The following is a 54,575-nucleotide window of genomic DNA, read 5'->3' on the forward strand; positions in this document are numbered from 1 at the left end:
TGCCGCCTGCCGCCTGCCGCCTGCCGCCTGCCGCCTGCCGCCTGCCGCCTGCCGCCTGCCGCCTGCCGCCTGCCGCCTGCCGCCTGCCGCCTGCCTGTCCACGGCCGCCGTGTTCTCGCCCGGACGCCCGCCCGGCCGTGGGTAGGTGTCCGCTCCGAGGCGGGTTCAGCGTTCGGCCGCCTCCACCTCGCCGCCGTGCTCCGGGGTGTCCGTCGCGGGAGCCGGGACGCCCGGTGCGGCCCGCACGGCGTCCGGAGTTGCCGGAGTGTCCGTGGCGCCGGTGGTGCCGGGCGCGGGAACGGCGCTCGGGGCGAGGGCCGCCACTTCCCTGGAAGGGGCGTCGGCCTCGACCACGAGGACCCGTTTCACCCCGGCCGTCGGCCGCGGCTCCGCCTCCTGCTCCGCACCGTGTGCCGTCCCGCGCTCCAGCCCGTCCCCCGCCCCGTCCACAACGGCTTCCCCGACCGGGTCCTCCAGCGCATCGGCACGGTCTTCCGCCTCGTCGGCCAGGGTCTCCGCCCCGTCGTCCGGGGCGAAGCCCACCAGCCACTCCTCCAGTTCGTCGCGCAGCCGCACCGTGGCCCCGAGCTGGCAGAGCACACCTATCGTGCTCAGGGTCACCCGGTGGATCAGCAGATAGGCGGGCGGCAGATTGAGCTGCTTGGCCAGTTGGTACGCGGGGGAGCGGGGGTCGGCGATCCGGGCCGCCTGGCCGCGCATCCAGCTCCGGGTGAAGGTGAACTCGTCGACCCGGGCAGGTTCGATGATCGGCAGCAGGTAGTCGAGGACGGCGTCCGGGTCCAGCTCTATCGACTCCTTGACGAAGCCCTCCGCGCAGAGCATCTCGTAGACGGCCTCCGCCTCACCGTCCAGCGTCATGCGCAGGGCCGCCCCGATGGGCTCGGGCAGCCCGCCCGGCAGCCGGTCGACCGTGCCGAAGTCCAGGACGCCGAGCCGCCAGTCGTCCTCCCCCTCCGGGCCGCCCGGCAGGAGCCGGAAGTTGCCCGGGTGCGGGTCGGCGTGGAGCAGGCCGGTGCGGGCCGGACCGGAGAACAGGAAGTGCGCCAGCAACTGGCCCGCCCGGTCGCGCTGCTCCTCGGTGCCCTCCGCGATGACCTCCGAGAGCGGGACGCCGTCGATCCACTCGGTGACCAGCACCTGATCGCACTGGCGGACCACGCCGGGCACCACGATGTCCGGGTCGTCGGCGAACTCCTCGGCGTGCGCGCGCTGGGCCGCGGCCTCCAGGCCGTAGTCCAGTTCCTCGGCGACCCGGTCCTTCATCTCCGTGATCAGCGGCTTGATGTCCATGCCGGGGATCAGCGGGCCGAGCAGGCGGGCGAAGCGGCTGAGCTGGTTCAGGTCGGACAGCAGGGCGTCGCCCGCCCCCGGGTACTGGACCTTGACGGCCACCTCGCGGCCGTCGTGCCACACGGCCCGGTGGACCTGGCCGATGGAGGCCGCAGCGGCGGGGCGGTCCTCGAACTCCAGGAACAGCTCGCGCCAGTCCTCCCCGAGCCGTCGGCCGAGCACCTCGTGCACGGTGCGCGTCGGCATCGGCGGCGCGGCCTCCTGGAGCTTGGTCAGCGCTGCCCGGTAGGGGCCCGCGACCTCCTCGGGAAGGGCCGACTCGAAGACGGACAGGGCCTGGCCGAACTTCATCGCGCCGCCCTTGAGCTCACCGAGCACCTTGAACAACTGCTCGGCGGTCCGCTGCTGCAACTGCTGCCCGACCAGCTCCGCGGACTCACCCACGATCCGCTTGCCGAGACCCCAGGTGGCCCGGCCCGCGAAGCCGAGCGGGAGCGCGGCGAGCTTGGCGGTCCGGGTGACCGCCTTCCGGGGAAGATCAGACATGCGCCCTCCAAGTCCCAGCGGGCCGCGCCGCCGCCGCCTCACGGCAGGATGGTCCCGACGGCCGCTTCTCCGCCATTGTCGCGCGCCGCTCCCCGTCCGCGGAGATGTGTTCGCGCTGACCTTCGCGGGCCGCGCCGCAGGGGCAGTCCGGATGGGGCCGAACCTGCCGCTCGTGCCAGCGCAGGCCGGGCAGGGAGACCGTCCAGCGCGCACCGGCGGCGGAGGGGGTCCGTCCGTCGAGGAAGGACAGGGCGTGTCCGGCGGCCAGCCCGGCTACGGCCGTGGCCAGGGTGAGGTCGCAGGCCGGTACCCGGTGCCGGCCGGGGAGCCGCCACTGGGCGACCAGCCGGGGCCAGACCGGGTCCCGGTCGGCGCGGTCCCTGGCCAGGCAGCCCGCGCAGCCCGTCTCCCCGGGCAGGACCAGGGGACCGACCACCCCGGTGCCCTCCACGACCCCGGCGTACAGGTGCGGGGTGCCCGACGCCATCAGGGGCCCGGCGGCGTCCGGGTCCGGGGCGTGCACGGCGACGTCGTCGCGCGGGGCGAGGACCACCAGGGAGAGGCCCGGCCCGTCGTCCCCGGGCGGGGGCGCCGGGCCCCGGCGGGGCGGGCGGCCGGGAGCCGCCCGCCGGACGATCCGGCGGGCGGTCTCGTCGCGCCTGCCGCCGACGGACTCGGCGGGCAGGCCGCCCGGGGCGACGTCCCCCGGCTCGACGCAGCCGCCGTCCAGCACCTCGACCCCGCCGACACCGGCCCCGGACAGCACGGAGGCCAGCACGGCGCCGACCCGCCCGGCGCCGCGCACCCGCACCCGCAGGGTCCGCCGGGCGGCCAGGCGCTCCATCGCCTCCCCCGGCCCGGAGGTCGTCAGGGACAGGGTGGCCAGATCGGGACGGAGCCGGTCGAGGACCTCCCGCTTCTTCCGCAGCGCGTCGGCGGCCGGTCCGCCGCCCCGGGTGTCGTCGACGAGTCCGGCGTGGGCGAGCCGCCGCAGGAGGCGGTCGACGTGCCCGTCCGGCAGGCCCATCCGGTGGGCCTCCTCGCGCAGCAGGGCCGGGCCGCGGGTGCCGTTGAGCAGGTCCAGGAAGGTGCCCGTCGCCAGGTCCACCGGACCGAGCGTCAGAGCGTGCGCCGGTGTCATCCCGAACTGCACGGTGTTGAGATCGCGCCAGCCGCGCCTGAGCGCGGGCTTCACCACGGCATGCATGACAGGTCCCCTCGTTCCTCTCTCGTCCGACGCGGCGGCCCCGACGGCCCCGGCCTCGGCGGTCCGGCAGCCCCGGGCGCCCTCGGTGACTCCAGCGGTCCCAGTGGCATCCGCAGTCCCAGTGGCCCCAGAGATCGCGGCGGTCCCAGCGGCTCCGGGGCGGCCGGCCAACCCGGCGCACCGGCGACGCAACGGCCGCCCCGGGCCGGTCGGCCGCCCCGGGCCCCGTGCCACCGGTGCCTCCCGCGTCCTTTCGCCCGGTCCGCGGCCCAGCACCGCGCCGACCCGCTTCCCCGTCGGCGCGCCCCGGTCGGAAGGCCGGGGCGCACCTCCGACGGCCACGGCCAGCATGCCCGGCCGCCGTGAAGCGCGTCGAAAGTTGTCCACAGGCTGGGGGTAATGGTCAGATGAAATGGCCACTGTCGGTGTGCGGGTCGTGACGGAGTGCCGTACCGCTGTCCGGAATCGAGACTTCCTCTTGTCCTCCGGGTAACGTCGAAGCGTGTCCGCCGACCCACTGCACCGTGCCGGAGCCCCCCGGCGAGCGCCGTCGAGCCCGCCGCCGGGCGGTACCGGGGCGAGCGCCGTCGAGGTCCGCAGGAGCACCCGGCGCCGCCGGACGGTCTCCGCGTACCGCGAGGGCGACCGCACCATCGTGCTCATTCCCGCCCGGATGTCCGAGGCCGAGGAGCGCCGCTGGGTGGGCGTGATGCTCGACAAGCTGGCCGCCCAGGAGAGCAGGCGGGTCCTGGGCGACGACGAACTGGCCGCGCGGGCGGAACGGCTGTCGGCCCAGTACTTCGAGGGCCGGGCCCGTCCCTCCTCGGTCCGCTGGGTCACCAACCAGAACACGCGCTGGGGCTCCTGCACCCCCTCCGAGGGGAGCATCCGGCTGTCGCACCGGCTCCAGGGCATGCCCGAGTACGTGGTCGACTACGTCCTCCTGCACGAGCTGGCGCATCTGCTCGTACCCGGGCACGGGCCCCGCTTCTGGCGGCTGCTGGAGGCGTATCCGCGCACCGAGCGGGCCCGCGGCTATCTGGAGGGCGTCGTCGCCGCGGACCGGCTGCCGCCGCACGTGCCCGGCGCCCGCGACGAGTAGGCCGCCCTCCCGGGGCCGCCCTCCTGGGGCCGCCCTGGTGGACCGGCCTCCCGGAGCCCCGCCCTCTCCGGCGCCGGCCGCGAGCCGGAGCCCGGGAGCGGGGTCGCGGTCCCGGCCGGGGGCGGGGGAGGACACGGGCCGCACGCGCTCCGCGACGGTCCGGCGCCGGTTTGTACCGGGTCGGTACCGACATCGTCCGCCGTCCGGATCAGCCGTTAGCCTGACGCGACGCACTCGCACTCGGATGGGGGACGGTCGTAACGCATGGCCAGGGAATTCCAGCGCGGCCACAAGGCCAGGATCAGTGACCTGACGGCGGGCACGGATCTGTACGTAGGCGTGCAGATCTCCGGCCCCGGTCTGAGCCTCGACATCAGTTGCTTCGGTCTCGACGCCGACGAGCGGCTCTCCGACGACCGGTACTTCATCTTCTACAACCAGCCGAAGTCCCCCGAGGAGTCCATCCAGCTCCTGGGTGCTCAGGCGGGCGACACCGAGTCCTTCCGGGTCACGCTGGACCGGGTGCCGCAGCACATCCGGAAGCTCTCCTTCACGGCGACGATCGACGGCGCCGGGCAGATGTCGCAGATCGGGCCGGGATACCTGCGGATCGTCGCGGGCGGCGAGGAGGTCGCCCGCTACCCCTTCGGCGGCGCCGAGTTCTCCACCGAGCGGGCCGTCATGCTGGGCGACTTCTACGTGAAGGACGTCTGGCGGTTCGCGGCGGTCGGCCAGGGCTTCGACGGGGGCCTGGAGGCGCTGCTCAGGAACTTCGGCGGCGAGGTCGCCGAGGAGGAGCCCGCGCAGCCGGAGCCCCGGCAGCCGCAGGCCGCCGCCGTCCCCGGCTTCGCGCCGCCCGCGCAGTCCGCCGCGCCCCCGCCGGCCTTCGCGGCCCCGGCCCCGGCTCCCGCGCCCGCCCCGGCACCCCCGCCCACCTCGGCCCCCCAGGGCTACACCCCCGCTCCCGTTCCGCCCCGGGCACCGCGCTCCGACGTGCACGCCGCGCCGACGATCATCGCGCCCCTGCACACCCCGCCCGGCGGTTCCCCGGTGCCGCCCCCGGCCCCGCCGCCCGGCTACGGGCAGCCGCCCGCGCCCCCCGGCTACGGCCACGTACCCGGTCAGGCCGCCCCGCCGCCCCCCGGCTACGGCCATCCCCAGGCGCCCCCGGCGCCCCATGCCCCGGGCCCGCCCCCCGGCTACGGGCAGCCCCCGGCACCCCCGCCCTACGGCCAGGCCCCCTACGGCGCCCCCCAGGGCGTGCCGCCGGGCGCCCCCCAGGGCATGCCGGCCGCCCCCCAGGCCCCCGGTGTGGCCGCCGCGCTCCAGCAGTACCGGGAGACGGGCACCGGCCGGCGCTGGACCCTCCAGAACAACAAGCTCGTCCGCGTCGACCTCGGCGCCGAGAGCCGGCCCGTGCTGGCCCGGCAGGGCAGCATGGTGCTCTACCAGGGCAAGGTCGACTTCAGCTACAAGGGGGCCGGGTTCGCCGGCCGCGTCGTCGGCAACGCCACCGGCCAGGAGATGCAGCTCATGCGCTGCACCGGCAAGGGGCAGGTGTTCCTCGCCGAGAACTCCGCGCTGCTGCACCCCATCGAGCTCCAGGGCGACGCGGTGTGCGTCTCCGCCGAGAACGTCCTCGCCTTCGACGAGAGCCTCCAGTACGAGGTCCGCCGGATCGAGGGCCACGGCATCCCCGGCGGAGCCCTGTTCACCATGCAGTTCCAGGGCACCGGCACCATCGTCGTCATGACGCGCGGCATGCCCGTGGTGCTGCCGGTCACGCCCACCACGTTCGCCGACTGCAACGCCGTCGTCGCCTGGTCGGCCGCGGCCCAGGTGATCGTCTCCAGCCAGGTGCGGATGCGCCGCAACGCCTACGCGGGCGACACCGGCGAGAGCGTGAACCTCCAGTTCCGGGCCGCGCCCGGCAACTTCGTCGTCGTCCAGCCGTACGAGATCTGAGGGAGAGCCCGGAATGACCCAGCCGCTCGCGGGCTACGCCCCCGCACCCGTCACCGCCCGCATGGAGAACCACGGCAACCACATGGCGAAGATCGCCATGCAGACCGGGAACGACCTGTTCGCCCGGGTGGGCTCCATGGTCGCCTACGAGGGCTTCGTCCAGTACGAGCCCAACCCGTCCGCCGTACGCCAGATCGCCCGGGACTGGATGACCGGGGAGGGCGCGCCCCTGATGAAGTGCACCGGCGACGGACTGCTCTACCTCGCCGACTACGGCGCGAACGTCGTCGTGATCAACCTCAACGGCGACGGGATCTCCGTCAACGCCACCAACCTGCTCGCCTTCGACGCCCACCTGTCATGGGGCGTGGAGCGGGTCAAGGGGCTGGCGAAGTTCGCCGGGCAGGGCCTGTGGAACACCAGGATCTCGGGGCAGGGCTGGGTCGCCCTGACCTCCCGGGGCAAGCCGATCGTCGTCGAGTGCGGCGGAGGCGAGGACGAGACGTACGTGGACCCCGACGCGCTCGTCGCCTGGTCCCCGAACCTCAGGGTGAAGGGCAAGCGCAGCTTCAAGGCGCAGTCCCTGATCGGCCGGGGCAGCGGCGAGGCCTTCCAGATGGCCTTCTCCGGCCAGGGCATCGTCGTCGTCCAGCCCAGTGAGGACAGCACCGACCGCCTCCGCGTCCGGGGCTGAGGGGAGTCAGAACACCATGCAGAGTCCGCTTTTCGCCCACAACGACCAGCAGAGCCGGGAGCGCTGGAGCCTCCAGAACAAGCACATGCTCCGCGTGCTCCTGGAGGGCCACGACGACATCCTCGCCCGCAAGGGCACCATGGTCGCCTACCAGGGGCTCGTCGAGTTCGACGCCGAGTTCCAGGGCGACGGCCAGGCCCGTGCCCGCGCCCACACCGGTGAGGGCCTGGACCTGATGCGCTGCCACGGGCAGGGCACGGTCTACCTGGCCAACCTGGCCCAGTACGTCCATGTGATGGAGGTCGAGCCGGAGGGCCTGACCGTCGACAGCGCCTATGTGCTGGCCATGGACTCCTCCCTGCACTACGAGGTCATCGCCGTCGACAGCCAGTACGGCATCTCCGGGTCGGGCAAGTACCAGCTCAACATCACCGGTCACGGCAGCGTCGCCCTGATGACCTCCGGCGCGCCGCTGCTGATGCGGGTGACGCCCGACAAGTACGTCAACTGCGACGCCGACGCGATCGTCGCCTGGTCCACCGGTCTGCGCGTGCAGATGCAGGCGCAGACCCACTCCTCGGGGGTGTGGCGCCGCCGGGGCAACACGGGTGAGGGCTGGGAGCTGAGCTTCATGGGCAACGGCTTCGCCCTCGTCCAGCCCAGTGAGCTGCTGCCGCCGCAGAACGCCCGGATCGGGTCCGGGCCGGCCGCCCAGTTCGGCCTGGGCCAGCAGGGCGCCCGGGGGCAGAACCAGGGCAACGCCTGGAGCTGACCCGCCGGACACCGGGGGACCGGAGTCCACCGAGGTAAGGGGCGTCCGCCCGGCGGACGCCCCTTACCTGGTCACAGCCGTGCCCGCGTCGCCTCCAGCAGGCGCACCACCGACGCGTCGGCCACCGCCGCGACCTCGTCGTACGGGAACCAGCGCAGGTCGAGCGACTCGTCGCTGATCGCCTCCAGGGCCCCGGCGGGCGCCAGCGCCGCGTACTGGACGTCCAGGTGCCAGGCGCACGGGGTGTGATGGCGGTCCAGCCGCGCCGGACCGCCGGGCAGCAGCGTCAGCCCGGCGATGCCCGACTCCTCCGCGGCCTCACGCAGGGCGGCACGCTCCAGGGTGTCGTCCGACGGCTCGCAGTGCCCGCCCATCTGGAGCCAGCGGCGCAGCTTCCGGTGCAGGGTCAGCAGCACCCGGCCGCGCGAGGGGTCGACGACCAGGGCGCTGGCCGTGAGGTGGCCGTCACCGCAGGACTTCCACATGCCGTCGGGATGCGCCGCCAGGTGGTCCAGATAGAGCGCGCGCAGCTCCTCCTGGCCCGGATACCCCTTCAGGACCAGGACCGCGTCCTCGCGCAGGCTCACTCGGCGTCCTCGCCCCTTCCGCCGGACGCGCCGCCCTTCCCGTCGCCCTTGTCTCCGCCGTCCGCCGGGCCGCCCTTCGCCGGGCCCTCCCGGCCGGTCCCGTCCTCCTCCTTGTCCGGACCGGTCCGCCCGGCGGCCTCGCCGAGGATCCGGTCCAGCTCGGAGAAGTCGAGCTGCTCGCGGTGGACGAAGCCGTCCGGGTCGTCCAGGTCGCCGGCCGTCGGCAGCATGTCGGGGTGGGCCCAGAGGCCGTCGCGGCCGTCGACGCCACGCGCGTCGGTCAGCGACGCCCACAGCCGGGACGCGTCGCGCAGCCTGCGCGGGCGCAGCTCCAGACCGATCAGCGTGGCGAAGGTCTGCTCGGCGGGACCGCCCGAGGCGCGCCGCCGGCGCAGTGTCTCGCGCAGCGCGTCGGCCGAGCCCAGGCGCGGCTTGGCGGCGGCGTGGACCACCGCGTCCACCCAGCCCTCTACCAGCGCGAGCGCCGTCTCCAGCCGGGCCAGCGCCGCCTTCTGCGCGGGCGTGTCCTCCGGCTGGAACATGCCCTGCTGGAGCGCCTCCTGCAACTGCTCCGGGTTCTGCGGGTCGAACTGGCCGACCACGTCCTCCAGCTTGTCGGTGTCGACCTTGATGCCGCGCGCGTAGCCGTCCACGGCGCCGAACAGGTGCGAGCGCAGCCACGGCACATGGGCGAAGAGGCGCTGGTGGGCGGCCTCGCGCAGGGCCAGGTACAGCCGCACCTCCTCCTGGGGCACGCCCAGGTCCTTGCCGAAGCGCTCGATGTTCACCGGCAGCAGCGCGGCCCGCCCGGACGGACCGAGCGGCAGCCCCACGTCGGACGAGCCGACGACCTCGCCCGCGAGCACGCCCACGGCCTGCCCGATCTGGGTGCCGAACATGGCGCCGCCCATGGAGCGCATCATGCCGATCAGCGGGCCGGCCATGGCCTGCATCTCCTCGGGCAGCACATCGCCCATGGCGGCGCCGACCCGCTCCGCGACCGGGTCCACCAACTCCTTCCAGGCGGGCAGCGTCTCCTCGACCCACTCCGCGCGGCTCCAGGCCACGGCCGAGCCGGCCCCGGAGGGCAGGGCGGTGGCGTCGTCCAGCCACAGGTCGGCCAGGCGGACGGCCTCCTCGACGGCCCGGTGCTCGGCGGGGCCGACGCTGGCGTCCTTGGTGCCGTCCGGCGCGCCCTGGGCGACCGTCTGGCGGGCGATCTGCTTGGCCATGTCCCAGTTCACCGGGCCGCCCTCGTAGGAGAGCATCTGGCCGAGCTGCTGGAACGCGGCGCCCAGGTCGGTGGGGTTCATGGAGCCGAACATGGCGGCGAACGGGTTGTCCGCGCCGGGGCCGCCGGCCCCGGGCCCGAAGCCGAACGGGTTGGCCGGTCCCTGACCACCGCCGCCCTGCTGGTCCTTCTTCTTGCCCTCGTCGCCGTCGTCCGGCTCCTCCGGCGGAAGGCCGAATCCGAATGGGGTGTCACTCACGGGGTTCCTCGGCTGGTAGGGCCGCCGGTCTTGGGCCGGCGGCACGGCTGCCCGACATCACCACCCAGCGTAGACACCCGGAGCGGTTCGGGCCTCGGTGCTTCGCCGACTGACGGCCTGCGGCAGGATGGATGCCACCTGGTACGTACGCGTCGCTCGCGCCCGTACTGAAGACAACCGCTGGAGACGCCCGGTGAGTTCCCCAGATCCGCAGGTTCGCGCAGCGCGAAACCGGTCAACCAGTTCCGCCGCGCGCGGACCCGTCGTGGCGGTCACCGGTGCCGCTTCGGGCGTCGGCGCGCTGCTCACCGCGCGGCTCGCGGCGTCCGACGAGGTCGGGCGGGTCGTGGCCATCGACGAACGGCGCGGCGACTGCCCGGACGCCCGGTGGCACGTCCTGGACGTGCGGGACCCGGCCATCGCCGAGAAGCTGCGCGGCGCGGACGTGGTGGTGCACCTGGCGCTCGACCTCGACCTGGAGACCGACGCGTCCGCCCGGACGGCCTACAACGTCCGGGGGACCCAGACGGTCCTGACGGCCGCCGCCGCGGCCGGGGTGCACCGCGTGGTGCTCTGCACCTCCTCGATGGTCTACGGCGCCCTGCCGGACAACGAGCTGCCCCTGTCGGAGGACGCCGAGCTGCGCGCCACGGCCGAGGCGACCGGCGTCGGCGACCTCCTGGAGATCGAGCGCCTGGGCCGCCGGGCCCCGCGCGCCCACCCGGGCCTCCAGGTGACCGTCGTCCGCCCCGCGGTGCTGGTCGGAGGCATGGACACCGCCCTGACCCGGTACTTCGAGTCGCCGCGCCTCCTGGTGGTGGCCGGGTCGCGGCCCGCCTGGCAGTTCTGCCATGTCGAGGACCTCTGCAGCGCCCTGGAGTACGCCGTCCTGGAGAAGGCCGACGGGGAGCTGGCCGTCGGCTGCGACGGCTGGCTGGAGCAGGAGGAGGTCGAGGAGCTGAGCGGGATCCGCCGCATGGAGCTGCCGTCGGCCGTGGCGCTGGGCGCGGCGGCCCGGCTGCACCGCATCGGCCTGACCCCCTCCCCGGCCGGTGACCTGGCGTACACGATGTACCCCTGGGTGGTCAGCGGCAGCCGGCTGCACGATGCCGGGTGGCGGCCCAAGTACACCAACGAGGAGGTGCTGGCGGAGCTGCTGGAGGAGGTGGCCGGGCGGCACACGGTCGCCGGGCGGCGGCTGGGGCGCAAGGACGCGACGGCGGCCGGCGCCGCGGGCGCCACGGTGGCGCTGCTGGGCGCGGCGGCGGTGGTCCGCAGGGCGCGCAAGGCCCGGCGGCGGCTCTAGGGCGGCGGCGGGTCCCGTGGGAGGCCCGCGGCCCGGCGGACGCCTCCGCGGGGCACAGGACACCGCCCGGGGCCCGGGAGAGCACCGTACGGCCCGCGCGCACGCGGGCGGCCGGGTAGCGGTTCCCGTCTCCGGAGCGGAGACCGGGCCCCCGCGCGCACGCGGGCGGGAGGGCCCCGGTCACTGCGGCACCGGCGGAGCGGGCTCGGCCGGGGGAGCCAGCTCCGCGCGCGGCACACGTCGGTCGTGGCGGGACGTCTCACGGGCGTGCTGCACGGAACCCTCCCGCGCGCGGGACACGAGGCGACCGGGACCCGGGGAGGGCCCCGCTCCCGCGCGGTGACGGGTGACTCCACCGCCCTCCGGGCCCGGGTGAGCGCCGGGCACCCCTCCCGCGCGTGCGCGTGAGGCACGCCGTTCCCCGCCGCCGGTGCCGTGCGGCACGATGGGGGGATGGCATCCATGAACGACCACCCCGGTGAGCGGGCCGCGGCGGATCCCGTGAAGCTGATCGGCGTCCGGGAGACACCGCTCTCGGTGGACGAGGTCTTCCGTGCCGTCGGGGACGACGCCGCCGGGGGGACGGTCCTGTTCGTGGGGACCGTGCGCGACCACGACGGGGGCAGCTCCGTCGACCGGCTCGGCTACTCGTGCCACCCCTCCGCCGAGGCCGAGCTGCGGCGGGTCGCGGAGAAGGTCGCGGCCAACCACCCCGTGCGCGCGCTGGCCGCCGTCCACCGGGTGGGCGATCTGGAGATCGGGGACCTGGCGGTCGTCGTCGCCGTGTCGTGCCCGCACCGGGCGGAGGCGTTCGCGGCCTGCCGAGCTCTGATCGACGACCTCAAGCGCGAGGTGCCGATCTGGAAGCACCAGACCTTCTCCGACGGCACCGAGGAGTGGGTCGGGGCCTGCTGACCCCGGGGCGCCACCCGCCGGGTCACGGCCCCGTGAGCCGTGTTCCACCACGCCTTCCGTCACCCTTCGGGTACCGCCCGCCCGGGTTGCGTAACCGGGCCCCCGGGGTGAGCGTTGTCACTGCGGATGGTTAATCTGCTGATCAGTCAGTCGCGGACGCTCGTGGGGTTGGGAGGTCGGCATGGGTGCACTCGCCTGGTTGCTGATTCCGCTGGTTGCCGCGGTCGGCGCGGGGCTGTGGAGCAGCTGGGCCAACCGGACCCGCCGGGCGCGCAGCGACGGACCCGAGCTGGACGGCTACGCCCGCTTCCGCGAGGCCATGGAGCGGCCCCGCACGGGAGCCTGAGCGGCCCGCGGCGGAGGCGGGGCGCCGCCCTGACAGGGCGCCGACAGCCGCGTCCCGTACTGTCGTTCCATGCCACGCCGCACCGCGACGATGCTCGCCTCCACCCTGATGCTGATCGCGCTCCTGTGCGCCGGGGTCTTCATCCCCGTCCCGTACGCGCGGATGTCGCCGGGGCCGACGGTGAACACCCTCGGGGACCACGACGGCGAGCCGGTGCTCCAGATCTCCGGGCACGAGACCTATGACACGAGCGGTCACCTGAACATGACCACCGTCCGGGTCACCAGCGCCGACTACAGGATGAACCTCGTCGAGGCGGTCTACGGCTGGCTGGCGCACGACGACCGGGTGGTGCCGCACGACAGCATCTACCCGGACGGCAAGACCGAGGAGCAGGCGACCCAGGAGAACGCGGAGGAGTTCACGCAGTCCCAGGAGAGCGCCAAGGTCGCCGCCCTGAAGAAGCTCGGGATCCCGGTGCGGACCTGGGTGGTCGTCTCCACGGTGGTCAAGGGAGCCCCGGCCGAGGGCCGGCTGCACGCGGGCGACGTGATCCGCGCGGTGGACGGCAAGCCGGTCACCAAGCCCGGCGACGTGGTGAAACTCGTCACCGCGCACCGTCCCGGCGAGAAGGTCGCCTTCACCGTCGTGCCCGCCAAGGAGCAGGCCGCCGCCGAGAAGGAGAAGCGGACCCCGGCCGTGACGGAGGAGGTCACGCTCACCACGGCGGCCTCGGACGACGGCGGCGAGAAGCGCGCCGTCGTCGGCATCTCCGCCGGGACGGACCACACCTTCCCGTTCGACATCGACATCAAGCTCGCGGACGTCGGCGGCCCCAGCGCCGGCCTGATGTTCGCGCTCGGCATCTACGACAAGCTCACCCCGGGCAGCCTCACCGGGGGCGCGTTCGTCGCCGGGACCGGGACCATCGACGACGCCGGCGTCGTCGGGCCGATCGGCGGGATCGGCATGAAGACCATCGGGGCCCGTGACAAGGGTGCCAGGTACTTCCTGACGCCCGCCGACAACTGCGCGGCCGCCGCCAAGGACATCCCGTCCGGGCTCACCCTGGTGAAGGTCGGCACCATCGACGACGCCCTCGGCGCGCTCGACGACATCCGCGCGGGGAAGACCGGCGCCCTGCCGAAGTGCACGGCCGGATAGCGGCCCCGTCACCACCGGACCCCGCCCGGCGCGGTCGCCGGACGGCATCCGCCCGGTGTCCGGCCGCGGCCGTGCGGGGCCCCGGCCGGACGCCCCGGGAACCGGGCACGCGCGGCCGGGGCCGGGCGGGACCCGGGGCCTGTCCGACAGTTCCCGTCTGCCTCACGACGCGGTGCACGCACTCCCGCCGCACCGGCCCCAGCCCGAGTACGTTCCCGTACGAAGCCTCGGGGCCGGCGTGCCGGGAGCACGCACTGACGCCGCGCGGCCGCCCCACGGGCGACGACGGCAACCGTCGGACAGGTCCTAGTCCGCGAAGGTCGCCGAGAGCGCCCGGGCCAGCCCCGGCACCAGGTCCGAGCCCGTGAGGACCTCCGTCGCGGCGTCCTTCTCCCGCAGCCGCAGGGCGGACTCGCGGGACCCGTCGCGCAGCACCGCGACCGTCATCCGCACCTCCTGCCGGTCCGGGTGCTCCGCCACCCAGCGGGCCAGCCGCCCCTCGTCCAGCCCGTCCGGCACCTGGGCCTCGGCCGACGGCGGCAGCATCAGGCGCTCCACGGCCAGCGCGCAGCCGGCCACCGCGTCGGGCCAGGCGATGGTGCCCAGGAACTCGTCGAGCGGCTGGTCCGTTGGAATCTCGTCCTGTTCGATCGGGGTGAGGCCGGAGCTCTCCGGTTCGGCGGCCAGACCGAGCCGGTCCGCCAGCGAGGGCTGGTCGGCCCGCAGCCGTGCGGTGTCGACGAGGGCGAAGAGGCGTGCGGGCTGGTCCCAGCCCAGACCGGAGACGTACTCGTCGATCTCGAGGACGGCCCGGGTGAGGGGGTTCGCTGCCATGGGGGTGTTGGACATGGTCACAATCCTGCCTCGTTCCCCACCCGGATCGGGAACCGAGTAAGCGATGAGTAAGTTGCATAGGTGTGCGCCCGCGACGACGGGGGTGCACGGGGGGCCCGCGAACCCGAGGGCCTGACGTATCAACAGCGAACTTCGAGGTGCGCACCTTGGCTTTCCAGATGCCGGACCGCGGCGGAGGCCCCACGGGGCCGCGGATCAGAGTGGGCCGTCCGTCCCGGCGTGTCCGGACCCTGCTGATGACACTCGGTGTCCTCGCCGTGCTCGGCATGGCGTTCACCATGTTCGCGGGCTTCTGGACGGACTGGTTGTGGTACCGGTCGGTCCATTACTCGTCGGTCTTCACGACGACCCTGTTGACCAAGATCGGACTGTTCCTCGTCTTCGGCCTCCTGATGGCCGTCGCCGTCGGGCTCAACATCTGGCTGGCGCACCGGCTGCGCCCGCCGCTGAGCGCGATGTCGATGGAGCAGCAGAACCTGGACCGCTACCGGATGGGCATCGCCCCGTTCAAGAAGTGGCTGCTCCTCGGCGTCACCGCCCTCGTCGGCCTCATCGCGGGCGCCTCGGCGGCCGGCCAGTGGCGCACCTGGCTGATGTGGGTCAACGGCGTCCCCTTCGGGCAGAAGGACCCCCAGTTCAAGCTGGACGTCTCCTTCTACGCCTTCGACCTGCCCTGGTACCGGTTCCTGCTGGGCTTCGGCTTCGCGACGGTGATCATCTCCCTGATCGCGGCGGCACTCACCCACTACCTCTACGGCGGTCTGCGGATCACCAGCCCGGGCGCGCGCGCCACGGCCGCGGCCACCGGGCACCTGTCGGTGCTCATCGGCGTCTTCGTCGCCCTCAAGGCCGTCGCCTACTGGCTCGACCGGTACGGGCTGGCGGTGAAGTCCAGTGACTTCAAGGCCACCGACAACTGGACGGGCCTCAGGTACGTCGACGCCAACGCGTACCTGCCGGCCAAGACGATCCTGTTCTGCATCGCCGTCATCTGCGCCCTGCTGTTCTTCGCCACCCTGTGGCGGCGTACCTGGCAGCTCCCCGTCATCGGCCTCGGCCTGATGGTGCTCTCCGCGATCCTCATCGGCGGCCTCTACCCGGCCCTGGTCCAGAAGTTCCAGGTCCAGCCGAACGAGCAGGCCAAGGAGGCGCCGTACGTCGAGAAGAACCTCAAGGCGACGCGCGACGCGTACGGCATCGCGGGCACCCAGGTCTCGGAGTACCCGGGCCGGAGCCAGACCGACGACAAGACCCAGCTCCGGGACGACGTGGACGCCACCGCGTCCATCCGGATCATGGACCCGAACATCATCTCGCCGACGTTCCAGCAGCTCCAGCAGATGCGGAACTACTACGCGTTCCCGACCAACCTGGACGTCGACCGCTACAACAAGGACGGCAAGGACCAGGACACGGTCATCGGCCTGCGCGAGCTGAACCTGGCGGGCATCCCGAAGAAGAACTGGATCAACAACCACTTCCGCTACACGCACGGTTTCGGCGTGGTCGCGGCCAAGGGGACCCAGGTCGACTCCGAGGGGCGCCCGGTCTTCACCGAGTCCGACCTGCCCTCCGAGGGCGACCTCGGCAAGTACGAGCAGCGGATCTACTACGGCGAGAAGACCACCACGTACTCGATCGTCGGCGGTCCCCAGAAGGAGATCGACTACTCCGACGACTCCGGGGAGAAGACCTTCTCCTACAAGGGCGACGGCGGCGTCGACCTGTCCAGCCCGCTCAACCGGGCCGCGTACGCGCTGGCCTTCAGCGAGCCGCAGATCCTCTACTCGGGCGCCATCGGCGAGGGTTCGAAGATCCTCTACAACCGCACGCCGAAGGACCGCGTCGAGGCGGTCGCGCCCTGGCTGACCATCGACGGCGACGCCTACCCCGCGGTGGTGGACGGCCGCATCCAGTGGATCGTGGACGCCTACACCACGACCAACGGCTACCCGTACGCCTCCCGCACGACGCTCGGTGACACCACCGCCGACTCGCTGACCGCGAGCAACGACTCGCGCACGGTGGTGGCGCAGCAGAACCGGGTGAACTACATCCGCAACTCGGTGAAGGCCACCGTCGACGCCTACTCGGGCGACGTGAAGCTGTACCAGTGGGACACCCAGGACCCCGTCCTGAAGACCTGGATGAAGGCGTTCCCGGGGACGGTGAAGGCCAAGAGCGAGATCTCGACCGCGCTCATGGACCACCTGCGCTACCCCCAGGACCTCTTCAAGGTCCAGCGTGAACTGCTCACCCGCTACCACGTGAAGGACGCCACCACGTTCCTCAGCGGCAGCGAGGTCTGGCAGGTGCCGGACGATCCGACGAACAAGTCGGGCAACGCGGTGCCGCCGTACTACCTGAGCATGAAGATGCCGGACCAGCAGAAGCAGGCCTTCTCGCTGACGACGACGTTCAACCCCATCGGGCGCGACAACCTCAGCGCCTTCATGGCGGTCGACGCCGAGGCCGGCACGGAGGGCTACGGGAAGATCAGAATCCTGAAGCTGCCCACCAGCACGACCGTCGACGGACCCAAGCAGGTCCAGAGCCAGTTCAACTCCGAACAGGACATCGCCGAGTCGATCCGGCTGCTCAGGGGCGGTGACTCGGAGGTCGAGTACGGGAACCTGCTGACGGTGCCGCTGGACGGCGGGCTGATGTACGTCGAGCCGGTCTATGTGCGCGGTGGCGGGCTGAAGTACCCGCTGCTGCGGAAGGTCCTGGTTAGCTACGGGGGCAACACCGCCTTCGAGGACACCCTGGACGCGGCCCTGAACAAGGTCTTCGGGGCCGAGGGTTCGCCCACCAGGCCGCCCTCCGACCCGGACAAGGGCAAGACACCGCCGCCGACCACCAACCCGACCGTCCGGGAGGCGCTGGACGACGCGAGGGACGCCTTCGACGCCGGCCAGAAGGCCCTGGAGCAGAAGGACCTCGGCAAGTACGCCGAGGCCCAGGAGGAGTTGGCCAAGGCCCTCCAGCGGGCCGAGGACGCCCAGGCGAAGGCCGACCGGGACGCCGGTGCGAAGGCCGGGCAGAACGCGCAGGACGGCAAGGGCAAGCCGGACGGCGGGGGCGGGAGCGACGAGAAGCCCGGCGGGAAGCCCTCGCCCGGCGAGAGCGCCGCGAGCGGCTGACCACCCGTCCGAGCCGGTCGGACGGCCACCCCGCGCCGTGGTACGGTGAACACACAACGGCGCGGGGTGGAGCAGCTCGGTAGCTCGCTGGGCTCATAACCCAGAGGTCGCAGGTTCAAATCCTGTCCCCGCTACTACGGTGCGGACGCCATGCGCGAACGCCGACGAAGGCCCGGATTCCCCAGGAATCCGGGCCTTCGTGCTGTGCGGGCGCGAAACGCCGGACCCCCGACGGCCGCGCCGCCGACGGGAGTTGGGGCGACTTGTGTTTGACTTGTCTCCCTGTGGGCATGTCGACAAAACGCTGTAGTGACCTCCCCGGCTGCGGTATACCGGGTGTGATCAGGCCGCGGGTGGTGCGACGATGGACGTTATGGGGGACATGGCAAATCTGTTCGGGACAGGGCGTTTTGCGCAGTCGTCCGGCCAGCAGGAGCCCGGGGACGAGGCTCAGGAGGCGGCGGACGAGGCTGCCGAGGAGGTGCGCCGCCGTATCGCCGCCGAAGCCGGCGACGCCGAGGCGATGAGCGTGCTCGGCGCCATGCTGCTGCGCCGCGGCGATCTCGACGGAGCCGAACCCCATCTGCGCGCGGCCACCGCCGCGGGCGACCGCGCCGCCGCCAACAACCTGGGCGTCCTGCTGCACCAGCGCGGCTACGCCGACGAGGCCGCCGGCTGGTGGCGGATCGCCGCCGTCGCCGGTTCCGCCCCCGCCGCCCACGCGCTGGGCCGGCACTTCCGCGAGCGGGGCGACGAGCCGGCCGCCGAGTACTGGCTGCGCCAGGCCGCCGAACAGGGCCACGTCCTGGGCGCCTACGCCCTCGCGGACCTGCTGGAGCACCGCGCCGACGGTGAGGGCGCCGTGCGCTGGCTGCGCGCCGCCGCCGAGCGCGGCCACCGCGAGGCCGCCTACCGGCTCGCCCGGCGGCTGGACCGCCGCACGGGCGATCCGGACGACGACGGCCCCGGCACCCCGGTGGCCGCGCGGCCGGGCCGCCGGGCGGGCCACGGGCCGGACGGGCGCCCCGGCGAGGCCGAGCAGTGGTACCGGCAGGCCGCCGCCCGCGGTCACCGACGGGCCGCCCTGCACCTGGGCACCCTCCTGGAGCAGCGCGGCGAGCTGAAGGAGGCCGGGCGCTGGTACCTGACGTCCGCCAAGGACGGTGAGGCCCGCGCCGCCTGCGCGCTGGGCTTCCTGCTGCGCGACGCCGGGGACCGGGAGAGCGCCGCGGTGTGGTGGCTGCGCGCCGCCCAGGAGGGCAACGGCAACGCGGCCAACGCCCTCGGCGCGCTGCACGCCGAGCGGGGCGAGACCCAGACCGCCGAGCGCTGGTACCGGGCCGCGATGGACGCCGGGGACGACAACGGGGCGTACAACCTCGGGCTGCTCTGCGCCGAGCAGGGCCGCACCGGCCAGGCCGAGCAGTGGTACCGGCGCGCCGCCTACGCCGGGCACCGCGAGGCCGCCAACGCCCTGGCCATCCTGCTGCTGACCTCCGGTGACGAGGCGGGGGCCGAGCCGTGGTTCTCCCGCGCCGCCGAGGCCGGCAGCGTGGACGCGGCCTTCAACCTCGGCATCCTGTACGCCGGGCGGCGCGAGGAGCGGGCCGCCCTGCGCTGGTACGAGCGGGCGGCGGGCGCCGGGCACACCGAGGCGGCGCTCCAGGTCGGCATGGCGCGGCTGCGGGACGGCGACGAGCGGGACGCGGAGCGGTTCCTGCGGTGCGCGGCGGGCGGCGGCAGCCCCGAGGCGGCGTACCGGCTGGCGGCGGTGCTGGACGCGCGCCGTCCGCCCGCGACCGCGCACGAGTTGGGCGAGCCGGTGTGCCGGAAGACGGAGTGCGAGGAGTGGTACGAGCGGGCGGCCTCCCAGGGGCACCGGCGCGCCCAGGTGCGGGTCGGGATGCTCGCCGCCGCCCGGGGCGAGGTCGTGGAGGCGGCGCGCTGGTACCGGGCGGCCGCCGAGGCGGGCTCCCGCAACGGGGCCTTCAACCTGGGGCTGCTGCTGGCCCGGGAGGGCAGCGAGCCCGAGGCGGTCGTGTGGTGGCGCCGCGCGGCCGACGCCGGGCACGGGCGGGCGGCCCTGCGGCTGGCACTGCTGTGCGCGCGCCGCGGCGACCTGGACGAGGGGCAGCGCTGGGCCGACCGCGCGGTGTCGCTGGGCCCCGCCGAGGTGGGGGAGCGCGCGGCACGACTGCGGGACGCCCTCCGCCAGGAGCTGTCCGCGTAGGCGGACGCCGGGGCGGATCCGGGCGCGGGGCGCCGGGACTCCGGGGGTGCCGGGGGCGGCTGGAACGGCCTCGCGCCGGTGCTGCGGGAGGGACCGGTCCGGTGCCGCGACGGGGGCGCGGCCGGGTGTCCGGTGGGCGGCGACGGGGCGGCCGGGAGGCGGCGCCGGAGTGATTTGCCTCCGCCCGCGCCCTTGACGTAGTGTTCAGTTCATCGCCGCGGGGTGGAGCAGCTCGGTAGCTCGCTGGGCTCATAACCCAGAGGTCGCAGGTTCAAATCCTGTCCCCGCTACCAGATCGCCGAGGGCCGGAATCCGAAAGGATTCCGGCCCTCGGTGCTTTCCGGCTCTTCCGAGGCTTCCCGTCACCCCGCGGTACGCTCCGCCGTTCTTCGGTGCCGTCGCGCTCCGCGCCGTCGGCATCCGCGCCCCGAGGCGTCCGCACGCGTGCGCCGCGGGGCGGGGGCATGATCCACACCGGCCGCCACCCGGCCCCCCGGGGGGCCGGGTGCTTCCATGCTCGGGCACGACGGGGCCCCGGCACCCCAGTGCCGGGGCCCCGTCGGGTAGGGGGCGCGGCGGGTCAGGCCGCCGCGCAGTTCGGGCAGGTGCCGCGGTAGGTCACCTCGACGCCCGAGACGGTGAAGCCGAAGCGCTCCGAGTCGGGGAGGTCCGCCAGCGGATTGCCCGTCGGGTGCACGTCGCGGATCGCCCCGCAGCCGGCGCAGACCAGATGGTGGTGCGGCCGGTGCGCGTTCGGGTCGTACCGCTTCGCGCGCTTGTCCGTCGCGACCTCCAGCACCTCGCCGAGCGAGACCAGCTCGCCCAGCGTGTTGTACACGGTGGCGCGGGAGATCTCGGGCAGCTTCGCCACCGCTCTGGAGTGCACCTCGTCGGCCGTCAGATGGACGTGCTCGCCGTCGAGGACCTCGGCCACGACACGCCGTTGCGCGGTCATGCGCCAGCCGCGTCCGCGCAGCCGTTCCAGAAGGTCGCTCATGCGGACCAGCTTAACAGCAAGGGGACCAGATCCCGAACGGGTGTGAACTTGGAGTGCCACTTGACTTAGACAATGTCCATTGTAGGATCGGACTCGGCTTTGGCCAAGGGACAGGACGTACGGGAATTTCCGCAGGAGGCGCGCAGTGACCCAGGGACCGCTCACCACCGAAGCCGGTGCTCCGGTGGCGGACAACCAGAACAGCGAGACCGCGGGTGCGGGCGGGCCGGTCCTCGTCCAGGACCAGCTCCTCCTCGAGAAGCTCGCCCACTTCAACCGGGAGCGCATCCCGGAGCGCGTCGTGCACGCCCGGGGCGCGGGCGCCTACGGGACCTTCACCGTCACCGCCGATGTCACCGCGTACACCAGGGCGGCGTTCCTCTCCGAGGTCGGCAAGGAGACGGAGACCTTCCTCCGCTTCTCCACCGTGGCCGGCAACCTGGGGGCCGCCGACGCCGTCCGCGACCCCCGGGGCTTCGCGCTGAAGTTCTACACCGAGGAGGGCAACTACGACCTCGTCGGCAACAACACACCGGTGTTCTTCATCAAGGACGCCGTCAAGTTCCCCGACTTCATCCACACCCAGAAGCGCGACCCGTACACCGGCTCGACCGAGGCGGACAACGTCTGGGACTTCTGGGGCCTGTCCCCGGAGTCGACGCACCAGGTGACCTGGCTGTTCGGCGACCGCGGCATCCCGGCGTCGTACCGGCACATGGACGGCTTCGGTTCGCACACCTACCAGTGGAGCAACGCGGCGGGCGAGACCTTCTGGGTCAAGTACCACTTCAAGACGGACCAGGGCATCAAGTGCCTGACCCAGGCCGAGGCCGACCGGCTCGCAGGCCAGGACCCCGACTCCCATCAGCGCGACCTGCGCGAGTCCATCGAGCGGGGCGACTTCCCGAGCTGGACCGTGGGTGTGCAGATCATGCCCGCGGCGGACGCGGCGGCGTACCGCTTCAACCCGTTCGACCTCACCAAGGTCTGGCCGCACGCGGACTACCCGGTCGTCGAGTTCGGCAGGCTCGAACTCAACCGCAACCCGGAGAACGTCTTCGCGGAGGTCGAGCAGTCGATCTTCTCCCCGGCCCACTTCGTGCCCGGCATCGGTCCCTCGCCGGACAAGATGCTCCAGGGCCGCCTGTTCGCCTACGGCGACGCGCACCGCTACCGGGTCGGGATCAACGCCGACCACCTGCCGGTCAACCGCCCGCACGCCACCGAGGCGCGCACCCACTCCCGTGACGGCTTCCTCTACGACGGCCGCCACAAGGGCGCGAAGAACTACGAGCCGAACAGCTTCGGCGGCCCGGTCCAGACGGACCGGCCGCTCTGGCAGCCGGTCGCGGTCTCCGGGGTCACCGGCGACCACGTGGCCCCGTCGCACGCCGAGGACAACGACTTCGTCCAGGCGGGCGACCTCTACCGGCTGATGACGGACGAGGAGAAGGAGCGCCTGGTCGGCAACCTGGCCGGGGCCCTCTCGCAGGTCTCGCGCGAGGACATCGTCGAGCGCGCGGTCGGCAACTTCCGTCAGGCCGACGCCGACTTCGGCAAGCGGCTGGAGGCCGCGGTCCAGGCCCTCCGCGGCTGACTCCCAGCACTGACACTGGGCCGCTTGCCGTAGCGACGGGCCGGACTCCTGGGGACGGGGGTCCGGCCCGTTTCGTTCCCCCCGCCGTCCCGTCGGCGCCCGGTCACGCGCGGCGCCGTCCCGCGTTCGCGCCGTCACCCGGTCGAGGACCACGGGTCAGGGGTCGCGGGTCGCGCGTCCCGCCGTCGTGGCCCGGGCCGGGCGGACGGGCCCGGTGCCGGTTCAGTACCGCTGGTTCAGGTAGCCGAGCAGCTCGTCGTGGAGCAGGCCGTTGGAGGCCGCCGCGTTGCCGCTGTGCGGGCCGGGACGCCCGTCGAGACCGGTGAAGGAACCGCCCGCCTCGGTGACGATGATCGCGTTGGCGGCCATGTCCCAGAGTGACAGCTCGGGCTCGGCGCAGAGGTCGACCGAGCCCTCGGCGACCATCATGTACGGCCAGAAGTCGCCGTACGCCCGGGTGCGCCACACCTCGCGGGTCAGGTCAAGGAAGCCGTCCAGCCTGCCCTGCTCCTCCCAGCCGGTCAGCGACGAGTAGGCGAAGGACGCGTCGGAGAGCGACGGGACCCGGGAGACGTGGATGCGGGAGGCCGAGGTGAGGCTGCGGCCGGTGAAGGCGCCGTGGTCCAGCGCGGCCCACCAGCGGCGGCCCAGGGCGGGCGCGGAGACCAGGCCGACGACGGGCCGGTAGCCGCCCTCCGCGGCCTCCATCAGGGAGATCAGGGTGGCCCACACGGGGACGCCGCGCACGTAGTTCTTGGTGCCGTCGATGGGGTCGATCACCCAGCGGCGCGGACCGGTGCCGACGACGCCGTACTCCTCGCCGAGCACGGCGTCGCGGGGGCGGGCGCGGGCGAGATGGCCGCGGATGAGCTCCTCGGCGGCCTTGTCCGCCTCGCTCACCGGGGTCATGTCCGGCTTGGTCTCGACCTTGAGGTCGAGGGCCTTGAAGCGGTCCATCGTCGCGGCGTCGGCGGCGTCCGCGAGGACGTGGGCGAGACGGAGGTCGTCGAGGTAGTCGGGCATGCGGCCACGGTATCCGCCGTGGCGGGGGCAGGGCCAACAGGACCGGGCGGCGGCGGGGTTCGGGCGGCGGTGCGGCCCCCGCCCCGGCGTGTCGGACACCCCCGCGTCCGGCGCGCCCGGGATCGGCGGCGCGAAACCGCCGTCCGTCCGCTCCGGGACTGGGTGCGGGGGGAGTTGGGGCGGTTATGAGCCGTTCCATGGCCGGACCGGGACGGGTTGACACGGGGCATTTGTCCCCCGAATGTGGACGGAAGGTGTCGGGTTCAGGGAGGCATGGTGACCGCAGCCCGGGAGGGCCTGCTCGATGCCGCGCGCGTGGCGCTGGCGCGCCGGCCGTGGTCGGCGGTGCGGATGGTCGACGTGGCGGCGGCGGCCGGGGTGTCCCGGCAGACGCTCTACAACGAGTTCGGGGACAAGGACGGGCTCGCCCGGGCCCTCGTGCGCAGGGAGGCCGACGGCTATCTCGCCGGGGTGGAACGGGCGCTGGCCGGACCCGGCGGCCCGGGGGAGCGGCTCACCGCGACCGCCGAGTGGACGGCCGCCGCCGCCCGCGGCAACGCCCTGGTGCGGGCCCTGCTCACCGGCTGCTGGGAGGAGGGGCTGCCGGCCCCGGCCCGCGCGCCGGGGTTCGGCCGGGCGTCCGCGCCCTGGCCCGCCCCGGCCGCCGCGCCGGGCCCCGGCAGGTCGCCGTCCCCGTCCACCGCGCCGGACCGGAGCCGGGCCGACGGGCCGCTGCCCTCGCCCGGGGACCTCGTGGGCCTGGTCCGCGACCGCGCCGTCGCCGTGCTCCGGGCACCCGGCACGTCCCGCGCGGAGGTCGCCGCGCTGGCCCGCTCCTGCGAACTCGCCGTCCGCCTCGCCCTGTCCTGTGTCGCGGCGCCGCCCGCGGAGGGTGACGTGACGGAGCTGGTCCGCCCCGTCCTGCCGCCGTCCTGACGGGACGGCGCGGAGGGGCGGGGGAACCGTCCGGCGGGCGCGAGGGGCGCGAGGGGCGCGGACGGCGGGTGTCGCGGGAGGCGGGGCGCGGGGGCCGCGCGCCGCCTCGGAGCGGGGGCGGCTTCGGGGCGCGGGCGTCAGGCCCGGCGGGGCGCGGGCGTCACTGCGCAGAACCGGACAGCTGCAGCCCGATGACCCCGATGATGACCAGGCTGATCGACACGATCTTCAGGGTCGAGACGAGGTCGCCGAGGAAGACCATGCCGTAGATGGCGGTGCCCGCCGCGCCGATGCCCGTCCACACCGCGTACGCGGGGCCCACGTCCAGCTTCTTCAGGGACAGCGTCAACAGGCCGAAGCTGCCCAGCGCGAAGGCGCAGAACGCGACGGTCGGCCAGAGCCGGGTGAAGCCGTGCGACAGCTTCAGGCAGACCGCGAATCCCGTTTCGAGCACCCCTGCCACGATGACCAGCAGCCACGCCATGTGTCGTCCTCCCGTGGTGTCACGCACCGTGACCGCTTTGCGCAGGCTTGGTTCAGGCTTGGTGCGATTATGCACTTACCGATCTCCGGGGGCGGCAAACACGCGAGTTCAGTCGCCCTCGGTCCGCTCCCGTGTCGCCAGCAGCCGTCGCAGGGAGTAGAGACGGGCCGGATCGGCGTGCCCGTCGGCCACCCACGCGTCCAGCGCGCAGTCCGGCTCGTCGTGGCCGCACGCGCGCGGACAGCCCTCCGTGCCCGGTTCGAGGTCGGGGAAGGCGTGGATCACCCGGGACGGATCGATGTGGGCGAGCCCGAACGACCGTACGCCCGGGGTGTCGACGACCCAGCCGTCCGCCTTCGCGAGCGGCAGGGCCAGCGCCGAGGTCGTGGTGTGCCGGCCGCGGCCGGTGACCGCGTTGACGTGCCCGGTGACGCGCCGCCGCTCCTCGGGGACCAGCGCGTTGACGAGGGTGGTCTTGCCGACGCCGGAGTGGCCGACGAACGCGGTGACCCGGCCGCCCAGGTGCTCCCGCACCCGGTCGGCCGCGTCGCCGTTCTCCAGTTCCTCGCGGTTGGTGACGACGTACGGGATGTCCAGCGCGCCGTACAGGCCGAGGAGTTCGTCCGGGGGCGCGAGGTCCGACTTGGTCAGCACCAGCAGCGGCGACAGCCCGCCGTCGTACGCCGCGACCAGGCAGCGGTCGATCAGCCGCGGGCGCGGCTCCGGGTCCGCCAGGGCGGTGACGATGGCGAGCTGGTCGGCGTTGGCGACGACGACCCGTTCGTACGGGTCGTCGTCGTCAGCCGTGCGCCGCAGCACCGAGCCGCGCTCCTCGATGCGGACGATCCGCGCGAGGGTGTCCTTGCGGCCGGACAGGTCGCCGACCAGCGCGACCCGGTCCCCGACCACCGCCGCCTTGCGGCCCAGTTCGCGGGCCTTCATCGCCATGACCACCCGGTCCTCGACGAGGCAGGTCAGCCGTCCCCGGTCGACGGTGAGCACCATGCCCCCGGCCGCGTCCTCGTGCTTGGGCCGGATGTGGGTGCGCGGCCGGTTGCCCCGGCGGTTGGGGCGGCTGCGGATGTCGTCCTCGTCGGTGTGCTTGCCGTAGCGGCGCATGGCGAACCGTCCCTACGCCCCGAGCATCCCCGTCCAGAGATCGGGGAAGTCGGGCATGGTCTTGCCGGTCGTCTCCACGTTCTCGATCTCCACGCCCTCGACCGCGAGGCCGAGCACCGCCCCGGCGGTGGCCATCCGGTGGTCCTCATAGGTGTGGAACACCCCGCCGCTCAGCGGGCGCGGACGGATGTGGAGGCCGTCGGCGGTCTCGGTGACGTCGCCGCCCAGCCCGTTGATCTCCTTGGTGAGCGCGGCCAGCCGGTCCGTCTCGTGCAGGCGCAGGTGCGCCACCCCGCGCAGGGTCGACGGGGAGTCCGCGAGGGCGGCCACGGCGGCGATGCCCGGGGTGAGTTCGCCGACCTCGCCGAGGTCGACGTCGATGCCGTGCACGGCACCCGAGCCGGTGAAGACCAGTCCGTAGTCCGTCAGTTCGCAGGAACCGCCCATCTCGGTGAAGATCTGGCGCAGCCGGTCACCCGGCTGGGTGGTGCGGGCGGGCCAGTCGGGAACGACGACCCGGCCGCCGGTCACCAGCGCCGCCGCCAGGAACGGCTGGGCGTTGGACAGGTCCGGCTCGATGACGAGGTCCCGGCCGAGCAGCGCGCCAGGGGTGACCCGCCAGACGTCGGGCTCGCCGCCGGACTCCGGGGTGTCGACCTGGGCGCCGACCGCGCGGAGCATGTCGACGGTCATCCGGATGTGCGGCATCGACGGCAGCGCGGTCCCGGTGTGCCGGACCTCGACGCCCTGGTTGAAGCGCGGGGCGGAGAGGAGCAGGGCGCTGACGAACTGGGAGGAGGAGGAGGCGTCGATCTCCACCGGGCCGCCCGCCAGGGCCCCGGCGCCGTGCACGGTCAGCGGCAGCGCGCCGCGCCCGTCGTCGTCGATGCGGGCGCCGAGCACGCGCAGCGCGTCGATCACCCCGTGCAGCGGACGCTCGTACGAGCGGGGGTCGCCGTCGAAGCGGACGTCGCCGTCGACGAGGGCGGCGACGGGCGGCACGAAGCGCATCACCGTGCCCGCGTTGCCGACGTCGACGGTGGCGGGGCCGCGCAGCGCGTTCGGGATGACCCGCCAGAACTCACCGGTGCCGTCCGGGCCGATCCCCTCCTCGATCTCCACGCCCAGCGCGCGCAGGGCGCCCGCCATCAGCAGGGTGTCGCGGGAGCGCAGCGGGCGGCGCAGCCAGCCGGGTTCGGAGGCCAGGGCGGCCAGGACGAGGGCGCGGTTGGTGACCGACTTCGAACCCGGCACATGGACGGTCGCGTCAACAGCTGCGCTCGCGTGCGGGGCGGGCCAGAGGGCGGTGGGCGCGGAGTTCAGGGTCATGGCTGCCACTTTAGTGGCTGAAGGCGATCGGAAATCCTGAGCAGATGCACCGGAACCCGACCGAATGCGCACCGCCGCCGCCCGGGGAGGTCCGGGAACGGAGCGGGATCGCCCGGTTCGCGCCCCCGCGGGGCGCCGCGTCGGCCCGCGTCGGCCCGGTGCGGCGCCCCGCCGCCGCCTTCCGCCGCTCTCCGCGCCCTTCCGCCGCTCCCCACGCCCTTCCGTCGGCCTTCCGCCGGAACCCCCGGCCCCCGATCCCCCCGGTCGGGTGGCCCCGGCCCCGGACCCCACCGGCGGGGCCCGCCCTCGCACCGGGGCCCTGCCCTCCTACCCGTGGGGCCCGCCCTCCCGCCGGCAGGACGGGGCCGGTCGCCGGGGAAGCCCGCCCCGTCGCCGGGACCCCGCCGGGAGGCGCTCGACCCCCGCCGGGAGCAGGCGCACACCCCGCCCGGGGAACGGGAGAAGGGCGCGTACCCCGACAGGGGGAGGGGGGTTGAGCCACCGCCGACCCCGCCCGGGGGAGGAGAGCCGCCACCGGCCGGGCCTTCTCACACCCCCAGCAGCCAGCGCCCCCCGCCGGCCAGCGAGGACAGCGACACCACGTGGAAGAGGAAGAGCCAGACACCCGCCGGGGCGTGGGTCAGCCGGGCGAGCTGGTCCGCGTCCGAGTCACCGGCGCCGCCGCGCGCCCGCTTGGACTGGAGCTCGAACGCCGGGCGCACCCCGCCGAGCAGCAGGAACCACACCACCGCGTACGCGAACGCCGCCTGCACCTGCGGCCCGGTCAGCCAGGACACCAGCAGGAAGGTGCCGCCGGCCAGCACCACCGTCAGGACCCCGTAGGCGTTGCGGACCATCACCAGCAGGGCGGCCAGCAGCGCCGTCGCCAGCCACAGCAGCAGCGTGATGCGCCCGCCGGCCAGCAGCGCCGCGCCGCCCAGCCCCAGCAGCGGCGGCGCGGGGTAGCCCGCGAGCGCGGTCAGGACCATGCCCGGCCCGTGCGGCCTGCCCCGGCTCACGGTGAGCCCGCTGGTGTCCGAGTGCAGGGTGATCCCCGTCAGGGTGCGGCCGGTCAGCAGCGCCACCAGCCCGTGCCCGCCCTCGTGGGCGATGGTGATCGCGTTGCGCGCCAGGCGCCAGGGCGCGGGCGGCACGACCGCTGCGAGCGCGGCGGCCAGTGTCGCGACCACCACCCAGAGGGCGGGCGCGGGCTGGGTGCCGGATACCTCGTCCCACAGGGAGGGGAGCGAGGCCGATGCGAGGTGGTGCATGTTCTGCGGAGGCTCCTCGTCGGTGCGCGGGGTCTGGCAGTGTGGCACGTATGTGCGGACGGTACGCGGCCAGTCGTCGCCCCGAGGATCTCGCGGGGACCTTCGGGATCGAGAAGTGGGAGCCCGGGGAGGCCCTGGAACCCGACTACAACGTCGCCCCCACCAAAGAGGTGTACGCGGTCCTGGACCGCCCCCTCAAGGACAGCGGCGACCCCCGGCCGGTGCGCCAGCTCCGTCGGCTGCGGTGGGGCCTGGTCCCGTCCTGGTCCCGGTCGCCCGAGGGCGCCGCGCGGATGATCAACGCGCGGGCGGAGACCGTCCACGAGAAGCCGTCCTTCCGCCGCGCCCTCGCCGCCCGGCGCTGCATCCTGCCCGCCGACGGCTACTACGAGTGGGTCACCGGCGGGCAGGAGCGCGAACTGGAGGTCGAGGGGCGCCGCAAGCGGCCCCGCAAGCAGCCCTACTTCGTCACCCCGGCCGACGGCTCGGTGTTCGCCATGGCCGGGCTGTACGAGTTCTGGCGGGACCGGACGCTCCCCGACGACCACCCGGGGGCCTGGTGGGTGACCTGCTCGGTGATCACGACCGAGGCGGAGACCACCCCGCTCGCCTCCGCCCCGGAGGGCGGGCCGCGTGCTTTGGCCGACATCCATCCCCGGATGCCGCTGATGCTGACGCCCGACCACTGGGACGCCTGGCTCGATCCGGCCCGCACCGACCCGCACGACCTGGCCCCGCTGCTCGCGCCGCCGCCCGCCGGGCTGCTGCGCGCCTTCCCCGTCCCCACCGCGGTCAGCAACGTCCGCAACAACGGCCCGGAGCTGCTGAAGGAGCTGGAGGCCCCCGAAGAGGGCACACTCTTCTGACGTGACGACCGACACCCCGGACCCCCGGGCATCCACCCCCGGCACTCCCGGACCCGGCACTGCTGGACCCGGCGCGCCGGGCTCCCCGGCCCCCGCCCCCGCCCCCGCCGTGACCACCGAGACCGTCGGCACCGACGCCGGGCCCGCCCGCGTCACCTGGCACCCGGCGGCGCGCCCCCGCCTCGTCCTCGCCCTGGGCCACGGCGCGGGGGGCGGCATCGAGGCCCGGGACCTGCGCGCGCTGGCCGCGGAGCTGCCGGGGCACGGCGTCAGCGTCGCCCTGGTCGAACAGCCCTGGCGGGTGGCCGGGAAGAGGCTCGCGCCCGCGCCCCGGACCCTGGACACCGGCTGGCACGGCGTCTGGCCCGCGCTGGCCGCGCCCGGACTTCCGGTCGTCTCCGGCGGGCGCAGCGCCGGGGCCCGCGTCGCCTGCCGCACCGCCGCCGGTCTCGGGGCGGCCGCCGTGCTCGCCCTCGCCTTCCCCCTGCACCCGCCGGGCCGGCCCGAGCGGTCCCGCGCGGACGAACTGCTCGGCACCGGTGTGCCCACCCTGGTGGTCCAGGGCGGCAACGACCCGTTCGGGAGGCCGGAGGAGTTCCCCGGCGGCGCGCACCGCCTGGTCGGCGTGGACCACGCCGACCACGGCTTCGCCGTCCCGAAGCGCGCCCCCGTCACCGAGGAGGAGACCCTGGCGGCGATCACCGGGGCCGTCGTCCGGTGGACGGCGTCACTCGCCCGGCGCTCCCGGGAATGACGAGCGGACGTCCGCTGTTGTGGCGGACGTACGCTGCTGAGTCCTCAGCGCCGCCGCCGTAGGAGAGGAAGTCCGCCCCATGGGTTCGACCTTCTGCCCAGCCCGCAGCCCACGCCAGGACCTGGACTGGACCGTGCTGCACGCGGCGAAGAACGCCCCTGTTCGGGCGGCGGGCGGACAGGATCGTCGTCTATCCTCCGATTCGAGTGGGACCGCTCTCGGTCCCACGACATCACTGGAGGAGGTGGGTCCGGTCACCGGTACCGACGCAGGCACCGATCATGGCCAGCCCGAGCGGCCCGAGGGCCGGGACGGGGACGCGGAGACGGCCGCCGAGCGCAGCGCGCGCTTCGAGCGGGACGCCCTCGAGTTCCTCGACCAGATGTACTCGGCGGCGCTGCGCATGACGCGCAACCCCGCCGACGCCGAGGACCTGGTGCAGGAGACGTACGCCAAGGCCTACGCGTCCTTCCACCAGTTCCGCGAGGGCACCAATCTCAAGGCGTGGCTGTACCGGATTCTCACCAACACGTTCATCAACTCGTACCGCAAGAAGCAGCGCGAACCCCAGCGCAGCGCGGCCGAGGAGATCGAGGACTGGCAGCTCGCGCGCGCCGAGTCGCACATGTCGACGGGGCTGCGCTCCGCGGAGTCGCAGGCGCTCGACCACCTGCCCGACTCGGACGTGAAGGAGGCGCTCCAGGCGATCCCCGAGGAGTTCCGCATCGCCGTCTATCTGGCCGATGTCGAGGGGTTTGCGTACAAGGAGATCGCGGACATCATGGGGACACCCATCGGCACGGTGATGTCCCGGCTGCACCGTGGACGCCGTCAGCTCCGCGGCATGCTGGAGGACTACGCGCGTGACCGCGGGCTGGTCCCCGCCGGCGCCGGAAAGTCGAACGAAGCGAAAGGCTCGGGGTCATGAGCTGTGGAGAGCCGCACGAGACGGACTGCGGCGAGATCCTCGATCATCTCTATGAGTTCCTCGACCACGAGATGCCGGACTCGGACTGCGTGAAGTTCGAGCACCACTTCGAGGAATGCTCGCCCTGCCTGGAGAAGTACGGGCTGGAGCAGGCCGTGAAGAAGCTGGTCAAGCGCTGCTGCGGCCAGGACGACGTGCCGGGCGACCTGCGGGCCAAGGTGATGGGCCGCATCGAGCTGATCCGCTCCGGCGGAACGGTGCCCGACCACGACGTCACGGCCGCGCCGCCGGCTCCCCAGGAGTCCTGAGCCCCGCCGGGCGCCCGCTCGCGGCGGAGCGCGCCGCCGGGCCTCCGCCCGTCGTGGAGCGCCCGCGCAACGGCGGACCCGGGCCCGTCCCGCGCCGCCCCGGGCGCCGTCCCCCCTTCCGGGAACCGGGCCTTGAGGCCCCCTCGTGTCACGGCGACACGCGCCATCACTCATCCGTGCTAATCCGCCGCTTATCTGCCCGCGCCTCCCCCCTGCCGCCCTAGGCTCCGGAAGCCTGACAGGCATGTCCGGGGAGGTGCTCATGGACGCGGTACCCGCGCGGGCACGTGTGTACGTCGCCGGTGCGGTCGTGGCCGCCCTGTACTGCCTGCGCCCCCTGCCCGGGCCGCGCACCCCCTGGTGGGCGGTGCTGCTGCTCGCCGTGCTGTACGCCGGGGGCGAGCGGTTCGCCCGCAGCCGCAACGTCGGCACCTGCTACCCCGTCCTGCTCACCGGCGCCTTCCTGCTGCCGCCGCCCGCCGCCGCCGTGGTGGCGTTCTCCGGGTCGCTGTCGGCGCCCGTGTCCCGGCCGCCGGCCACCCTGCGGCGGCTGTGGCGCTCGGCGCAGCTCACCCTCGCGGTGTGGGCCACGTCCCGGACGCACTGGGGGCTCGGCGGCCGGGACGCCGTGGTGGCCCCCGACTTCCCCTTCGTGCTGGTGCCGGCGGGTGCCGGGGCACTGGTCTTCTGCCTGGTCCTGACCGTGCTGGACGGCGGCATCCTGGTGCTGGCCGACCGGGTGCCGGCGGCGCGGGCCTGGCGGGGCCTGTTCTCCCGCTCGCTCGCCCCGATCGTGGTGCACGGGCTCGCCGGGCTGATGATGGCCGTCCTCTGGCGCAGCCCCTACGGTCCGGTCGCCGCGCTGCTGGTGCTGCCGCCGATGTGGCTGGCCTGGTGGGCCTTCGCCCAGTACCACCGGGAGCGGGCCGCGCACCGGGCGACCATCCGGGCCCTGGTCCAGGCCGTGGACATCAAGGACGGCTACACCCGCGGGCACAGCGAGCGGGTCGGCCGGGCCTCGATGATGATCGCCCGTGAACTGGGCATGGACGACGAGCGCGTCGAACTGCTGCGCTTCGCCGGAATCCTGCACGACGTGGGCAAACTCGGCGTCCCCACCCGGCTGCTGCGCAAGGACGGCCCGCTCACCCCCGAGGAGCGGCGGGTGATCGAGCTGCACCCCGAGTACGGGCACGAGATGGTGCGGGGCATCCGCTTCCTCGGCGAGGCCCGCGCGGCCGTCCTCCACCACCACGAGCGGCTGGACGGCAGCGGATACCCGTATGGGCTGGTGGGCACCCAGATCCCCGAGTCGGCCCGGGTGGTGGCCGTCGCCGACGCCTTCGACGCGATGACCTCCACCCGCTCCTACAGCAGGGCCCGGCCCGTCGCGGTCGCCGTGCGCGAGCTCCAGCGGTGCGCCGGGGCGCAGTTCGACCCCCGGATGGTCGATGCGCTGGTCGACGCCCTCACCGCGCACGGCTGGCAGCCCGCGGTCACGGCCGACGAGGGCCCGGCCCCGGTCTCCGGCCCCGCCGGGGAGCGGGGCCCCCACTCCGCCCCGGACCCGGACTCCCGCCCCGCCCCGGACCCCGGCCGCGGTCCCGCCCCGCGCGTGGCCGCCGACCGTGCGGCGCGCCCCGCGCAGGCCCCGAACCCCGGGTCCGCCGGGTCCGTCCCGTGTCCCGGGCCCGCGCCGCGTCCTGGGCCCGCGCCGCATCCCGGGTCTACCGGGCCCGCGCCGCATCCCGGGCCCGCGCCGCATCCCGCGCTTCCGCCCACCGTCCCGGCCGACCGTTCCCCGTGCCCCGCCGCCCCCGGCCAGGCCCCGCACCATCCCGCCGGTGGGTCCGCCCCGCGGCCCGCCCCCGGGAGCGCCCCGGCCGCCCCCGGCTGCCCGCCCGGCGCGCGGGACGCCGCGCGGGATGCCGGGCGGGAGGGCGCGCGGGACGGCGCCGCCCGCGGCGGGGTCGGCGAAGGGGTGCCGTAGCAATGGCCCGCCACGCGGTGGCGGCGCCGGGCGCGCTGCCCCTGATGTACGCCGCCGCCGGTGCGCTCGCCGCCGGATGCCTCGCCGCGGTGCTCCGGTCGGGCCCCGAGCAGCGGTCGGTGGCCCTCGCCTTCGGCGCCCTCGTCGCCCTCGGCGAGCTGACCCGGCGGCCCACCCCCGGGGTGCGCGAGGCCGCTCCGCTGGGAGCCGCCGGGGCCCTCGCCTACGCCCTGCTCGGGGACGTCGCCGGGCGGCCCGCCCAGCACGGCGCGGCCCAGGCCGTCACCGTGGTCCTCGCCGCCTCCCTGCTCGGCAGCGTCCCCCGGGTCGCCCTGGGCCGGGGCCCGCGGCCCGATCAGCTCGCCCGGCGCGTGCTCACCGTCGCCCTCGCCGCCGTCTGCTTCCGGCCCCTGGCCGAGCGGGGCGTCCTCGATGACGCGGGCGGTCCCGCCCACGCCGTGGCGCTGGTCGCGCTGCTCGCCCTGACCGCCCTCTGCGACGCGGTGCTCGCCGCCCTCGCCCGGCGGGCGCGCACCGGCTGGCCCCTCGCGCCGCTGCTGCGCCAGGAACTGCGCGCCATGTCCGGGGTGGCCGCCGCGGTCTGCGCCACCGGTGCCGCGATGGCCCTCGCGGTGGCCGTCGCCGGGCTCTGGGCGCTGCCCGTCCTCTCCGTGCCGCTGCTGCTGGCCCAGCTCGCCCACCGGCGCTACGCCGCCGTCCGCGCCACCTACCGGCAGACCATCGCCTCCCTCGCCCGGGCCACCGAGATCGCCGGGTGCACCCCCGCGGGGCACGCCCGCCGGGTCGCCGAGCTGAGCGTCGCCGTCGGCCGGGACCTCGGCCTGTCCGGACCGGGGCTGACGGTGCTGGAGTACGCCGCCCTGATGCACGACATCGGCCAGCTCAGCCTCGTCGACCCGGTCCCCGGGGGCGCCACCGCCGGGCTGCCCGCCGCCGAGCAGCGCCGGATCGCCCTGCTGGGCGGGGCGGTGGTCCGCCGGACCGGGGTCGACCCGGCCGTCGCCGTGGTCGTGGAGCGCCAGGCGGACCCCTGGCCGGAGCAGCCGGCCGCCGCCCGGATCGTGCGGACGGTCAACGCCTACGACGAGCGGGCCCGGCGGTCCGGCCGTCCCCGGGACCCGGCCGCCCTGGAGGGACTCCGTCCGGCCGCCGGGGGCGACTACGCTCCCGACGTCGTGGAGGCCCTGGCGCGGGTGCTCTCCCGGAGCGCCCCGGCGGAGCGGCGCGGAGTGGCGGAAAGGCGCCTTATCCCGCCCGCCGCGGGGTAACCCATGGGTAATGAGCGCCGGTCCAGCCGCACGTGGTTGGATGCGAAGGAGAGGGTGTCCGGGGGCACAGCCAGCCCACTGAACGGAACTGGCAGGCGGGAATCGTGAGGATCTTCGGCAAGGGACGGCACCGGCCCTCCGCCTCCTGGCGGCAGGCCACCGACCGGGCGTTCACGCTGATCGGCGACGGCCGCTACGAGGACGCGGGAGCCCTGCTGACGCGCGCCGCCGACCTGGAGCCCTGGCTGTCGGAGTCCTGGTTCAACCTCGCCCTGCTGCACAAGTTCCGGCACGACTGGGAGCAGGCGCGGGCGGCCGGGCTGCGCGCGGTGGCCCTGCTCGACCGCGACAACGGCGCCCCCGACTGGTGGAACGTGGGCATCGCCGCGACCGCCCTCCAGGACTGGCCGCTGGCCCGGCGCGCCTGGCAGGCGTACGGGCTGCGCACACCCGGCAGCGCCACCGACGCGGGCGAGCCGCTGGGCATGGAGCTGGGCAGCGCCGCCGTGCGGCTGTCCCCGGAGGGGGAGGCCGAGGTGGTGTGGGGGCGGCGGCTGGACCCCGCCCGCGTCGAGGTGCTGTCCATCCCGCTGCCGTCCTCCGGCCGCCGCTGGGGCGAGGTCGTCCTGCACGACGGGGTGCCGCACGGCGAGCGGACCACCGGCGCCGGGCACGCCTACCCCGTCTTCGACGAGATCGAGCTGTGGGCGCCCTCGCCCGTGCCCACCTGGGTGGTGCTGCTGGAGGCGGCCACCGAGGCCGACCGGGACGCCCTGGAGCGGCTCGCCGCCGACGCCGGGTTCGCCGCCGAGGACTGGTCGTCCTCCGTCCGGCTGCTGTGCCGGACGTGCTCGGAGTCCCGGATGCCGTCCGACGAGGGCGACGGCGAGCATCTCGATCCGCACGACCACAGCGAGCCCGGACACCCCGGCCCCCTGGGCCACCGCACCGACGGGCAGCAGTGGGTGCCGGAGCGCGAGTGCGGGGTGGCCGCCCCGGCCGGCCTGGTGCGGGGCCTGCTGGACGGGTGGGTCGCGGACAGCCCGGACTCACGGGACTGGCGAGACCTGGAAGAGGTCTGCTGAGCCCTCCCCGTAGGCTTTGACGAGCATCATTCGTTCCAGGAAGGCAGGCATACGTCGGTCATGGCCCAGCAGGACACCGAACAGCAGCACGCGGGCGTGCTCCCCGTCGACCCGGACGGGTACGTCATCGACACGGAGGACTGCGACGAGCGCGAGGCCGAGTGGCGTGGCCGCGGCACCTCCCGGCCCATCACGGTCGTCGGGAACCCGGTGCTGCACAAGGAGTGCCGGGACGTCACCGACTTCGGCGACGAGCTGCGGACCCTCGTCGCCGACATGTTCGCCAGCCAGCACACGGCCGAGGGCGTGGGCCTGGCCGCGAACCAGATCGGCGTCGACGCGAAGGTCTTCGTCTACGACTGCCCCGACGACGAGGGCGTCCGCCACGTCGGGGTGATCTGCAACCCCCGGCTGGTCGACCTGCCCGCCGACCGGCGCAGCCTGGACGACAGCAACGAGGGCTGCCTCTCCGTCCCGACCGCCTACGCCTCCCTCGCCCGCCCCGACTACGCCGAGGTGACCGGGCAGGACGAGCGGGGCAACCCGGTCAGGGTGCGCGGCACCGGCTACTTCGCCCGCTGCCTCCAGCACGAGACCGACCACCTGTACGGGTACCTGTACATCGACCGGCTCTCCAAGCGCGAACGCAAGGACGCCCTGCGGCAGATGGCCGAGAACGAGCCCCGCTACCCCGTGGTCCCCAACGACTGACCCGGCCCCGCCGGCCCCGGCTCCCGTCCGGGGCCGGTCCCGGCCCCTTTCGCGCGGCGCCCGTCCGGAACCTCCGGCGGGCGCCGTTCCGCTGCCGGAACGCGCCACACCAGGAGGATTCCGGCACCGGGGAGCAGTGAACGCGGCAAATCCATTCCCAGAGGGGCCGGTTGTGGTGCTGAATGGAAGTGCGGGGATACGCGCGGGCGTACGTCCCGCTCAGTGCGAGGAGCGCGCCAGCTGCGGCTGAGAGGGGTTTGTACGTGCATGTTTTCTCACACGGCACCGCAACGACGACGATCGAGGTACCGCCTTCACTCCGTCTTCCCCTGATAGAGGCGGAATTTCCCCGGCAAGTGCACCCTTATTGGCCCAGGCTCCAGGAGAACACCCGCGCCTGGCTGGAGGAAAAGCGGCTGATGCCGCCGGGCCTGGTCCATGAATATGCCGACGGCCTGTGCTACACGGACCTCATGGCGGGCTACTACCTGGGCGCCCCCGACGTGGTGATGCAGGCGATAGCCGACTTCAGCGCGTGGTTCTTCGTCTGGGACGACCGGCACGACCGCGACGTCGTCCACGGGCGGGCCGCCGACTGGCGGCGGCTGCGCGACGCCCTGCACGCCGCGCTCGACGCGCCCGCCGGCCACCTGCGCCACGAGGACGCGCTGGTCGCCGGGTTCGCGGACGGCGTGCTGCGGCTGCACGCCTTTCTCCCGGCGAGCTGGAACGCCCGCTTCGCCCGCCATTTCCACGCGGTCATCGGGGCGTACGACCGGGAATTCCACAACCGCACCCGCGGCGTGGTGCCCTCGGTCGAGGAATACCTCCGGCTGCGCCGACTCACATTCGCGCACTGGATCTGGACCGACCTGCTGGAGCCGAGCGCCGGACGGGAACTCCCGGAACCGGTGCGCAAACACCCCGCCTACCGCCGCGCCGCCCTCCTCAGCCAGGAGTTCGCCGCCTGGTACAACGACCTCTGCTCGCTCCCCAAGGAACTGGCGGGCGACGAGGTCCACAATCTCGGGATCAGCCTCGTCACCCATCACGGCCTGACCCTGGAAGAGGCCGTCGGAGAAGTCAGGCGCCGTGTCGAGGAATGCGTCACCGAATTCCTCGGCGCCGAACGGGACGCGGTGCTCCTCGCCGACGCCCTCGCCGACGGCACCGCGCGCGGAAGGGAATTGAGCGCCGCGGTGCGGGCCTGCGTCGGCAATATGCGGAACTGGTTCAGTTCCGTCTACTGGTTCCACCACGAGTCGGGCCGCTACCGGGTGGACACCTGGGACGACCGCTCCACGCCCCCGTACGTCGACAACGAAGCGGCAGGTGAGAAATGACCGTGGATTCGGTCAGCCCCAGGACCGACCCCGGGCCGCGGATGCCCCCCGTCGCCGGCGGCCGTGTGCCGCTCCTCGGCCACGGCTGGCGGCTCGCCCGCGACCCGCTGGCCTTCATGGCCCAGCTCCGCGACCACGGCGACGTCGTCCGGCTCCGGCTCGGCCCCAAGACCGTCTACGCGGTGACGACCCCGGCCCTCACCGGCGCCCTCGCCCTGAGCCCCGACTACCACATCGCCGGACCGCTCTGGGAGTCGCTGGAGGGCCTGGTCGGCAAGGAGGGCGTGGCCACCTCCAACGGCGCGCTCCACCGCCGCCAGCGGCGCACCATCCAGCCCGCCTTCCGGCTGGACGCCATCCCCGCCTACGGGCCGATCATGGAGGAGGAGGCGCACGCGCTCACCGAGCGCTGGCGGCCGGGCGTCACCGTCGACGCCACCTCCGAGTCCTTCCGGGTGGCCGTCCGGGTCGCCGCCCGCTGCCTGCTGCGCGGCCAGTACATGGACGAGCGGGCCGAACGGCTGTGCGGGGCGCTCGCCACCGTCTTCCGTGGCATGTACCGGCGCATGGTGGTGCCGCTCGGGCCGCTCTACCGGCTGCCGCTGCCGTCCAACCGGGCCTTCAACAGCGCGCTGGCCGACCTCCACCGGGTGGTCGACGAGATCATCGCGGAGCGCCGAGCCTCCGGGCACCGGCCGGACGACCTGCTGACCGCCCTGCTGGAGGCGGAGGACGAGAACGGCGACCCCATCGGCGAACAGGAGATCCACGACCAGGTCGTCGCGATCCTCACCCCCGGCAGCGAGACCATCGCCTCCACGGTCATGTGGTTGCTCCAGGCACTCTCCGCGCACCCGGAGCACGCCGACCGGATCCGCGCGGAGGTCCTCGGTGTCACCGGCGGACGCCCGGTGGCCTTCGACGACGTGCGCAGCCTGCCCCACACCGGCAACGTCATCGTGGAGGCCATGCGCCTGCGCCCGGCCGTCTGGGTGCTGACCCGGCGCGCGGTGGCCGACACCGAACTCGGCGGCTACCGCATCCCGGCCGGGACGGACATCATCTACAGCCCGTACGCCATCCAGCGCGATCCCCGCTCGTACGCCCGCCACCTGGAGTTCGACCCGGACCGCTGGCTCCCGGAGCGGGTGACGGAACTGCCGAAGTACGCCATGCGGCCCTTCAGCGTGGGCAACCGCAAGTGCCCCAGCGACCACTTCTCCATGGCCCAGCTCACGCTGATCACGGCGGCGCTGGCCACCCGGTACCGCTTCGAGCAGGTGGCCGGATCCCGGGACACGGTCCATGTGGGCATCACGCTGCGCCCCCACAAGCTGCTGGTCAGACCCGTGGAGCGGTGACGCGGGGCGGGGAGGTGCCGAGGGGGGAGGGAGCCGGGGTGACCCGGCCCCTTCCCCCGTCCGGCACCGAGGTGCCCGGACCTCAGAAGTCCTCGTCCAGGTCGACGGTGCCCTCCACCGCCACCTGGTACGCCGAGGCGCGCCGCTCGAAGAAGTTGGTCAGCTCCTGCACCCCCTGAAGCTCCATGAAGGAGAAGGGGTTCTCCGACCCGTACACCGGGGCGAAGCCCAGCCGGGTGAGGCGCTGGTCGGCCACGCACTCCAGGTACTGGCGCATCGAGTCGGTGTTCATGCCGGGCAGACCCTCGCCGCACAGGTCGCGCGCGAACTGCAGCTCGGCCTCGACGGCCTCCCGCAGCATGTCGGTCACCTGCTCCTGGAGCCGGTCGTCGAACAGGTCCGGCTCCTCCTTGCGCACGGTGTCCACCACGTCGAACGCGAACGACATGTGCATCGTCTCGTCCCGGAACACCCAGTTGGTGCCGGTCGCCAGCCCGTGCAGCAGACCGCGGCTGCGGAACCAGTAGACGTAGGCGAAGGCGCCGTAGAAGAACAGGCCCTCGATGCAGGCCGCGAAGCAGATCAGGTTCAGCAGGAAGCGGCGGCGGTCGGCCCGCGTCTCCAGCCGGTCGACGGTCTCCACGGAGTCCATCCACCGGAAGCAGAACTCGGCCTTCTCGCGGATGGAGGGGATGTTCTCCACGGCCGCGAAGGCCGCCGCCCGGTCCTCCGGATCGGGGAGGTAGGTGTCCAGCAGGGTCAGGTAGAACTGGACGTGGACGGCCTCCTCGAACAGCTGCCGGCTCAGGTACAGCCGCGCCTCGGGGGAGTTGATGTGCTTGTAGAGGGTCAGCACCAGGTTGTTGGCCACGATCGAGTCGCCCGTCGCGAAGAAGGCGATCAGACGGCCGATGAGGTGCTGCTCCTCGGGGGTCAGCCGGGCCAGGTCGGCGACGTCGGAGTGGAGGTCGACCTCCTCGACGTGCCAGGTGTTCTTGATGGCGTCCCGGTAGCGCTCGTAGAAGTCCGGGTAGCGCATGGGGCGCAGGGTCAGTTCGAAGCCCGGGTCGAGCAGGTTCTTGGTCGCGGCGGTCGCGGCGGGCGCGGCGGGCCGCTCTCCGGAGCCGTCGGCGGAGGCGGTCTCGGTGTGCTGGGTGGTCATTACTGGCAGGCCTCGCAGGACTCGGGGTTTTCCAGGGAGCAGGCGACCGCGTCCGGGTCGGCGCTCTGCTGGGCGGGTACGGCGGCACGCGCCCCGGCGGCGCGGGCGATCCGCGTCGCGGGACGGGAGCGCAGGTAGTAGGTGGTCTTCAGGCCCCGCTTCCAGGCGTACGCGTACATCGAGGAGAGCTTTCCGATGGTCGGCGTCTCCAGGAACAGGTTGAGCGACTGGGCCTGGTCCAGGTACGGGGTGCGGGCGGCGGCCATGTCGATCAGGCCGCGCTGCGGGATCTCCCAGGCGGTGCGGTAGAGGTCGCGCACCTCCTCGGGGATCCAGGCGAAGTCCCGCACGGAGCCGTTGGCCTCGCGCAGCGCCTCGCGGGTGCGGGCGTCCCAGACGCCGAGCCGCTTGAGGTCCTCCACCAGATAGGAGTTGACCTGGAGGAACTCGCCGGACAGGGTCTCGCGCTTGAACAGGTTGGACACCTGCGGCTCGATGCACTCGTAGACGCCCGCGATGGAGGCGATGGTGGCCGTCGGCGCGATGGCCAGGAGCAGCGCGTTGCGCAGACCGGTGGTGGCGATGCGCTCCCGCAGGGCCGCCCAGCGCTCCGGCCACTCCGGCCGCACGCCGTAGTGGTCGGGGTGCAGCACGCCCCGGGCGGTGCGGGTGCTCTCCCAGGCCGGCAGCGGGCCCGAGCGCTCGGCGAGGTCCGCGGAGGTCTCGTAGGCGGCGAGCATGATCCGCTCGGCGATCCGGGTGGACAGGGCCTTCGCGGCGGGGGAGTCGAAGGGCAGGCGCAGCCGGAAGAAGACGTCCTGGAGGCCCATCACGCCGAGGCCGACCGGGCGCCAGCGGGCGTTGGAGCGGCCCGCCTGCTCGGTCGGGTAGAAGTTGATGTCGACGACCCGGTCCAGGAAGGTCACGGCCGTGCGCACGGTGGCGTCCAGCCGCTCCCAGTCCATGTCCCCGGCCGCCGTGTCGACGAACGCCCCGAGGTTGACGGAGCCCAGGTTGCAGACGGCCGTCTCCCCGTCGTCGGTGACCTCGATGATCTCCGTGCAGAGGTTGGAGGAGTGGACGACGTGGCCCGGCTCGGCGGTCTGGTTGGCGGTGCGGTTGGCGGCGTCCTTGAAGGTCATCCAGCCGTTGCCGGTCTGCGCCAGGGTGCGCATCATCCGCCCGTACAGCTCCCGCGCCGAAAGCGTCCTGCGGGCCAGCCCGGCCTCCTCGGCCGCTCGGTAGGCGGCGTCGAACTCCTCGCCCCACAGATCGGTGAGCCCGGGGACGTCGGCGGGGGAGAACAGCGACCAGTCGCCGTCCGCGTCCACCCGGCGCATGAACTCGTCGGGGATCCAGTGCGCGAGGTTCAGGTTGTGGGTGCGGCGGGCGTCCTCGCCGGTGTTGTCCCGCAGCTCCAGGAACTCCTCGATGTCCGCGTGCCAGGTCTCCAGGTAGACCGCCGCGGCCCCCTTGCGCCGGCCGCCCTGGTTCACGGCGGCGACCGAGGCGTCCAGGGTCTTCAGGAACGGGACGATGCCGTTGGAGTGCCCGTTGGTGCCGCGGATCAGCGAACCCCGGGAGCGGATGCGGGAGTAGGCGATGCCGATGCCGCCGGCGTGCTTGGACAGGCGGGCGACCTGGTGGAGCCGGTCGTAGAGGGAGTCCAGCTCGTCCTTGGGGGAGTCGAGGAGGTAGCAGGACGACATCTGGGCGTGCCGGGTGCCCGAGTTGAACAGGGTGGGGGAGGAGGGCAGGTAGTCGAGGCGGCTCATCAGCCCGTAGAGCGCGTCCACCTCGTCGAGGACCCGGGTGCCGGTCGCCGCGTCCGGCGCCGTGTCGTCCGCGAGGCCCGCGGCGACGCGCAGCAGGAAGTGCTGGGGCGTCTCGACGACCTTGCGGGTGACCGGGTGGCGCAGCAGATAGCGGCTGTGCAGGGTGCGCAGGCCGAAGTAGCCGAAGCGGTCGTCGGCGTCCGGGTCGATCAGGGCGTCCAGGTGCTCCGCGTGCTTGAGGACGAACGCGGCGGTCCGGTCGCCGATCAGGCCCTCGCGGTGCCCGGTGGCGACGGACTCGGTGAACCGGGTGACGCCCTGGGAGGCGGCCTCGGCGCGGATGCCGATGGTCAGCAGCCGGGCGGCCAGCCGCGAGTAGACGGGGTCCTCCGAGATCAGCCCCGCCGCGGTCTCCGTGGCCAGCTCGCGCAGCTCGGCCTCGTCGGCGTGGGCGGACCGGCCGCGCAGCGCGGCGGCGGCGACCCGGCCGGGGTCGGCGTCGGGGAGGTCGGCGGTCAGCCCGGTCAGGGTGCGCAGCAGCGCGGTACCGGGACCGTCGGTTCCCGCGGACGCGGGGGCGGCCGCCACCGGGGCGGTCGTCACCGTGGCTGGAGCCGTCACCCGGATCGCTGAGGCCGGATCGGCTGGCGCGGTGGTCACGTGGAGCACTCCCTCGCTCGGCACGGGGCCATGCGGAGGGCAGGGGCAGCTCACGAGCGCACGGGGCGGTCGAGTCCACCGACCCACTCCGCGAGGCCCGGACGTCATGGCACCCGGCCGGGACGGCAGGGCGCACTGCCGGCAGGTCCTCGGACTGACAAGCGTGCGGAAACGCGCGAGTACACCGTTGCGGGACAGTTCCGGATTCGCACCGGATTCCCCTGCGACGACAGCGAGCATGAGCATACATCTTGTGCCGGGGAGCGGAAGCACCCCCAGATGTAGTGTCGCGCTCGGCGGGAGAGGCGGGCGGGGGCAGGCCCTCGGGGTGCCTCGCGGGGGCGCCGCGGCGGACCGGCGGGGGCCTCGTGGCGGCCCGCTGGCGGCCCCGCGACTGCGGGGCGGGGACCCCCTCGGCGGTTCGGCGCGGAGCCTCGGCGGGGGCGCGGCGCCGCTCCGGAGGGCCGGATTCCGTCGGTGCCGGGACCCGGCCGCGCAAGGGGCCGACCCCCCCCCGCACGGTACCGCGCGCGCCGGGGCGCGGGACGGGGACCCCGGACACGTGGGCCGGGGCCGGTCGGCCGGTGGGGTGGCGGGGCGGTGGGGCGGTGGGACGGTGCCGGGACCCCATGGGTGCCGGGTCGCGGCAAGGGGTGACGGGGGTGGGTGACGGGGGGCGGGACCCGGCGGTGGCGCGGTGCCGTGGCGGCGCTCGTGATGTCGGACACGTTCGCGTGTCCCGTGACCCCGGACACATCCGACGAGCCCCGCGGACGCGTCCGCCGCGTCCGCGGTGACATGTACACACGGTGTGCGACGGCCCCTCGGCCGGGGGTGCCGCCGTGCGGCGGAGTGGACGGGGCGCTCGCCGTCGCCGTCGGCTCAGCGGCCCCTACGTTCTCGGTGACCTCCGCTGCGACGACGGCCCGCGGTGCGTGACGGCTTCCCGTGGTCGTGTGTCCGACGCCGTCCGCGTCCGCCGCATCCGGTGCGGGTGACCTCTTTCGCGCCCGCCGTGCCCGAGGGATACGGCGAGGGGCCGCCGGACCGCTCCGACGGCCCGTCGATCTCGTCGCGCCCCACACCGTTGGGCGGCGCGGCGCGCGGCTGCCGGGCTGACGGGCTGACGGGGTGGGGGGCGGGGTGCGAGCGACGTCCCGCACTCCGCCCCCCACCCCGTCCCGTTCAGCGCGCGCTGTCCGCCGTGGCCGGCGGCGTCTCCACCACGACGCCCGGGTCGCCCGCGTCCGCCGTGTAGTCCTCCGGGCGGGTCTCGTCGACGCCGTCCGGCGCCTTCACGGCCCGCAGGACGACGGTGAGGACCACCGTCACCGCGACATTGAGCACGAAGGCCGTGAGGCCGAGGTAGCCGATCTCCCCGATGCCCGGGATCTCCTTGGCCGAGCCGCCGAAGTGCTTCTGGGTCGGCGAGGCCACCCCGTAGGCGGCGACCGTGCCGTAGGCCATGCCGACCGCCCAGCCGCCGAGCAGCGCCCAGCGGTGGAACCAGCGGGTGAACAGGCCGCCCACCAGGGCCGGGAAGGTCTGCAGGATCCAGATGCCGCCGAGGAGCTGGAAGTTGATCGCGACGGTCTTGTCCATGCCGAGGACGAAGATCAGCGCGCCCACCTTGACCAGCAGCGACACCAGCTTGGAGACGCGGGTCTCCTCCCGGGGCGTGGCGTCCGGCCTGATGAAGTCCTTGTAGATGTTGCGGGTGAACAGGTTCGCGGCCGCGATGGACATGATCGCCGCCGGGACCAGCGCGCCGATGCCGATGGCGGCGAAGGCCACGCCCGCGAACCAGTCGGGGAACATCGTCTCGAAGAGCTGGGGGATGGCGAGCTGGCCGTTCTTCACCTTGATCCCGGCCGCGACGGCCATGAAGCCGAGCAGGCCCAGCAGGCCCAGCATCAGCGAGTACAGCGGCAGGATCGTGGTGTTGCGCCGGATCACCTCGCGGCTGCGCGAGGACAGGGTCGCGGTGATCGAGTGCGGGTACATGAACAGCGCGAGCGCCGAGCCCAGCGCCAGCGTGGCGTACGTCCACTGGCTCGTGCCGCCCGGCACCAGCCCGCCCGAGCCCGCCGCGGTGAACTTGTCGTTCGCGGCGGAGAAGATCTCGTCGAACCCGCCGAGCCTGATCGGGATGTAGATGATCGCCACCGCGATGACGAGGTAGATCAGGGTGTCCTTGACGAAGGCGATCAGCGCGGGCGCGCGCAGCCCCGACGAATAGGTGTAGGCCGCCAGCACGCCGAAGGCGAGCAGCAGCGGCAGGTCCTTGACGAACCAGTGGGTGTTCTCGCCGCCGCCGAGGCCCATCACGTCCAGGACGGCCTGGATGCCGACGAGTTGGAGCGCGATGTACGGCATGGTGGCGAGGATGCCGGTGACGGCGACCGCCAGCGACAGCCCCTTCGAGCCGAACCGGCCGCGCACGAAGTCGGAGGTGGTGACGTAGCCGTGCCGGTGGGAGACGGACCACAGCCGCGGCAGGAAGGTGAAGATCAGCGGGTACACCAGGATCGTGTACGGCACCGCGAAGAAGCCGGAGGCGCCCGCCGCGTAGATCGCCGCCGGGACGGCGACGAAGGTGTAGGCGGTGTACAGGTCGCCGCCCAGCAGGAACCAGGTGACCCAGGTGCCGAACGAACGGCCGCCGAGGCCCCATTCGTCGAGGCTGTGCTCGTTTTCGGCCCGGCGCCAGCGGGCGGCCAGGAAGCCGAGGACGGTGACGAGTGCGAAGAAGAGGATGAAGACGGCGAGTGCGACGCCGTTGACGCCGTCGTTCACCGGGCGCCGCCTTCCCGGCGGGCGCGCTGGTCACGCTGCCAGAGCCGGTACGCGACCATCGTGAGGGCGGTGGAGGCGAGCACCCAGGCCATCTGGTACCAGTAGAAGAACGGGACGCCCCATAAGGCGGGGTCCGTCCGGGCGTAGGAGCCGACCCACAGCATGGCGACGAACGGGGCGAGGAGGCAGAGGCCGATGACGACGCGGACGGGCGTCACCACCGGGCCTCCGGCGGGTCTTGCGGGTGCTGGCATGCGGTGGTTCCGTTCCCTCGGTGAGCACCTCTGTGCAGTGCGCACGAAAATGTAGGGGACGGCGTCCGGGCAGCGGAAGACCCCGGCCGGGGATCGCCGTCCGGCCGGGGGAGTGTTCCGCTGTTCCGCGTTCTTCGTTCGCTGTTGTGCCCGCCGCGCCGGGCGGACGGATCGTCAACTCCCGTGCACTGCACGCGCGTTCGACGTGCCGAGCGCGGGGTGTGCCGAGCCCGTCGGGTCCGGCGCGGGTGTCTCCGCGCGCCTGCCGGCGGGACCCGTCTCCGGCGGGGCCGGGCTCAGTCCTGGGGGCGCTTGAGACGGGCCACGAACTTGTACCGGTCGCCGCGGTAGACCGAGCGCACCCACTCCACGGGCTGCTCTGTGCGGTCCAGCGAGTGCCGGGACAGCATCAGCATCGGCAGGCCCACGTCGGTGCCGAGCAGTCCGGCCTCGCGCGGGGTGGCCAGCGAGGTCTCGATGGTCTCCTCGGCCTCGGCGAGATGGACGTCGTACACCTCGGCGAGCGCGGTGTAGAGGGAGGTGTACTTCACCAGGGAGCGGCGCAGCGCGGGGAAGCGCTTCGCCGACAGGTGGGTGGTCTCGATGGCCATCGGCTCGCCGTTGGCCATGCGCAGCCGCTCGATGCGCAGCACGCGCCCGCCCGCGGTGATGTCCAGCAGCCCCGCCAGCCGGTCGTCGGCGGTGATGTAGCCGATGTCCAGGAGCTGCGAGGTGGGTTCGAGGCCCTGGGCCCGCATGTCCTCGGTGTACGAGGTGAGCTGGAGCGCCTGGGAGACCTTGGGCTTGGCGACGAAGGTGCCCTTGCCCTGGATGCGCTCCAGCCGGCCCTCGACCACGAGTTCCTGGAGGGCCTGGCGGACGGTGGTGCGGGAGGTGTCGAACTCGGCCGCCAGGGTCCGCTCGGGCGGCACCGGCGTGCCCGGCGTCTGGGTCCGGGTCATGTCGAGGAGGTGCTTCTTCAGGCGGTAGTACTTGGGCACGCGCGCGGTACGGACTGTCGCCCCACCCTCGTTCTCCGCACTGCTGACGTCGGTGCTCATGCTCTGCCTTCCCGGCTCCGGGTGCCGAAGCGGCCGACATCCCCTATCGGCCACGGCTCACATCGTGGCACGGCTCCGCGCCGACACTTCTGGCACGCTCCGTGATCCCTTCTGTATACCTGCGGGACCCCCGTTGGTCTAGTCCACACCGCCGGGGATGCCGCTGGTACGTCGCTGTGGGACCGTACTGGCACGTCGTTCGCGGGTCAGTGGTACACCCGGCCCCGGTCCGTCCGATCTGCCGCTTGCGGAATGAAAGGTCCCTGCATATCTCGGTCGCATCACGGACGCCCGGTGCATGGTTGAAGACCCTTGACAGCCCAATTGGTCTGGGCCAAGCTCCCCCTACTGGTCTACACCATTGGTCCAGGTCCCGGCCCCGTGAGCGGTACGCGTGTCGAGCCACCGCAGGGAGGCAGGGGGGTTTTGTGGCATCCCTGAGGAGGGTGGCGTGAAGCGCAAGCTGATAGCCGCGATCGGTATCGCGGGCATGATGGTTTCGGTCGCGGCGTGCGGGGGCGGCAGCGACAAGGATGATGATGGCGGCAAGAAGCCCGGAGCGGAAGGCTACGCCGGCCAGACGCTCACCGTCTGGGTGATGGACGGTTCCTCCCCCGACGACTGGCAGGCCGACCTCGGCAAGGAGTTCGAGGCCAAGACCAAGGCCAAGGTCAAGTTCGAGGTCCAGCAGTGGAACGGCATCCAGCAGAAGCTGACCACGGCGCTCTCCGAGGAGAACCCGCCCGACGTCTTCGAGATCGGTAACACCCAGACCCCCGCGTACGCCAAGACCGGCGGCCTCGCGGACCTGGGCGACCTGAAGACCGAGATCGGTGGCGACTGGACCGCGTCCCTGAACGAGTCGTCGATCTTCGACGGCAAGCAGTACGCCGCGCCGTGGTACTTCGCCAACCGCGTGGTGCTCTACAACAAGAAGGTCTGGGCGGACGCGGGCATCAAGACCACGCCCAAGACGCGCGACGAGTTCTACGACAACCTGAAGACGATCGGCGAGAAGACCGACGCCGAGCCGATCTACCTGCCCGGCCAGAACTGGTACCACTTCGTCGGCCTCGCCATCGGTGAGGGCGCCGAGCTGGTCAAGAAGGACGGCGACAAGTACGTCTCCAACCTGGACGACCCGAAGGTCGCCGCGGCCGCCGAGACGTACAAGAAGTTCCAGGCCCTGTCCAAGGCCCCCAAGGACAAGGACGAGGCCACCCCGCAGCAGGGTGAGGTCTTCGCCAAGGGCAACGTCGGTGCCTTCATCGGCATGGGCTGGGAAGCCGGCATCGCGACCAAGGCCAACCCGAAGATCGAGTCGGACATCGGCTACTTCACCATCCCGGGCGCCACGGCCGACAAGCCCGAGGGCGTCTTCCTCGGCGGCTCGAACCTCGCCGTCGCCGCGGGCAGCAAGAAGCAGGCGCTCGCCAAGGAGTTCCTGAAGATCGCGCTGTCCGACAAGTTCGAGGGTGCGCTGGCCAAGGCCAACGGCGTCATCCCGAACAAGGAGTCGCTGGTGAGCAACCTCGCGGGCAACGCCCCCGCCGAGGCCGCCGCTCCGGCCGCCGCCGTCGGTGGCACCACCCCGCTGATCCCCGAGTGGGCCGCGGTGGAGAACGCCCCGAACCCGATCAAGACCTACCTGACGGCCGTGCTGAAGGGTAAGACCCCGGCCGAGGCCGCGAAGCAGGTCGAGGGCGAGTTCAACAAGCGCCTGGCGCAGAAGCAGTAACACCGGGTGAGCCGGGGTGGGGGCTGACACGCGACGGCCCCCACCCCGGCATTGTTTGGACAGGTCGAGAAGAGAGAGACCGCGAGCATGACCGTGCAGACCGAACGGCCGCCCTCCGGCCCGTCGGCCGCCCCCAAGGCGGGCGGCGGAGACGCCGGCCGGCCGAAACCGAGGGCAACGTCGCGCATCGGCGCGCTCGCCCCGTACATGTTGCTGCTGCCCGCCTGCGCGATCACCGCGCTGCTGCTCGGCTGGCCGCTGCTGAAGGACGTCATCCTGTCCTTCCAGAACCTGAACATGGCGCAGCTCATCCAGCACGTCACCGAGTGGAACGGCGTCGAGAACTACAAGGAGGTCCTCACCGGCGAGGACTTCTGGCGTGTCACCCTCCGCTCGATCCTGTTCACGGCGGCCAACGTCGTCCTGATCATGGTCCTGGGCTCCCTCGTCGGCCTGCTGCTCGCCCGCCTCGGCAAGTGGATGCGGTTCACCCTGCTCCTCGGCCTGGTGCTCGCCTGGGCGATGCCGATCGTGGCCTCCACCACGGTCTACAACTGGCTGTTCGCCGAGCGCTTCGGCGTCGTGAACTGGGTCCTGGACAAGCTGGGCTGGCACTCCATGGCCCACTACAGCTGGACCAGCACCCAGATGTCGACCTTCTTCGTCATCACCCTGCTGATCGTCTGGGGATCCATCCCGTTCGTCGCGATCAACCTCTACGCGGCGACCACGACCATCCCCAAGGAGCTGTACGAGGCCGCGTCCCTCGACGGCGCCAACTCCTGGCGCAGCTTCACGACGGTCACCATGCCCTTCCTGCGGCCGTTCCTCTACGCCACGACGTTCCTCGAGGTCATCTGGGTCTTCAAGGCGTTCGTCCAGGTCTACCTGATCAACAACGGCGGACCCGACCGGTTGACCGAGATCCTGCCCGTCTACGCATACGTCGAGGGTGTGGGCAACCAGCACTACGGCATGGGTGCGGCGATCGCCGTCCTGACCATCGCCATCCTGCTGGGCCTGACCGCCTACTACCTCAGGATCGTGCTCAAGCAAGGGGAGGACGAGCTGTGAAGCGCTCGCTCTTCGGCCGTCTGTGGCCCAACATCACGGCCGTCATCCTGTTCATCGGTTTCGTCTTCCCCGTGTACTGGATGTTCGCCACGTCGTTCAAACCGATGGGCGACATCATCTCGGAGGACCCGGTCTGGTTCCCGACCGACGTCACCTTCGAGCACTTCAAGACCGCGACCAAGGTCGACCACTTCTGGACCTACGTCACCAACTCGCTGATCGTCACGATCCTCGCGGTCACCTTCTCCCTGGTCATCGCGCTGATCGGCTCCTTCGCCCTGGCGCGGATGCGGTTCAAGGGCCGGCGCGGCTTCATCATCGTCTTCATGCTGGCCCAGATGGCTCCCTGGGAAGTCATGGTCATCGCGATCTACATGATCGTCCGTGACGCCGACATGCTCAACAGCCTGGTGCCGCTGACCGCCTTCTACACGATGATGATCCTGCCCTTCACCATCCTGACGCTGCGCGGCTTCGTCGCCGCCGTGCCGAAGGAGCTGGAGGAGTCCGCGATGGTCGACGGCTGCACCCGCGTCGAGGCCTTCCGCCGGGTCATCCTGCCGCTGCTCGCCCCCGGCCTGATGTCCACGTCGATGTTCGGCTTCATCACCGCCTGGAACGAGTTCGCGCTCATCCTCGTCCTGAACAAGGACGCCGAGTCGCAGACCCTCCCGCTGTGGCTGTCCAGCTTCCAGACCCAGTTCGGCAACGACTGGGGCGCCACCATGGCCGCCTCGTCGCTCTTCGCCATCCCGGTTCTGATCCTCTTCGTCTTCCTCCAGCGCAAGGCCGTCAGCGGCCTGACCGCCGGCGCAGTGAAGGGATAGCGCCCCGATGACGACAATCGCCAGCGGCACCGACACGCTCACCCGTGACGCGCTGACCGTCCTGCAGCCCGGCTTCACCGGCACCACCGCGCCCGACTGGCTGCTGCGCCGCGTCGGCGAGGGGCTCGCCTCCGTGGCCCTGTTCGGGCGGAACATCGAGTCGCCCGAGCAGGTCGCCGCGCTCACCGCCCAGCTCCGTGCCGAGCGCGGGGACATCCTCGTCGCCATCGACGAGGAGGGCGGTGACGTGACCCGGCTGGAGGTCCGCACCGGCTCCTCGTTCCCGGGCAACCTCGCCCTCGGCGCCGTGGACGACGTGGGCCTCACCCGGCAGGTGGCCGCCGAACTCGGCCGCCGGCTCGCGGAGTGCGGGGTCAACTTCAACTGGGCCCCCTCCGCGGACGTCAACTCCAACCCCGACAACCCGGTCATCGGTGTGCGCTCCTTCGGCGCGGACACCGACCTGACCGCCCGGCACACCGCCGCCTACATCACCGGCCTCCAGTCGGCCGGTGTGGCGGCCTGCACCAAGCACTTCCCCGGGCACGGCGACACGGCGGTGGACTCGCACCACGCCCTGCCCCGCATCGACGTGGACGCCGCGGTGCTGGCCGAGCGGGACCTCACCCCGTTCCGCGCGGCCATCGCCGCCGGCAGCCGCGCGGTGATGAGCGCCCACATCCTCGTCCCCGCGCTCGACGCGGAGCACCCGGCAACGTTGTCCCGTCGCGTGCTGACCGACCTCCTGCGCGGTGAACTGGGCTACGACGGCCTGATCGTCACCGACGGCATGGAGATGCGGGCCATCGCCGACGTCTACGGCGTGGAGCGCGGCAGCGTCCTGGCCATCGCGGCCGGCGCCGACGCGATCTGCGTCGGCGGCGGACTGGCCGACGAGGAGACCGTCAACCGCCTGTGCGCCGCCCTGGTCGAGGCCGTCCGCTCCGGCGAACTGCCCGAGGAGCGGCTGGCCGACGCCGCCGAGCGGGTCCGCTCGCTGGCCCGGTGGACGGCCGAGGCCGCCCGGACCGCCGACACCGACGGCGCCGACACGGAGGTCGGCCTGCGCGCCGCCCGCCGCGCCCTGCGCGTCACCGGCGCCGGGGACTTCACGCCGCTCACCGGGGCGCCGTACGTCGCGGCCCTCACCCCCGTCGCGAACATCGCCGTCGGGGACGAGACCCCGTGGGGCGTTGCCGCCGAGCTGGCGGCGCTGCTGCCCGGCACCGAGACCGGCAGCTTCACCGGGGACGACGCCGGGAGCCAGGTCCTGGCCGCGGCCGGCGACCGCCGTGTCGTGGCCGTCGTCCGCGACGAGCACCGCCACCCGTGGATGGCGTCCGCCCTGGACACCCTCCTGGCGGCCCGCCCCGACACGGTCGTGGTCGAGATGGGCGTGCCCCGGGCGGAGCCCCGCGGCGCCCTGCACGTGGCCACCCACGGTGCGGCCCGGGTCTGCGGCCGCGCCGCCGCGGAGATCGTCGCGGGCGTCTGAACGTCCCGGTCCGGGGCGGGGACCTGACCCCCCGCCGCGGACCGGGAGCACCACGCGACCGGGAGCACCACCCGACCCGGTGAGCACGACGAAGGAGCCGGTACCCCGCGGGGGTACCGGCTCCTTCCGCGTTCGCGGAACCCGGATCAGATCCCCTGCCAGTCGGGCTTCTGGGCGTAGGTGTGACGGAAGTAGTCGGCGAGCTTCAGCTTGGAGGCGGCGGCCTCGTCGACGACGACCGTGGCGTGCGGGTGGAGCTGGAGCGCCGAGGCCGGGCAGATGGCCGCCACGGGGCCCTCGACGCTGGCGGCCACCGCGTCGGCCTTGCCCTCGCCGGTGGCGAGCAGCACCACGTGACGGGCCTCCAGGATGGTGCCGATGCCCTGGGTGATCACGTGGTGCGGCACCTGCTCGATGTCGCCGTCGAAGAAGCGCGCGTTGTCCACGCGGGTCTGCTCCGTCAGCGTCTTGATGCGGGTCCGCGAGACCAGCGAGGAACAGGGCTCGTTGAAGCCGATGTGCCCGTCGGTGCCGATCCCCAGGAGCTGGAAGTCCACCCCGCCGGCCTCGGCCAGCGCCTTGTCGTACGCGACGCAGGCGGCGAGCACGTCGTCGGCGGTGCCGTCCGGGCCCATGAAGGCGTCGGTGCCGATCCCCAGCGGTTCGAGCACCTCGCGGCGCAGCACCGAGCGGTAGGACTCCGGGTGCTCCGCGGGCAGGCCCACGTACTCGTCGAGCTGGGCGATCCGCGCCCGCGCGGTGTCCACGGAACCCGAGCGCACCTTGCCCGCCAGCGCCTCGTACACGGGCAGCGGCGTGGAACCGGTGGCCACACCGAGCAAGGCCTCGGGCTTGCCCCGGAGGAGCTGTGCCATGGCCTCGGCTATGAGCTCGCCGCCCGCCTTGGCGTCGGGAACGATGACAACTTCCACGCTGGCCTGCCGTTTCGAGGTAGGGGGACCCGCGCGGGGTCCGGGACTGGCTATGTGGGGGTGTGGTTTAGACCAATCTAACAGAGGCGGGCCCTTCCGGCGCGTCGAACCCAAGGGGCGGACAGGGGGTCAGGTGAGCGAGCCGCCCGTGGCGTCGATCCAGCTTCCGGATATCCAACGGCCCTGGTCGGAGGCGAGGAACGCGACCACGTCGGCCACCTCCGCGGGGCTGCCCACGCCGCCCAGCGCGGAGAGGGACTCGGCCGCGGCGCGGCCGGCCGCACTCGACAGCATCGGGGCGGTGTTGTCCGTCTCGATGACGCCGGGGGCCACCGAGTTGACCGTGATGCCGCGCGGGCCCAGCACCTTGGACAGGTCGCGGGAGAGCACGTCCAGCGCGCCCTTCGTCATCGCGTAGGCCACGTTCTCCGGCATGACGGCGCTGCGGGCCAGCCCGGAGGAGATGTTGACGACCCGGCCGCCGTCCCGCAGCCGGTCGAGGGCGTGGTGGAGGAGGAAGAAGGGGGAGCGCACGTTCACCGCGAAGAGCGCGTCGTACTCCGCCCCGCCCATCTGCCCGATCGGGCGCGAACTGCCGATCCCGGCGTTGTTCACCAGGATGTCGACCCCGTCCGCGTGCCGGTCGAACTCCTTCCACAGGGTCTCGGCGGCGTCGGGCTCGCTCAGATCCGCGCGGATCGCGAAGGCGGAACCGCCCGCCGCCTCGATGGCGGCGACCGTCTCCGCCGCCGCCTTCGCGTTGCCGCCGTAGTGCACCGCGATCCGGGCCCCGTCGCGGCCCAGCCGCTCCGCGATGCCCCGCCCGATGCCCCGGCCCGCCCCCGTCACGAGAGCCGTCCTGCCCGCAAGCGCGCTCATCGAGCCGCCCCCTTCGCATTTGTCTAGCGGTCGCTACAGAAAGAACCGTACAACGGGGTGCCGACTTTTTCTAGTGCCCGCTATAAAATGTGGGCATGGTGAGTGCGGAGCAGAGCGGAGCGGTGGCGGACCCGGGCCGGTCCGACGGGGGCCGGGGCCGCGGCCGGCCCCGGTCCTTCGACCGGGCGACGGCCCTGGAGAAGGCCCTGATGGCCTTCTGGGAGCAGGGGTACGAGGCCACCTCGGTCTCCGACCTCACGCGCGTCATGGGCATCGGGGCCCCCAGCCTGTACGCGGCCTTCGGCGACAAGCGCTCGCTCTTCGAGGAGGTCGTCCGGGTGTACGCGGAGCGCAACGACGGCTTCGACCGGGCCCTGGCCGAGGAGCCCACCGCCCGCGCGGCCGTGGAGCGGATGCTGTACGAGGCCGCCGTCGAGTACACCGCCCCCGGGCACCCCCGGGGCTGCCTGGTCATCCACGCCGCGGCCAACTGCTCGACGCCGGGGATAGCGGAGTCCCTGCGCGAGCGCCGCAACGCCAACATCACCGCCGTCGAGGACCGCGTCCGCGCCGCCGTGGCCGCGGGGGAGCTGCCCGAGGACACCGACGCCGCCGCGCTCGCCCGGCACACCGGCGCGGTGGTCCAGGGCATGTCGCAGCAGGCCCGCGACGGGGCGAGCCGCTCCGAACTGGAGGCGCTGGTGGGCGTCGCGCTGGCGGCGTGGCCGCGGGAGGCGGGCCACCGGAACTAGATCCCGGCGTCGTCCTCCCGCCGGCCCCGTGGCGCCGGGCGCGCGCTCCCGCCGTACCCGGGCTGTGCCCGTACCCGGGCTGTGCCCGTACCCGGGCTGTGCCCGTACCCGGGCTGTGCCCGTACCCGGGCTGTGCCCGTACCCGG

Annotated in this window: 43 protein-coding genes, 2 tRNA genes, 2 pseudogenes and 1 riboswitch; of the genes and pseudogenes, 29 read left to right on the forward strand and 18 right to left on the reverse strand. The window is 73.4% G+C overall.

The window, feature by feature from the left end; translation table 11 throughout:
* Positions 1 to 531: 531 nt before the first annotated feature.
* Together GTY84_RS19025 and GTY84_RS19030 are read right to left on the reverse strand one after the other, a co-directional pair.
* Positions 532 to 1,857, reverse strand: a pseudogene (locus GTY84_RS19025) (AarF/ABC1/UbiB kinase family protein); the annotation flags it as partial.
* The gene (locus tag GTY84_RS19030) at positions 1,850 to 3,064 is read right to left on the reverse strand and encodes a TOMM precursor leader peptide-binding protein (protein ID WP_161227502.1); all 1,215 of its coding nucleotides are present in this window, start codon (positions 3,062 to 3,064) and stop codon (positions 1,850 to 1,852) included. The pseudogene GTY84_RS19025 and the gene GTY84_RS19030, both read right to left, overlap by 8 nt.
* A gap of 502 nt (positions 3,065 to 3,566) precedes the next feature.
* On the opposite strand from GTY84_RS19030, the gene GTY84_RS19035 reads away from it, so the two are divergent.
* The 4 genes from GTY84_RS19035 to GTY84_RS19050 all read left to right on the forward strand — a co-directional run bounded on the left by GTY84_RS19035 (position 3,567) and on the right by GTY84_RS19050 (position 7,597).
* Entirely contained in the window at positions 3,567 to 4,166 is a 600-nt protein-coding gene (locus GTY84_RS19035; protein ID WP_161227503.1) for a M48 family metallopeptidase, read from the forward strand.
* Between the two features lie 264 nt (positions 4,167 to 4,430).
* The gene (locus tag GTY84_RS19040) at positions 4,431 to 6,131 is read left to right on the forward strand and encodes a TerD family protein (RefSeq protein ID WP_161227504.1); all 1,701 of its coding nucleotides are present in this window, start codon (positions 4,431 to 4,433) and stop codon (positions 6,129 to 6,131) included.
* Between the two features lie 13 nt (positions 6,132 to 6,144).
* Positions 6,145 to 6,825 carry an AIM24 family protein gene (locus tag GTY84_RS19045; RefSeq protein WP_161227505.1) on the forward strand — a complete coding sequence of 227 codons (681 nt, stop codon included), beginning with the start codon at positions 6,145 to 6,147 and terminating at the stop codon, positions 6,823 to 6,825.
* Between the two features lie 16 nt (positions 6,826 to 6,841).
* Positions 6,842 to 7,597: an AIM24 family protein gene (locus tag GTY84_RS19050; RefSeq protein WP_161227506.1), complete on the forward strand. Its 756-nt coding sequence runs from the start codon at positions 6,842 to 6,844 to the stop codon at positions 7,595 to 7,597.
* A 71-nt stretch (positions 7,598 to 7,668) separates the two neighbouring features.
* Here GTY84_RS19050 and GTY84_RS19055 read toward each other — a convergent pair whose 3' ends face one another.
* Together GTY84_RS19055 and GTY84_RS19060 are read right to left on the reverse strand one after the other, a co-directional pair.
* The gene (locus GTY84_RS19055) at positions 7,669 to 8,184 is read right to left on the reverse strand and encodes an NUDIX hydrolase (RefSeq protein WP_161227507.1); all 516 of its coding nucleotides are present in this window, start codon (positions 8,182 to 8,184) and stop codon (positions 7,669 to 7,671) included.
* Positions 8,181 to 9,674: a zinc-dependent metalloprotease gene (locus GTY84_RS19060; protein ID WP_161227508.1), complete on the reverse strand. Its 1,494-nt coding sequence runs from the start codon at positions 9,672 to 9,674 to the stop codon at positions 8,181 to 8,183. The genes GTY84_RS19055 and GTY84_RS19060 overlap by 4 nt, the downstream gene beginning before the upstream one ends.
* Positions 9,675 to 9,867: 193 nt before the next feature.
* Between GTY84_RS19060 and GTY84_RS19065 the strand changes: the two genes are divergently transcribed.
* The 4 genes from GTY84_RS19065 (at position 9,868) to GTY84_RS19075 (ending at position 13,405) form a co-directional block, all read left to right on the forward strand.
* Positions 9,868 to 10,980 carry an SDR family oxidoreductase gene (locus GTY84_RS19065; protein WP_161227509.1) on the forward strand — a complete coding sequence of 371 codons (1,113 nt, stop codon included), beginning with the start codon at positions 9,868 to 9,870 and terminating at the stop codon, positions 10,978 to 10,980.
* 453 nt (positions 10,981 to 11,433) lie between these two features.
* A complete protein-coding gene (locus tag GTY84_RS19070) occupies positions 11,434 to 11,895 on the forward strand; it encodes a molybdenum cofactor biosynthesis protein MoaE (protein WP_161227510.1) in 462 nt (153 codons plus the stop codon).
* A gap of 181 nt (positions 11,896 to 12,076) precedes the next feature.
* Complete coding sequence (locus tag GTY84_RS33060) at positions 12,077 to 12,241, forward strand: hypothetical protein (RefSeq protein WP_202551409.1); 165 nt, start codon at positions 12,077 to 12,079, stop codon at positions 12,239 to 12,241.
* A 69-nt stretch (positions 12,242 to 12,310) separates the two neighbouring features.
* Positions 12,311 to 13,405: a PDZ domain-containing protein gene (locus tag GTY84_RS19075; RefSeq protein ID WP_161227511.1), complete on the forward strand. Its 1,095-nt coding sequence runs from the start codon at positions 12,311 to 12,313 to the stop codon at positions 13,403 to 13,405.
* Between the two features lie 306 nt (positions 13,406 to 13,711).
* On the opposite strand, the gene GTY84_RS19080 is transcribed toward GTY84_RS19075, so the two are convergent.
* Positions 13,712 to 14,254, reverse strand: a complete 543-nt coding sequence (locus GTY84_RS19080; RefSeq protein WP_161227512.1) for a PPA1309 family protein — start codon at positions 14,252 to 14,254, stop codon at positions 13,712 to 13,714.
* 164 nt (positions 14,255 to 14,418) lie between these two features.
* On the opposite strand from GTY84_RS19080, the gene GTY84_RS19085 reads away from it, so the two are divergent.
* The 4 genes from GTY84_RS19085 to GTY84_RS19100 all read left to right on the forward strand — a co-directional run bounded on the left by GTY84_RS19085 (position 14,419) and on the right by GTY84_RS19100 (position 19,926).
* Positions 14,419 to 17,403: a UPF0182 family protein gene (locus GTY84_RS19085; RefSeq protein ID WP_237532395.1), complete on the forward strand. Its 2,985-nt coding sequence runs from the start codon at positions 14,419 to 14,421 to the stop codon at positions 17,401 to 17,403.
* Between the two features lie 60 nt (positions 17,404 to 17,463).
* Positions 17,464 to 17,537: transfer RNA gene (locus tag GTY84_RS19090), tRNA-Met, on the forward strand.
* A gap of 230 nt (positions 17,538 to 17,767) precedes the next feature.
* The gene (locus tag GTY84_RS19095) at positions 17,768 to 19,633 is read left to right on the forward strand and encodes a tetratricopeptide repeat protein (RefSeq protein ID WP_202551410.1); all 1,866 of its coding nucleotides are present in this window, start codon (positions 17,768 to 17,770) and stop codon (positions 19,631 to 19,633) included.
* A gap of 216 nt (positions 19,634 to 19,849) precedes the next feature.
* Positions 19,850 to 19,926: transfer RNA gene (locus GTY84_RS19100), tRNA-Met, on the forward strand.
* Positions 19,927 to 20,213: 287 nt separating this feature from the next.
* On the opposite strand, the gene GTY84_RS19105 is transcribed toward GTY84_RS19100, so the two are convergent.
* Positions 20,214 to 20,630, reverse strand: a complete 417-nt coding sequence (locus GTY84_RS19105; RefSeq protein WP_161227514.1) for a Fur family transcriptional regulator — start codon at positions 20,628 to 20,630, stop codon at positions 20,214 to 20,216.
* A 145-nt stretch (positions 20,631 to 20,775) separates the two neighbouring features.
* On the opposite strand from GTY84_RS19105, the gene GTY84_RS19110 reads away from it, so the two are divergent.
* Entirely contained in the window at positions 20,776 to 22,227 is a 1,452-nt protein-coding gene (locus GTY84_RS19110) for a catalase (protein ID WP_161227515.1), read from the forward strand.
* A gap of 222 nt (positions 22,228 to 22,449) precedes the next feature.
* Here GTY84_RS19110 and hisN read toward each other — a convergent pair whose 3' ends face one another.
* Positions 22,450 to 23,250, reverse strand: a complete 801-nt coding sequence (gene hisN, locus GTY84_RS19115; protein ID WP_161227516.1) for a histidinol-phosphatase — start codon at positions 23,248 to 23,250, stop codon at positions 22,450 to 22,452.
* 273 nt (positions 23,251 to 23,523) lie between these two features.
* Between hisN and GTY84_RS19120 the strand changes: the two genes are divergently transcribed.
* Positions 23,524 to 24,186 carry a TetR/AcrR family transcriptional regulator gene (locus GTY84_RS19120; RefSeq protein WP_161227517.1) on the forward strand — a complete coding sequence of 221 codons (663 nt, stop codon included), beginning with the start codon at positions 23,524 to 23,526 and terminating at the stop codon, positions 24,184 to 24,186.
* 160 nt (positions 24,187 to 24,346) lie between these two features.
* On the opposite strand, the gene GTY84_RS19125 is transcribed toward GTY84_RS19120, so the two are convergent.
* The 4 genes from GTY84_RS19125 to GTY84_RS19140 form a co-directional block, all read right to left on the reverse strand.
* Positions 24,347 to 24,670, reverse strand: a complete 324-nt coding sequence (locus GTY84_RS19125; RefSeq protein WP_161227518.1) for a multidrug efflux SMR transporter — start codon at positions 24,668 to 24,670, stop codon at positions 24,347 to 24,349.
* A gap of 108 nt (positions 24,671 to 24,778) precedes the next feature.
* On the reverse strand, positions 24,779 to 25,789 hold the full coding sequence (rsgA, locus tag GTY84_RS19130; RefSeq protein ID WP_161227519.1) for a ribosome small subunit-dependent GTPase A: 1,011 nt from the start codon (positions 25,787 to 25,789) through the stop codon (positions 24,779 to 24,781).
* Positions 25,790 to 25,801: 12 nt separating this feature from the next.
* Positions 25,802 to 27,118, reverse strand: a complete 1,317-nt coding sequence (gene aroA, locus GTY84_RS19135; RefSeq protein WP_161227520.1) for a 3-phosphoshikimate 1-carboxyvinyltransferase — start codon at positions 27,116 to 27,118, stop codon at positions 25,802 to 25,804.
* A gap of 548 nt (positions 27,119 to 27,666) precedes the next feature.
* Positions 27,667 to 28,389, reverse strand: a complete 723-nt coding sequence (locus GTY84_RS19140) for a M50 family metallopeptidase (RefSeq protein WP_161227521.1) — start codon at positions 28,387 to 28,389, stop codon at positions 27,667 to 27,669.
* A 50-nt stretch (positions 28,390 to 28,439) separates the two neighbouring features.
* Here GTY84_RS19140 and GTY84_RS19145 point away from each other — a divergent pair, with 50 nt between their 5' ends.
* From GTY84_RS19145 to GTY84_RS19190, 10 genes and pseudogenes are all read left to right on the forward strand, one after another.
* Positions 28,440 to 29,255 carry an SOS response-associated peptidase gene (locus GTY84_RS19145; protein WP_161227522.1) on the forward strand — a complete coding sequence of 272 codons (816 nt, stop codon included), beginning with the start codon at positions 28,440 to 28,442 and terminating at the stop codon, positions 29,253 to 29,255.
* A gap of 109 nt (positions 29,256 to 29,364) precedes the next feature.
* Positions 29,365 to 30,009, forward strand: a complete 645-nt coding sequence (locus GTY84_RS19150) for an alpha/beta family hydrolase (protein WP_161227541.1) — start codon at positions 29,365 to 29,367, stop codon at positions 30,007 to 30,009.
* A gap of 244 nt (positions 30,010 to 30,253) precedes the next feature.
* A complete protein-coding gene (sigR, locus tag GTY84_RS19155) occupies positions 30,254 to 30,937 on the forward strand; it encodes an RNA polymerase sigma factor SigR (RefSeq protein ID WP_345943484.1) in 684 nt (227 codons plus the stop codon).
* Positions 30,934 to 31,245, forward strand: a complete 312-nt coding sequence (gene rsrA, locus GTY84_RS19160) for a mycothiol system anti-sigma-R factor (RefSeq protein WP_161227524.1) — start codon at positions 30,934 to 30,936, stop codon at positions 31,243 to 31,245. The genes sigR and rsrA overlap by 4 nt, the downstream gene beginning before the upstream one ends.
* Positions 31,246 to 31,507: 262 nt before the next feature.
* A pseudogene (locus GTY84_RS19165) lies at positions 31,508 to 32,758 on the forward strand (HD-GYP domain-containing protein); the annotation flags it as partial.
* Between the two features lie 479 nt (positions 32,759 to 33,237).
* Positions 33,238 to 34,524, forward strand: a complete 1,287-nt coding sequence (locus GTY84_RS19170) for a metal-dependent phosphohydrolase (protein WP_161227525.1) — start codon at positions 33,238 to 33,240, stop codon at positions 34,522 to 34,524.
* Between the two features lie 104 nt (positions 34,525 to 34,628).
* Complete coding sequence (locus GTY84_RS19175) at positions 34,629 to 35,609, forward strand: hypothetical protein (RefSeq protein ID WP_161227526.1); 981 nt, start codon at positions 34,629 to 34,631, stop codon at positions 35,607 to 35,609.
* A 60-nt stretch (positions 35,610 to 35,669) separates the two neighbouring features.
* Positions 35,670 to 36,320 carry a peptide deformylase gene (def, locus tag GTY84_RS19180; RefSeq protein ID WP_161227527.1) on the forward strand — a complete coding sequence of 217 codons (651 nt, stop codon included), beginning with the start codon at positions 35,670 to 35,672 and terminating at the stop codon, positions 36,318 to 36,320.
* A gap of 263 nt (positions 36,321 to 36,583) precedes the next feature.
* Positions 36,584 to 37,663 carry an epi-isozizaene synthase gene (gene cyc1, locus GTY84_RS19185; RefSeq protein WP_161227528.1) on the forward strand — a complete coding sequence of 360 codons (1,080 nt, stop codon included), beginning with the start codon at positions 36,584 to 36,586 and terminating at the stop codon, positions 37,661 to 37,663.
* Positions 37,660 to 39,024: a cytochrome P450 gene (locus GTY84_RS19190; protein WP_161227529.1), complete on the forward strand. Its 1,365-nt coding sequence runs from the start codon at positions 37,660 to 37,662 to the stop codon at positions 39,022 to 39,024. The genes cyc1 and GTY84_RS19190 overlap by 4 nt, the downstream gene beginning before the upstream one ends.
* A gap of 82 nt (positions 39,025 to 39,106) precedes the next feature.
* Here the strand turns inward: GTY84_RS19190 and GTY84_RS19195 are convergent, their stop codons facing one another.
* The 5 genes from GTY84_RS19195 to GTY84_RS19215 form a co-directional block, all read right to left on the reverse strand.
* A complete protein-coding gene (locus GTY84_RS19195; protein WP_237532396.1) occupies positions 39,107 to 40,063 on the reverse strand; it encodes a ribonucleotide-diphosphate reductase subunit beta in 957 nt (318 codons plus the stop codon).
* 122 nt (positions 40,064 to 40,185) lie between these two features.
* Positions 40,186 to 42,621, reverse strand: a complete 2,436-nt coding sequence (locus tag GTY84_RS19200; protein ID WP_161227530.1) for a ribonucleoside-diphosphate reductase subunit alpha — start codon at positions 42,619 to 42,621, stop codon at positions 40,186 to 40,188.
* A gap of 122 nt (positions 42,622 to 42,743) precedes the next feature.
* Positions 42,744 to 42,897, reverse strand: a riboswitch (cobalamin riboswitch).
* 909 nt (positions 42,898 to 43,806) lie between these two features.
* Positions 43,807 to 45,417: a sodium:solute symporter family protein gene (locus GTY84_RS19205; RefSeq protein WP_161227531.1), complete on the reverse strand. Its 1,611-nt coding sequence runs from the start codon at positions 45,415 to 45,417 to the stop codon at positions 43,807 to 43,809.
* On the reverse strand, positions 45,414 to 45,671 hold the full coding sequence (locus tag GTY84_RS19210; protein WP_161227532.1) for a DUF3311 domain-containing protein: 258 nt from the start codon (positions 45,669 to 45,671) through the stop codon (positions 45,414 to 45,416). The genes GTY84_RS19205 and GTY84_RS19210 overlap by 4 nt, the downstream gene beginning before the upstream one ends.
* 296 nt (positions 45,672 to 45,967) lie before the next feature.
* Positions 45,968 to 46,732 carry a GntR family transcriptional regulator gene (locus GTY84_RS19215; RefSeq protein WP_161227533.1) on the reverse strand — a complete coding sequence of 255 codons (765 nt, stop codon included), beginning with the start codon at positions 46,730 to 46,732 and terminating at the stop codon, positions 45,968 to 45,970.
* 451 nt (positions 46,733 to 47,183) lie between these two features.
* Here GTY84_RS19215 and GTY84_RS19220 point away from each other — a divergent pair, with 451 nt between their 5' ends.
* The 4 genes from GTY84_RS19220 (at position 47,184) to GTY84_RS19235 (ending at position 51,866) form a co-directional block, all read left to right on the forward strand.
* Positions 47,184 to 48,470 carry an extracellular solute-binding protein gene (locus tag GTY84_RS19220; RefSeq protein ID WP_161227534.1) on the forward strand — a complete coding sequence of 429 codons (1,287 nt, stop codon included), beginning with the start codon at positions 47,184 to 47,186 and terminating at the stop codon, positions 48,468 to 48,470.
* An 87-nt stretch (positions 48,471 to 48,557) separates the two neighbouring features.
* Positions 48,558 to 49,544, forward strand: coding sequence for a sugar ABC transporter permease (locus tag GTY84_RS19225; protein WP_161227535.1), 987 nt, complete (start codon positions 48,558 to 48,560; stop codon positions 49,542 to 49,544).
* On the forward strand, positions 49,541 to 50,371 hold the full coding sequence (locus GTY84_RS19230; protein ID WP_161227536.1) for a carbohydrate ABC transporter permease: 831 nt from the start codon (positions 49,541 to 49,543) through the stop codon (positions 50,369 to 50,371). The genes GTY84_RS19225 and GTY84_RS19230 overlap by 4 nt, the downstream gene beginning before the upstream one ends.
* Before the next feature lie 7 nt (positions 50,372 to 50,378).
* A complete protein-coding gene (locus tag GTY84_RS19235) occupies positions 50,379 to 51,866 on the forward strand; it encodes a glycoside hydrolase family 3 protein (RefSeq protein ID WP_161227537.1) in 1,488 nt (495 codons plus the stop codon).
* A gap of 146 nt (positions 51,867 to 52,012) precedes the next feature.
* On the opposite strand, the gene nagB is transcribed toward GTY84_RS19235, so the two are convergent.
* Together nagB and GTY84_RS19245 are read right to left on the reverse strand one after the other, a co-directional pair.
* The gene (nagB, locus tag GTY84_RS19240; RefSeq protein WP_161227538.1) at positions 52,013 to 52,798 is read right to left on the reverse strand and encodes a glucosamine-6-phosphate deaminase; all 786 of its coding nucleotides are present in this window, start codon (positions 52,796 to 52,798) and stop codon (positions 52,013 to 52,015) included.
* A 129-nt stretch (positions 52,799 to 52,927) separates the two neighbouring features.
* Positions 52,928 to 53,677 (reverse strand): SDR family oxidoreductase, encoded by a 750-nt coding sequence (locus GTY84_RS19245; protein ID WP_161227539.1) that lies wholly within the window; start codon positions 53,675 to 53,677, stop codon positions 52,928 to 52,930.
* A 95-nt stretch (positions 53,678 to 53,772) separates the two neighbouring features.
* Between GTY84_RS19245 and GTY84_RS19250 the strand changes: the two genes are divergently transcribed.
* Positions 53,773 to 54,429, forward strand: coding sequence for a TetR/AcrR family transcriptional regulator (locus GTY84_RS19250; protein WP_161227540.1), 657 nt, complete (start codon positions 53,773 to 53,775; stop codon positions 54,427 to 54,429).
* The last annotated feature ends 146 nt before the right edge of the window (positions 54,430 to 54,575 follow it).

The sequence above is a fragment of the Streptomyces sp. SID8352 genome (assembly GCF_009862265.1).
In the GTDB taxonomy this organism is placed as follows: domain Bacteria; phylum Actinomycetota; class Actinomycetes; order Streptomycetales; family Streptomycetaceae; genus Streptomyces.

What these genes read in the sequence shown, in the direction of transcription:
- GTY84_RS19085 (WP_237532395.1), top strand. Translation starts at nt 14,419, where the DNA reads ATGCCGGACCGCGGCGGAGGCCCCACGGGGCCGCGGATCAGAGTGGGC.
- GTY84_RS19245 (WP_161227539.1), bottom strand. Translation starts at nt 53,677, where the DNA reads ATGAGCGCGCTTGCGGGCAGGACGGCTCTCGTGACGGGGGCGGGCCGG.
- GTY84_RS19170 (WP_161227525.1), top strand. Translation starts at nt 33,238, where the DNA reads ATGGCCCGCCACGCGGTGGCGGCGCCGGGCGCGCTGCCCCTGATGTAC.
- GTY84_RS19095 (WP_202551410.1), top strand. Translation starts at nt 17,768, where the DNA reads ATGGACGTTATGGGGGACATGGCAAATCTGTTCGGGACAGGGCGTTTT.
- rsrA (WP_161227524.1), top strand. Translation starts at nt 30,934, where the DNA reads ATGAGCTGTGGAGAGCCGCACGAGACGGACTGCGGCGAGATCCTCGAT.
- GTY84_RS19030 (WP_161227502.1), bottom strand. Translation starts at nt 3,064, where the DNA reads ATGCATGCCGTGGTGAAGCCCGCGCTCAGGCGCGGCTGGCGCGATCTC.
- GTY84_RS19145 (WP_161227522.1), top strand. Translation starts at nt 28,440, where the DNA reads ATGTGCGGACGGTACGCGGCCAGTCGTCGCCCCGAGGATCTCGCGGGG.
- GTY84_RS19215 (WP_161227533.1), bottom strand. Translation starts at nt 46,732, where the DNA reads ATGAGCACCGACGTCAGCAGTGCGGAGAACGAGGGTGGGGCGACAGTC.
- GTY84_RS19045 (WP_161227505.1), top strand. Translation starts at nt 6,145, where the DNA reads ATGACCCAGCCGCTCGCGGGCTACGCCCCCGCACCCGTCACCGCCCGC.
- GTY84_RS19080 (WP_161227512.1), bottom strand. Translation starts at nt 14,254, where the DNA reads ATGTCCAACACCCCCATGGCAGCGAACCCCCTCACCCGGGCCGTCCTC.
- aroA (WP_161227520.1), bottom strand. Translation starts at nt 27,118, where the DNA reads ATGACCCTGAACTCCGCGCCCACCGCCCTCTGGCCCGCCCCGCACGCG.
- GTY84_RS19040 (WP_161227504.1), top strand. Translation starts at nt 4,431, where the DNA reads ATGGCCAGGGAATTCCAGCGCGGCCACAAGGCCAGGATCAGTGACCTG.
- GTY84_RS19195 (WP_237532396.1), bottom strand. Translation starts at nt 40,063, where the DNA reads ATGCGCTACCCGGACTTCTACGAGCGCTACCGGGACGCCATCAAGAAC.
- GTY84_RS19190 (WP_161227529.1), top strand. Translation starts at nt 37,660, where the DNA reads ATGACCGTGGATTCGGTCAGCCCCAGGACCGACCCCGGGCCGCGGATG.
- GTY84_RS19120 (WP_161227517.1), top strand. Translation starts at nt 23,524, where the DNA reads ATGGTGACCGCAGCCCGGGAGGGCCTGCTCGATGCCGCGCGCGTGGCG.
- GTY84_RS19235 (WP_161227537.1), top strand. Translation starts at nt 50,379, where the DNA reads ATGACGACAATCGCCAGCGGCACCGACACGCTCACCCGTGACGCGCTG.
- GTY84_RS33060 (WP_202551409.1), top strand. Translation starts at nt 12,077, where the DNA reads ATGGGTGCACTCGCCTGGTTGCTGATTCCGCTGGTTGCCGCGGTCGGC.
- rsgA (WP_161227519.1), bottom strand. Translation starts at nt 25,789, where the DNA reads ATGCGCCGCTACGGCAAGCACACCGACGAGGACGACATCCGCAGCCGC.
- GTY84_RS19250 (WP_161227540.1), top strand. Translation starts at nt 53,773, where the DNA reads ATGGTGAGTGCGGAGCAGAGCGGAGCGGTGGCGGACCCGGGCCGGTCC.
- hisN (WP_161227516.1), bottom strand. Translation starts at nt 23,250, where the DNA reads ATGCCCGACTACCTCGACGACCTCCGTCTCGCCCACGTCCTCGCGGAC.
- GTY84_RS19210 (WP_161227532.1), bottom strand. Translation starts at nt 45,671, where the DNA reads ATGCCAGCACCCGCAAGACCCGCCGGAGGCCCGGTGGTGACGCCCGTC.
- GTY84_RS19140 (WP_161227521.1), bottom strand. Translation starts at nt 28,389, where the DNA reads ATGCACCACCTCGCATCGGCCTCGCTCCCCTCCCTGTGGGACGAGGTA.
- GTY84_RS19050 (WP_161227506.1), top strand. Translation starts at nt 6,842, where the DNA reads ATGCAGAGTCCGCTTTTCGCCCACAACGACCAGCAGAGCCGGGAGCGC.
- GTY84_RS19225 (WP_161227535.1), top strand. Translation starts at nt 48,558, where the DNA reads ATGACCGTGCAGACCGAACGGCCGCCCTCCGGCCCGTCGGCCGCCCCC.
- GTY84_RS19075 (WP_161227511.1), top strand. Translation starts at nt 12,311, where the DNA reads ATGCCACGCCGCACCGCGACGATGCTCGCCTCCACCCTGATGCTGATC.
- def (WP_161227527.1), top strand. Translation starts at nt 35,670, where the DNA reads ATGGCCCAGCAGGACACCGAACAGCAGCACGCGGGCGTGCTCCCCGTC.
- GTY84_RS19070 (WP_161227510.1), top strand. Translation starts at nt 11,434, where the DNA reads ATGGCATCCATGAACGACCACCCCGGTGAGCGGGCCGCGGCGGATCCC.
- GTY84_RS19125 (WP_161227518.1), bottom strand. Translation starts at nt 24,670, where the DNA reads ATGGCGTGGCTGCTGGTCATCGTGGCAGGGGTGCTCGAAACGGGATTC.
- GTY84_RS19105 (WP_161227514.1), bottom strand. Translation starts at nt 20,630, where the DNA reads ATGAGCGACCTTCTGGAACGGCTGCGCGGACGCGGCTGGCGCATGACC.